Source organism: Pseudomonas syringae CC1557 (genome assembly GCF_000452705.1).
In the GTDB taxonomy this organism is placed as follows: domain Bacteria; phylum Pseudomonadota; class Gammaproteobacteria; order Pseudomonadales; family Pseudomonadaceae; genus Aquipseudomonas; species Aquipseudomonas syringae_F.
The window spans coordinates 4,404,902-4,462,572 of record NZ_CP007014.1; the positions used below are offsets into that span (position 1 = coordinate 4,404,902).

A 57,671-nucleotide genomic window follows, 5' to 3' on the forward strand; every position below is an offset into this window, starting at 1 on the left:
TGTGACAACACCTGCGCCATCGGCCATGGGAATGCGCTTTTCAGTCGGCGCCCACATGCCGGTGACAACGGCGAAGTCATGATAGTTGAGCGAGTTGGCATGCAGACGCACGGTGATTTCACCGGCTTTTGGTGCCAGTACGTCGCTTTCGCCAACGCTGACCTGATCGTAGCCGCCGCCGGCCTGCACGTAGATGGTGGTATTGCTCATGATCTATCTCCTATCAATTCAACATTACGCAAAATGACGAAATGTATAACTAAAACGTTAGAGCTCTTTCTTGAGCCGATCAGCAAACCGGTCGATGGCCAGTTCGTCACGACGGAAGTAAGTCCACTTGCCTATTCTGGTCGCCTGAACCAGCCCGGCGCGTTGCAGGATAGCCAGATGCGCAGACGCGGTGGACGCCGACAGGTTGGCCTTGGCCTGAATGTGCGACACGCACACGCCTATCGCCGGATCACCGTGGTCCTGGGGAGGGAAATGGGCTTGCGGGTCTTTCAGCCACTCCATGATCAACATGCGAGTGTCATTACCGACCGCTTTGATTTGCTCAAGAATCATGGGGATCAACATTACGCTTTTTTACGAAATGTTCAACCCTTTATTTGAAAACTACAGCTGGCACAGCGCTTGATTGCCGCTTCACATCGGCATGCCAAATAACGCACTCTGTCGACACTTATAAAATCAAATGCACAGTCGCGAGCACCCCGCCTCATGATCAATCTGAAATACAGCGTAATGACCGCCCTGCTGCTGGGCATGACAGGCATGGCTCAGGCTCAGGAATCAACCTCGCATCTGGACAAGGTTTTGCAGACAGGCCAATTGGCGGTCTGTACCACGGGCGATTACAAACCCTATACGCTGCTGCGTGAAGACGGTGAATACGAGGGGATCGACATCACCCTCGCCCGCTCGCTGGCGAAGAGCCTGGGGGTAACCGTGCAGTGGGTGCCTACAACCTGGAAGAACCTGATGCCGGACATGGTGGCCGGGAAATGCGACATCGGCATGGGCGGTATCTCGGTCAGCCTGGAGCGGCAGAAGAAAGCCTTTTTCAGCAGCACGCTGGACATCGACGGCAAAATCCCGCTGGTGCGTTGCGAGGATCAAGCCCTGTATGAAACCGTCGAGCAGCTTAACCAGCCTTCCGTGCGCCTGATCGAGCCTGCCGGTGGCACTAATGAGGCGTTCGCCCGCGCCCATCTGCCGAAAGCATCCCTGGCCTTTCACGACAACAAGACCATCTTTCAGGAGTTGCTGGACAAGAAAGCTGACGTAATGATCACGGATGCTTCCGAAGCGCTCTATCAACAGAAGCGCATGCCGGGCCTGTGTGCCGTTAACCCGACCCGCTACATGCAATACGGTGAAAAAGCCTATTTATTGCCACGCGACGATGTCGCCTGGAAAGGTTATGTCGATCAGTGGCTGCACCTGAGCAAGGCCACCGGCGAGTATCAGCAGGCGCTGAGCGAGTGGCTGGCAGTACCCGCCGAATAAGCTGTTCAAATGAACGACGGGATCGGTAGGCCGATCCCGTTGAGCAATGGTTGCAAGGCGTGTCCGGGTGAAATAGCGTGTTGCAGGATTATTCCTGGAAGGCAGACAAAGAGCATGAAGCCCAACAAGCCCATCACCCGCGCATTCTGCGTTGAATTGCAGCAAGAGCTGTCGATTGCCGCTGCCCGACGCGAATACTTTTCCCAGGAGCCACCACGCACACGCTTCGAGTTTCTCTGCTCGAACGAGGCCTGTCGGACGCTGGGGGCCAAAGTGACGGGCGTGCGCTACGACGTGAAGCCTCAGGACAACCCGACCTTCGTCGCCGCGCACTTCCGTGCCAATCCGCATTACGAGCACCATCCGGGCTGTGAATGGGTGGACGAGGACGCAGACGAAAAAAGCCCGGACCCCATCGAAGAAACCGATATCCAGACGCGCCTGCGCAAGGCCAAGCGCAAACTGGATGATTACATCGACGTTTTCGACCCGACGCTCAAGGAGCCGACCAAGGAAAAGTCCGGCCCGGAAAAGGCAGGCACCCCGGAGCAACGTCCACCCGCTGCCAATCCGCCAATAGAACCTGCCACGCCGAAGGTGCCCCGTTTCAGCGAGACCCGCACCAATAACCTGGAACGGTTGGTGGACAGCTATCGCCAGGCCAAAGCAGAACTGTCGCTAGAAGACTTCAAGCTGCTGAAACTGAAGATTCCCGGCCAGGGTGAAGTCTCCTTACGCTCGTATTTTCGCCATATCAAATACACGCAGCCGGGTGACAACGGCCGCGTCCTGTTCGGCGGCGGCCTGGTGGAGCAGCGTTACGGGCTGGGGTTCAAGTTCAAGTTCTTCGACCGACTGGAAGGCAAACTGGTGACGCTGTACGTATCACCCGCGCAAATGCAGGCTTATCGTTCAAGCCGTTACATCAGTGAACTGTTGAGCCATGCGCAAGCGGTGAGATTCTTTACGGTGTACGCGCTGGGTACGCTTACTCAAAGCCCGTCGGGCAAGAGCTACAGCCTGGAAGTCGATGACTTGCGGCATCTGGCGATTGTGCTGGGGCCTGCGAAAGAGCCGGCGGAGGAAGAAACAGTGCCTGCGCCCTGAAGGGGTGACGCAGAGCATCGGCACGAAGTTACATCTCGTGCCTCACGCTCTGCGCTGAGCCCGTCAGGTCAGACCTTGACGATCCAGCCTGCTGGTGGCTCGATGTCACCGGCCTGAACGCCGGTCAGTTCCTTGTACAGACGCTGAGTCACCGGGCCGACTTCGGTCTGGCTGTAGAACACATGCAGGTTGTCCTGGTAGGAAATTCCGCCGATCGGTGTGATTACCGCCGCAGTGCCGCAAGCGCCCGCTTCCTTGAAGGTATCGAGCTGGTCAATGAACACATCGCCCTCTTCGACCGTCAGGCCCAGACGGGATTTAGCCAGTTCGATCAGAGACAGACGCGTGATGCCCGGCAGCACGGATGGCGACTTGGGCGTCAGGAACACATCGTCCCGAGTGATGGCAAAGAAGTTGGCCGAACCCACTTCCTCGATCTTCGAATGGGTTTGCGGATCAAGGTAGATGCAATCCGCGAAGCTGTGTTTCTTGGCCTCGGAGCCAGGCATCAGGCTGGCAGCGTAGTTGCCGCCGACCTTGGCAGCGCCGGTACCGTTTGGCGCAGCGCGGTCATAACCGGAAATCACGAAGTTGTTCGGCTTCAGGCCGCCCTTGAAATAGGCACCAACCGGAATGCAGAAGATCGAGAAGATAAACTCGGGGGCCGTTCGCACGCCGATGTTGTCGCCGACACCGATCACAAACGGACGCAAGTACAACGCACCGCCGGAGCCATAAGGCGGGATGAAGCGTTCGTTGGCTTTGACGACCTGCTTGCAGGCCTCGATGAACACATCAGTTGGCACGTGCGGCATCAACAGCCGAGAACAGCTGCGCTGCATGCGCTCAGCGTTCTGATCAGGACGGAACAGGTTGATCGAACCATCTTTGCAGCGATAGGCTTTCAGGCCCTCGAAACACTGCTGACCGTAGTGCAACGCGGTAGACCCCTCGCTGATGTGCAGCGTGTTGTCTTCGGTCAACGAACCTTGATCCCAGGCACCGTCGCGCCAGTGAGAGAGGTAACGCTTGTCGGTCTTGATATAGTCGAAACCCAGAGTGTCCCAGTTGATGCTTTCTTGACTCATAACGCCCTCTATCATTTTAGCGACTGCCTGGACGAGTCAGGCCAATGCCATATTCTGCCAGATCATTCGGAGCCTGAGGTTTGAAATAATTGCAAACTGACATGGCGTTTCTGAAGCAGGCCCAAAGGCAGGCGCGGCATGAGCCCAGTGGTCACTGAGTCTGGAGCGGTGGCGATACATGACGCTGGCGGATGTAGTCAATAAACGCATCCATATCCGAACTGCACAATGTTCGTGCAACGGACTTGACCTCTTCGACGGGCCAGTCCCACCACGCCGCCTGAAGCAGCAACTGACGAATATCCTCGTCGAACCGCCAGCGGATGAATTTGCAGGGATTGCCGCCCACCACTGAATAGGGGGCCACGTCCCGAACCACCATTGCACCGGCCGCGACAATGGCTCCATGGCCGATGGTGACACCCGACACAATGGTTGCATTGGCACAAATCCAACAGTCGCTACCGATCACCACATCGCCCTTGCTGGGCGCGTAATCCAGAATATCCGCGACTTGCTCAACCATCGCCGGGAACGGATAAGTCGTAATCCAGTCAGTACGATGCTCACCACCCAGTAGAATTTTTACCCCCTCCGCGATGGAGGTGTAAGCACCGACCCTGAGCACCGAGTCGTCACCAAAGTCGACAATATCCGGAATACCATAAGTCCCCACGCCTACCTGTGCACGCGGGTATTTCAACCTGATTTTTTCAGCATGTCTGTCAAGCTTGTCCATTTTGCGCAATTGCTTGCGCACTTTCCTTGTTTTCAGAAGCTCTAAAAATTTCATGGTTACCTTGGATCAGATCAATTTCCGAACAGACTGGACGCGCTTACCGATAGCTCAGGAGCAGGCGTTTGCAGCGACGCAAGGTTGTCCGATCGACGTACTTGAACGGGATAGAGAGCAGCAGGTTCCAGGCGTATCGCTTGTCTGCAACTGCTGCGTATTTCAAAGCCTTGTTGATGAGCACAGTCCGCCCCCGCTGATACTCGCGGTGATTGCGGTAAGGCTCGATGCTCTTCAGATCGGCCTCGAGCAGAATCTTGTACTTGCGTGAAAGGTTGTCCGGGTGCCGACGGTAGCGCGTCACTACCTCGGGCAGAACATGAATCTCGTAGCCCAGGGAAGTAATTCTCAGCGTCGCCTGAAAATCCTGAACCTTTATTTCCGGATCATAACCATTGGCCTCTCGCATGGCTTGCATCCGGTAAAGAGCGACTGGCGCCCCGACAACGACTGCACCACGCAGCACATCGTCGAATGTCAGCCGTTCGATGTAGTCGCGCGACTGGCATTTGGTCTGGTTACCGTCACAGTCCATGTAACTGACAAGCGCACCGACGCAACCCAATTCGGGATGCTGATCCAGGTACTCGGCACGAATACGCACCGAAGAAGGCAGCATGATGTCATCAAGATCCGGAGTGGCGAGGTAGGTACCCTTCGCATAACGGAGCCCATGATTGAGGGCGGCGCTGACGCCTTGATTGGCTTGGCGGTAGAGCTGAAAAGGATAGCGCTCCTGCAGCGACTCCAGCATCGCAATGCTGTTGTCAGTGGAGCCATCGTCGATAATGATGACCTCAAAATTCTCGTAATCCTGAGCAAAGATGCTATGAATTGCCGCTTCGAGAAAGCGCTCAGCGTTGTAGCAAGGAGCCAGGATGGAAACCAGAGGCTTGGGCTTGAGAGCCTGACTTGCTGGAAAAGTCATAGGTGACTGCCGTAATAAAGATCGGCCCTGAAGGGCGGGAACCAGATACTCACAAGAGATTGTGTAGACAACGGTACATGATGCTGCAACTGCACACATTTTTCCATGCACCGACTCTTTCATCCTCCAAAGAGGCGTGTATGCAGTATCCCGATAGCCTTCTGCCTCCTCGCTCGACAGGGTGAATACACATAAAAAAACCCCATTCTTCGCAGAACGGGGTTTGGGTATTGCGCATCAGGTTGAATCAGAAGGCGTAAGTCACCAACAATTCTTTTGTCACCTGAAAGTCCACAGACATCATTACGCTCAGTGCGGTGATGGTGAAAATGGAGAACACGAACAGCTTGCGAGCCCAGACTGTATCGTCTACGGCCTTGTAACCTTTCCAGGCCATGTACAACCAGTACATGCCCATACCCGCCGCGACAGCGAGGTAGTTCAGACCCGCGTAACCGCCTACGGTCAACATCAGGGTCGCTACAAGGAACGCCAGAATGTAGAGCAGGATGTGACGCTTGGTGACCAGAATGCCGCGCTTGACCGGCAAAACCGGAATCTTCGCTGCACTGTAGTCGTTGAAACGGAAAATCGCGATCGCATACGAATGCGGCATTTGCCAAAGGCTGAACATCACCAGTAGCGTCAGGGCCGCGAAATCGAAGCTGTTGCTCACTGCGCAGTAGCCAATGACCGGAGGCATGGCCCCCGACAGACTACCGACCAGCGTGCCGTGAACGGATCTGCGTTTCAGGTACAGGCTATAGAAACCGACGTAGATCACAAACCCGATCACTGCGAATAATGCAGCCAGTGGATTGGCCTCGGTGTACAGCAGGGCAACCCCTGCAACACCCAGTATGGTCGCGTAGAGCAGGGCCAGCCTCAATGAAACCAGACCCTGCACCAGAACCCGGTTACGGGTCCTTTCCATTCGCTGATCGATATCACGATCGATGCAGTTATTGAACACACAACCTGACGCAACGACCAGGGAAGTACCGATGATTGCGGCCAAAAACACGCCGAAGTCGATATTCCCCTTGGAAGCCAGAAAAAAGCCACCTGCCACCGAAAGCACGTTACCGAAAATGATCCCCGGCTTGGTGATTTGGATAAAGTGCTTCAGTGACATCTGGTATTCCTCAATGCGCCATCATTTCGCGGTGGACGCTGAAAATAATCCACAACGACAAGCCGACCAGCAGAACGATAACCATCGTGGTAAAGGCGAAGGCCATCACGTTGTTGCGCTGCACACTCGTGAAATCCAGGTGCAGGAAGTAATGCAGATGCACCAGGATCTGGATGATCGCGAAGACCAGAACGATCGCAATCGTCATGTCCTTCGGCAACGAAGGCGACATCACCAGAGCAAACGGAATGGCAGTCAGAATGACCGACAGTACGAAGCCGATGATGTACGACTTGACAGAGCCGTGACTATTGTCTTCAGCGGAGTGATGTGAATTCGACATTACAAAGCTCCCATCAGATAGACAACGGTGAACACGCCGATCCAGACAACGTCCAGGAAGTGCCAGAACAGACTCAAGCAGCTCAGACGGGTCTTGTTGGTGTTGGTCAGGCCCTTTTTCTGGACCTGGAACATCATGATCGTCATCCAGATCAGGCCGCTTGTCACGTGGACGCCGTGCAGGCCGACCAGTGCAAAGAACGCCGACAGGAAGCCGCTACGGTTAGGGCCGAAGCCCTCTTCGATCAGGTGATGGAACTCATAAACTTCCATGCCGATAAAGGCTGCACCGCACAGGAAGGTCAGAGCCAGCCAGCCCAGAACCTGGCTTTTCTTGCCCTTGTACAGCGCCAGCATGGCAAAGCCATAAGTAATACTACTGACCAGCAGGAACGCGGTTTCCACAGCCACGAATGGCAGCAGGAAAATGTCCTGGCCCGACGGGCCGCCCGCGACACTGTTGACCATCACGGCGTACACCGCGAAGAACGAGGCGAACAACACGCAGTCGGTCATCAGGTACAGCCAGAAGCCGTAAACCGTCATGCCACCGCTGTCGTGGTGATCGTCATGCCCATGATCATGGTCGTGACCGTGATCGTGGGCTCCGGAGTTGATAGCAATATTTGACATATTTAAACCTGTTCCAGCGAAGACTTGACAGGAGTGTATGCACCGTTGGCCGCCAGGACCTTGTGGTGCTCACCTTCAATGCGCGCTACTTCTTCGGCAGGCACCATGTAGCCCTGGTCGTCACGCACCGCGTGAGCAACGAAGACAGCGATGGTTGCAACCAGGCTCGCGCCCACCAGCCACCAGATGTGCCAGATGAATGCAAAGCCGAACACCGTCAACAGCATCCCCATGTACAGGCCAGTGGCCGTGTTGTTGGGCATGTGGATCGACGTGTAGCGAGCAGGGACCTGATAAGCGGTACCAGCACGTTTCGCGTCGGTGAACGGGTCTACGTCGTCCGCCTTTGGCAGTTCGGCAAAGTTGTAGAACGGTGGCGGCGAAGAAGTGGACCATTCCAGAGTATGGCCATTCCATGGGTCACCGGTCAGATCGCGGTTGCTGTCGCGGTCACGGATACTTACGAACAGCTGGATCAGCTGCGACGCGATACCCATGGCAATCAGCACGGCACCGAACAGCGCGACGTCCAGATAGATGTTCCACTCTGGCATGTCGGTTGCGTTCAGGCGGCGGGTCATACCCAGGAAGCCCAGCGCGTAGAGCGGCATGAATGCGACGAAGAAACCGACGATCCAGAACCAGAACGCTGCCTTGCCCCACTTCTCGTTCAGGGTGAAACCGAACGCTTTAGGGAACCAGAACGCGAAGCCGGCGATGTAACCGAATACCGCACCGCCGATGATGACGTTGTGGAAGTGAGCGATTACGAACAGGCTGTTGTGCAGTACGAAGTCAGCACCTGGAATCGCCAACAGAACGCCGGTCATGCCGCCGATCGAGAAGGTGACCATGAAGCCCAGGGTCCAGAGTACCGGCGCGGTGAAGCGCAGACGGCCCTGGTACATGGTGAACAGCCAGTTGAACAGCTTCACACCCGTCGGGATCGCAATGAGCATCGTCGCCAGGCCGAAGAAGGCGTTGACGTTGGCACCCGCACCCATGGTGAAGAAGTGGTGCAGCCAGACCATGAAGCCCAGGATACAAATCGCGCCAGAGGCGAAGATCATCGACTTGTGGCCGAACAGACGCTTGCCCGAGAACGTCGAGATGACTTCCGAGAACACACCGAAAGCCGGCAGGATCAGGATGTACACCTCAGGGTGGCCCCACGCCCAGAACAGGTTCACGTACATCATGGGGTTACCGCCCATTTCGTTCGTGAAAATGTGGAAGTCCATGTAGCGGTCAAGGGTCAGCAGCGCGAGGGTGGCAGTCAGGATCGGGAACGAAGCCACGATCAGGATGTTTGCCCAGGTGCAGGTCCAGGTGAAGATCGGCATGTCCATCAGTTTCATGCCAGGGGTACGCATTTTCAGCACGGTCACGAGGAAGTTGACCCCCGTCAGCGTCGTACCTAATCCGGACAGCTGTAGCGCCCAGATGTAGTAGTCGACCCCCACGCCAGGACTGTATTGCAACCCGGAGAGAGGTGGGTACGCGACCCAGCCGGTCTTGGCGAACTCACCGACACCCAGAGACAGGTTGATCAGCAGCATGCCTGCAACCAACAGCCAGAAGCTCAGGGAGTTCAGGAACGGGAACGCCACGTCGCGAGCGCCGATCTGCAGAGGCAGAACGATGTTCATCAGACCCGTGAAGAACGGCATCGCCATGAAGATGATCATGATCACACCGTGAGCGGTGAAGATCTGGTCATAGTGTTCCGGCGGGAGGAACCCTTCGGAACCGTTCTGGGCCATCGCCAGTTGGGTACGCATCATGATTGCGTCGGCAAAACCGCGCAGCAGCATGACCATGGCAACGACGATGTACATCACGCCGATTTTTTTGTGGTCGACAGAGGTCAGCCACTCAGACCACAAGTACGTCCACTTGCGGAAATAGGTGATCAACCCGACAACCGCAATGCCGCCGAGCGCGATCATGGCAAGTGTCACCATGACTATCGGCTCGTGGAACGGCACCGCTTCCAGACTTAATTTGCCAAACATCGTTTACTCCTCTGCCCCAGCAGCTGAATTTTTGCCTTTTTCCGCACCAGCGTTACCGGCCACTTCTTTCTCACCAGCGACGTGCTTCTTGCCTGGATTCATACCTTCATACTTGTCGATGACGATCTGGAACAGGTTCGGAGTGACCGAGGAAAAGAGTTCGACAGGGTTACGTTCGCTCGGCTTGATCAGCTCGGCGTACTCGGCGGTGCCAAGCTTTTTAGGCGAGCTCTTCACTTCGCTGACCCAGGCGTCGAAATCAGCCTGGCTGGTAGCGATAGCCTTGAACTTCATGCCGGTAAAACCTGCACCACTGTAGTTTGCCGAAATACCGTTGAATTCGTGATTCTCGTTGGCAATCAGGTGCAGTTTGGTGTGCATGCCCGCCATCGCGTAGATCTGACCACCCAGACCAGGGATGAAGAAGGAGTTCATCACACTGTCCGACGTGACCTGAAAATTGATCGGGGTCTTGGCCGGGAAGACGATCTTGTTAACCGTGGCGATGCCGTAATCCGGATAGACGAAGACCCACTTCCAGTCGACCGAGATCGCCTGAATGGTGACCGGCTTGACGTCGGAATCCAGAGGACGATAAGGGTCCAGGGAGTGCGTCGAGACATAGGTGATGTAGCCAAGGAAGACCAGCAGCAACATGGGGACGCCCCACACCGCGATCTCGATCTTGGTGGAGTGCGACCAGTCCGGAGTGTACTTGGCAGCCTTGTTCGAAGCGCGATATTTCCAGGCGAAGATCAGGGTCATCAAAATGACCGGGATCACCACGATCAGCATCAGCAATGTCGCAATGATGATCAGGTTACGCTGCTCTAAACCCACTTGCCCTTTAGGATCGAGCAGAGGCACGCCTTCGCATCCAGTGAGCAAAAGCATACAGAAAAGGGCCAAGAAGCCAAAAAACCTGGGGTACCTTTTTTTACTCATTTCACGACCTCTAAAAGCAGCTTGCGCGGTGCAGTTGGGTTTCGACCGCCAACACTTCGCCCTGCCAGTGCCGGCTAATTTTTTGGAATTGAACAAGGGCCTGCCAGTACGCACAGCGGCATATCGACAAATCCGGGTTTAGCTATGGATTCTTGTTTTTTGAGTTGCTGGAACTGCCCGGAGTTCAGGACAGACACTTTCAGCGCGGCCATTATACGCCCTCGGAGGCAAGCGTTGCGCTGCCTGTTCAGAGTGCACAGGGGACGCTCCTAGCCTCAAAATGCTGATCGTTCAGACAAGCCGGACGACAAGTGATGGGGATTGTAGATATGTAAATTTTTAATGACTATGCCTAATTTTGTAACAGTTAATCTCCCGGACTGCAACAATCACTCTCAAAACAGCTGATTCGGTCGAAAAAAAGCCCCGTAATCACGGGGCCTGTTTTGCGAAAGCCCCTGTATTTAGTAAGGTTTGCGACGATTGAGAATCACGCACAGCGGAACCAGTATTGCCGTCAGGACAAACGCCACCAACGCCCATTGAGCAAGCGACAATCCAAGAAGTGGCGGATATGGCGTGGTGCAGAATCCGCTGACCTGGAAGCCCATAGGGAACAGTGTAGCCAATGGCAGGCCATCGACAATAGGTTGCAGGATATCGATACCGCAACTGTCGGAAGGGTGAGCGAGAATCCAGACATGGCGCCCGGCTGCTGCGATACCGGCCACGGCGCTAACGGTAACCAGCGCCTCGAACGCCGTGATACTGCGGCTCCCCGGCATTGCTGCGCCGAGGAAGGCGAAAATTGCGATGAACAGCAAGGCGTAGCGTTGCAGGATGCACAGCGGGCAAGGCGCCTCACCCAGCGCTATCTGCATGTACAGAGCACCGCCGATCAGGGACAGACAGATGATCCCCAGCAGAACCAGAAAGCGCTTTTCGCGTCTTAGGTACAACATGTTGTCACTCATTTACGGGCCTTATCGAAATGGTCGAGGGAATCGCCGACGTTACAGAACGGGCATACGGGGCTTGCGCCGCAGCACAGGCCCGGCGTAGCTCAAGCGTGCGGCATGATCATCTGCCCGCCCCGGCAACTCAAGCGCCTGGCAGCCATACGGGCACATTTGGCGGCCCGGTGGTCCTGCGATCGGCATCAAGCCTGCGCTACGGGGCCAGTCTCGCAGAAATGCCAAAGCACAATCCTTCCTTATATATAGAAGGGTGCGTCAGTTTGCCGCAGCATCTCTTCTATATATAGCTGCGGTATTTTGTCGCAGCCGACGCTTTGGTCAATATTCGACGACAAAGCGTTGCGTACGCGCAGCAGACAAAGCGCCAGACTGCGACAATTAGCCGCACCGCTTTATCGCATTTCGAAGCGTTTGACGTCGACAAACCCAAAGTGCCACCATTCATCCCTATCGAGGCCCTTCGCCTGAGCGACAGGTGACGTATCAAACGATGCCCGCTGCGAACATCAGGGCGAGTATTTTGTGCAGCACGCACAGCTGTTGGTTAAAAATCCTCAAGCCTGTCCGCCGCAGGTCGATACCCTGTCATCGAAAGTTGTTTGCCGCCCACAGGCGACGAAACACCTAAAGCCAGAAGGTTAATATGTCCAAGAACGCCCGAGCAGATTCACTTTCGCTGCTCCTCTTCACGTTGCGCAGCGGCAAGCTGATGGCGATCAACCTGTTGAAGGTCAGCGAGATCATTCCCTGCCCTCCCCTCACCCATTTGCCGGAATCGCACCCGCACGTCAAAGGGATCGCCACACTTCGCGGCTCTTCGCTGTCGGTCATTGACCTCAGCCGCGCCATTGGTGAGCGCCCACTGGCAGATCCGGATGGCGGTTGCCTGATCGTCACCGATGTCAGCCGTTCCAAACAGGGCCTGCACGTGCAAGCGGTCAGCAAGATCGTGCACTGCCTGACCACAGACATTCGTCCGCCGCCCTACGGCTCCAGCAGCAAGTCGTTCATCACCGGGGTAACCCAGGTCGACGGCGTGCTGGTGCAGGTGCTGGACATTGAAAAAGTGATTCACGGTATTGCCCCGGCGAAGATCTCCGTGCAATCGACAGAACTGGCCAAAGAGGATGCAGAGGTGCTGAGCAAGGCTCGCATTCTGGTCGTCGACGACAGTCAGGTCGCCCTGCAGCAGTCGATCATAACACTGCGCAATCTTGGCCTCGAATGCCACACCGCCCGCAGCGCCAAGGAAGCCATCGACGTACTGCTGGATCTGCAGGGCACGGCGAGGCAGATCAACGTGGTGGTTTCCGACATCGAGATGTCCGAAATGGACGGCTACGCACTGACCCGGACCCTTCGCGACACGCCTGACTTCCAGGACCTTTACATCCTGCTGCATACTTCGCTCGACAGCGCGATGAACAGTGAGAAATCCCAGATTGCCGGGGCCGACGCTGTGCTGACCAAGTTCTCCTCACCCGAGTTGACCAAATGCCTGATCGAGGCTGCACGCACCGTCATCGCCAAAGGGCTTTGAGAACACGGACTCTGCCCCGAGAGTCCGTTCCCGCGTGCAAGCTGCAACCCACGGACGCATCAGCCGGACATTACTGGCTGATGCGCCGGAACCTCGCCGACTCATTGCCGCAGATTCAATTGCAGAGTGATGTCATCGTTGCGCCATTCAGCCTTGAGCAGGCACCTGACGTTCACCGCTTGCTGACATCAGGCTATCTGGACGGCGCAGGCAGCGTGCCGGATTATCGCGACTGGCTAACGGCGTTTGAGTGCGATGCCGAATATGACCTGTCGCGGTGCTTCGTTGCACTGCTCGACGGGGCTGTCATCGGGGTCATCATCTGCTGGACCAGTGCATTCATCAAAGACCTGGTGGTGCATACCGATGCCCGTAACCGCGGGACAGGCTTCACCCTGCTCCATCACTTGTTCGCTCACCTGGCCCAGCGCAACGAATCAACAGTTGATCTGTACGTGATGGAAAACAACCTCGCGGCGCGACATCTCTATGAAAAATCAGGCATGTCTTACATAAAGCGCATCGCTATTCCCAAGTCCTGAAGCGGTCGTTGTGTTCAGCATGAACATGACTTCCGACCGCCCACTGGCGCACTACTTGCTTCAGGTCTCAGAGAAGCCGGGTGAATGACCAAATATTGTCACCCGTCGTGCACTTCTGATCGGGCTATCGACACAATGAATATTCAGTTTTCCTGCGTAGGTTGCGGCGGTTGCTGTACCGATCACCATGTTCCTCTCACCCTGCTTGAAGCCCGGCAGTGGGCGGCGGACGGCGGCAATGTGATTGTCCTGACCGAGGCTTTTCTAGGTAATGGCTACGGGGTTCCCGTTGAACAATTGACCCACGCCACACGGCGCTCGACGGAAGTGAGCAGTGGCAGTACGACGGCTTACGTGGCGATAACCTTCGCGGCTTACAACGTCGGACGCTGCCGGAATCTTGGCGAGCAGAACCTTTGCCGTATCTACGAGCGCCGACCGTTGGTGTGCCGCATCTATCCGATGGAGATCAACCCGCACATCCCGCTGCGTCCGGAAAACAAAGGCTGCCCGCCGGAATCCTGGGAGCAGGGCCCCGAGATGATTGTCAGCGACCGGCTGGTCGATACCCAGTTGCTAAGTCTGATAGAGCAGTCCCGGCAGGCCGACCGGGATGAGATCGTGACCAAACAATTGATCTGCCAGAAACTGGGCATGCGCACCACTGCCCTCAAGGGCAATGGCTTTGTAGCTTATTTGCCGGACATGAACGCGTTTGCGGCGGCCATCGAGCAGGTGACGATGGAAGATGACGTGTTCTTCGAAAGCGCAGGCTGGGAATTCCATGTCGCCGGGCAGTCAGCGTTGAGCACCTTGCGAGACGAAGGTGCCGAGGTGACCGACCGCCAGCCGGAATCCTATCTTTTCATTCCGCTACAGGCTGCCTGAACAACAGGACATCCGCTGTCAGCGCTTGCCCATTGATCTGCGAGTGCCGGCCGGTGCTACACCGGGTGTCTTGTGATGGCCGTGCTTGTTGGCTTTCTGGTACCAGGCCTGATCCTTCTTCGCCTGGGCGAACTCTGCAGGCTTGAACGGGAAGCTGAACGGCGCGACGGCACCCTTCTTGTCGGAATCGGCTGCAGCCTCGGTTGCGGCGTCTTGAACAGGAGGTTGTTCAGGAGTGGTCATGGTGTCACCAGAAAGTCGAAATGGCCGGGCAGACGCCCGCGGTCGCGCAGCATACCTCAATCACCGGGCAACTGCCCAAGCCTCCTGTCGCCGTCATTTATAGAACAGATCGACCATGATCTCGGCTTCGAAGGGCCCCGGCTTCGGCCGGGCGTTGTTCCAGACCAGTTCGGCGTTGAAGTCAGCGCGCGCCGCATGAGTCTCTCCCAGCAGGTCGGCCAGATGGAACGGTTCGTTGTACTGCAGCGGATTGCCAGTGATCCCGCTGATAATTCGGATGCCCACCGAGTCATTGTTCGAAGGCACTAGCAGTTCGCCAGATACGCTGCCTGTCACAGGCCGGAATCGGGCATCGATGCTGTATGGCGAATCACAGCTGCGGCTGGTCGAAAGCGAAAATGGCTGCGTGGCGAGCGCCTTGCCGACCATAACCTGCTGAATATCCACGTCGCCAAAATCCACGGTTTCAGGGATAACTTGCAGCTCCGCATCGCAAGCGACGAAACGCAGTCCGCCAAGGTTGTTGATGACATAACTCAGGCTACGACCCGGCAACCGGTCTGGCCCTGTCGAGCCGCCCAGTTGAAAGAAACGGTAATCGGTCAGATGACTTGCCACGCCAGATGGCGGCGTAGCGCCGGACTTCTGGATGAACACGGAGAGCCCCAGGTTAAAGCGTATTTTTGGGCACATTTCGAGACGGGCTTCACTTTCTCGACATACCGGTAAAAAGTGTCCGGTGCTTATTCTCCCGCTGCTTTGCAGATGATCGCCTGCGTCTAGCGTCAACCCGGAACGGATGCCCTGGCCGATCACTTGGTTGTCAGGATTCAGGTAAAGGAACACCTCCTCCTCGCCCGACTGCTGGCTATCTCTGGCGCACTCCACCTGAATGTTAAGAGGTTCGGAACGCCACACCACCTCGCCGTCGAGGAGCGAGGCAGGAATCGCCACCGTGCTGTTCAGGCTATCGTGAATCTCGGTCGCACCGGAATTCTGGGTGACACAGACCAGCGCAAAACCAGACGTCGGAGCGAGCATCAGCGGCAATAAAAAGAATGACAGCCAGCGGCTGGCAACTAGAGGGTTCATATCAGCATTTGTCCTGAAGAGAGTTGTTCTCCAACAGATGGCCCTTGACGACCTCCTGTCCGTTTAATCGCGCGCAATATCCCCGCCGTCCGCCATAGTCAGTCAGTGCGCTGTACGAAAGCTGATGCTGCGTGAACGGCGAAATCTGTCTGGTTAGCACCAGTTCGAATTCATCACCCGGCGCCAGCAACCGGTCATTTCCAAGTTGAATACCATCCAGAAGCACGGCGCTCAGCGCGCTGTAATAAGGCGTGGGGTTGCTGATTTTCAGTTTGACGCCCTTCGGATCGCCGTGGACCAGCTGCCACAGCAACTGTCCGGCAGCTTCAGCCGGATCACCGTCGAGCCCTGCGGGCCGATAGAACACATTGATACGCTGACGCACGGCGATATTCAGTTGACGGTGACCCTTCTGGTGGCGAGGCACTTCCAGCACGTAAAGATGCAGCAATGACTCTTGTGCCTGCGGCATGCCGGAGCCGTGATAAAGAATGCGTAACGTTTGCCTGCCATTGACCGCCAGGCGTGCCAAAGGCGGCGTCACTACAAACGGTAGTGATCTGCGTTGATCAGGGGTCGTACTATCGCCATCGTGTGGATCGCTGAGCCAGGCCTGGAACAGCGTCTCAGTCTTGCCCGGGTTACGCACCTCGATGCTGACTTCGCGGTACTGGCCGTCAAAGATTAACCGCGTCCCGGTCAGGGCAATGGCCCCATTCACGCTCGCACTGCCGGTGAAAAGCAGCGACAGCACCATCACGCGCCAGCCAGTGACGACACTCATTGGCACACCACCCGAATGCGTTCGTAAGCCCGGGCCGGGTCCCTGGGTGGCAGCGAGTAGGCGGCCTGGCAGTGCTGGCCGGCCCAGCGCACGTGCAAGTGGCCGGCGTCCCGCTCGCTGAGCACCAGTGCCTGACTGGTCGGATCAACCACCGCCAACGCCCTGCCCTGCTCGTCTTCGACACTGGCACCCAGCGGTAATCTGCTGCCATCGCCGAGTACCAGTTCGAACTGCACACGTCGGCCCACCGAGGCCTTGAAACGTACCACCGGCACAGCGCCACGGCGTGGCACGACCTGATTGATGGCGTTGCCGAGATCGACATCGGCACCCAGTTGTCGGGTGTCCAGGCTCACCCAGTTGGTGCGGTAGGCTTGTACGTAGGGCAGAACCGCGTAGCCATTGCCTACGGTCTCGACATTGCTGAAGGATCTCAATCGGGCACCGCTGACCTCCGGGACCTGAACCAGCGCGAACGTTTCACCCAGCGTCTGCCCCAGATTCACACCTCCGGCATGGGCCACCAGCGATCCGGATGCTGCCAGGGTGAACGCATCGTAATCCTGGCCCTGGCTGAAGCCGGCTTCAAAACGGCCAAACCCGGTAGTAGTGTTGATCTTCCCTGCTCCAAAGCTCCCCGAACTGCTGTCGTGACCCGCTTGCAGAGAGTAAAACGTGCTGGCCTCGCCCAACACCTGGCCGTTGAGCCCGACCTGCGCGTTGTACTGGCCCGAGCTGTCACGCACCGCGTTGAACGACAGACGCGAAGAGGCGGAGCTGGCGCCCAGTGGCAAGGTCACACTCAAGGCAATCCGGTTGTCGGTACTCGCTTCGCCGCGCGCTCCGAAATCCTCGTTGCGCTCGATGGACAAGCTGTAATTCAGCGTGCGCCAGGCCGCGTTCCACGACAGATAAAGCTGGCGGGTTTTGCCTGGCAGGTTCCAGTAACGCTGCTCGGAAGCCGTCAGGCTCACCGAGGCCGCATAGACCGGCACTATCTGAGTGACACTGAGTTCGAGTCGGTCCCGGGCCCGGCCGGCGCGGCGCATGCCGGTCTGCGGATTTGTCTCGCTGACGTGCTGGTCGAGGGTCCGATAGTCCTCGGTCGAATATCGATAGCCCGCCACTGCCAGCGTGGTATTGGTCACGTCCAGGGTATTGGCATAACGCAGGCGCAGGCTTTGCCCACCGCGTGATGACTGATTATCCGCTTGGCTCACGGATCGGGTGATGTCCAGAGACACCGCCCCCACTCCGGTGTTGAGTCCGGCACCCGCGTTCGCAGCCTGATAACCCTCGGAGAGTTGCAGACCACCGAAACCGGTGACCCGTTCGGAGAGTCCGTAGATCAGCGCCACACTGCCGAAACCCGGCGACGCCTGAGGTCCATCGTTGTTGTCGACCTGCCCTGCCGCCAGGCTGTAACGAAATGACCCGGCAGGCACCATGATCGGCAGCGACGCATAGGCCTGGGTGAATGACCGCACACGTCCGTCCGCTTCGATGACGGTGACGGACAGATCGCCATTGGAGCCGCTGGGGTAGATATCAGTGATTTCAAAAGGTCCGGGCGAAACGCTGCCGCTGTATAGGAGGAAACCGTTCTGACGGACCTCCACGGTGGCATTGGTCTCGGCAATCCCGCGAATCACTGGTGCATAGGTGCGCTCACTGTCAGACAACATGCCCTCGTCAGACACCAGCGCAGCGCCCTTAAACCGGACACTGTCGAACACCTGCGCGTCGGTGAACGTCTCACCGACCGTAAGCTGGCTTTTGAGCAGCGTGATGTCGCGCTGCGCGAACGTGCGATTGCTGCGATAGCGCCAGGGCTGATCATTGCCCTGAACCAATGACGATTCATTGCGCAAACGCCAGGCCCCGATATTCAGCCCATTACGCAGCCCGACATAATACTGGTCGATTTCGACGCCTTTGTTGCGCCGCTTGCTGCCGTTGAAGGTGTAATTGATAAAACCCGCAGTTTCGCCCTGATCCCACAATTCGGGGGCCACATAGCCGCGGTTACCGTGCACCATGACCGCCTGTGGAATGCTGATACTGAGTCGCAGCGCTGCAGGCTGATAGTCGACCCGGGCAAACTCGACACGCGCAGGCAGATCGAAGCATGCCTCACCGGGTCTGGTATCCGCAGGCAAGCGATTGGGGTCCAGGCCGAAACCTTTCAACATGTCCAGTGACAGACAGGGTTCGATCAGACCTGACAGCGGGTTTTTCGAGAACGTGATATCGCGCCTGCCGCTCAGCGTGCGATTGACGTAGATATCCACCCGGTAAGTGCCGGGCAACACACTGTTGCTGCGCAAAAACTCCTGAAGATCAGGCGGCTGGTCACTGCCCTGGATAAAAGCCGTATTGAATCTGACCGGTACGCTGTCATCGGCAACTTCTGACTGAGCAGCCCAGGCACTGAGCGAAACGGACAGCGTCAGCGCAACACCGATGCATGGCGAATAGCGTCGGGGACAAGAGAGCACGAGGTATGCAACGACGCCACTGCTGTATTTTTTATGCCATTCCATTAGCTGACTTCACTCTACTTCGGCTATCTCTCGCGCAGCGCAGTCCTTTACACCGACGCAGGTCCAGCGGGACGACAGATTGTCGAGCCCGAACGTTTAATATTGAAAGCGGGTGTCCATGCTTCAATTCATCGAGGCACGGCCTTGCTGGCATGACCCGGCTGTTTGTCGATAAGCGTTGTTTGATAAAGCACTTGCCCACCGTAATCGTTGATACTGACAAAGCTCAGCGTCAGTGGCGCGGCACTGGACTTGTTAACTAACGGAATACGCAGACTCTGCGTCGGCGCCAGCATCTGACTCTCGACAGTGGCCAGTTCAAGGTCGTGCTGACGTATCGAAATCTTGAGCATGGACACGTGATAAGGCCCTGGATTATCGACCTTTAAAATATCGTGATCCTGTAATTGCCATTGCAACTTTTCGGGCGATTCAAGTGGGTCGCCTGATAATCCGTTCGGCCGGAAAAACACTTTGATGCGCTGACGTATCGCGATCTGCAATGTATTTTCTGCGGCGGTTTGAGGTATTTCCTGAACATTGAGCCACAGTACCGATTCACGGTCTTTGGGCATGCCTGTGCCGGAATAAATGATGCGCAACAATTGCTTGCCGCCCCCGGCCATACGGGCCAAGGCAGGCGTCACGATAAAGGGCAGGTTCTTGGCTGCCTCCTCGTGACCGGCGGCGGACACCGGAGGCTCAAGCCAGGACTGCAAGAGAATTTCCCGAGCGCCACTGTTGTGGACGCCCAGGCTGGCTTCTTTTTCATCGCCCTGATAAATGACCCGTGTTGTATTCAACACGATGCCCGCTTGAGCACTGGCCGTGCAGCACAGCACAGCCATTAACGCTGCGCAGCGAAAAAACTCAGAAAACATACTGACGGACGCCTTGAATTCAATAGATGACAGGGCAAGCCATATACCCACCCTGTCCGGCACTGTTACTCGTAATCCATCACAAAGGGCAGGAAGCCGTCGGCGTTGCCTGGATTGACGGGCGTTCCATTAAGGACGTACACCGCGCCAAAGTTGATTTCCGCAGTAGCACCATCAGTGCCGTCCTTGACGAGGGCGGTGTCGATCGTCTTTGTCCCACTGAGATCCATCAGCGCGCTAGACGCATCCAGCAAGCCGATACCTACGCCATCGGCAGCACCGGTGGTGCGCAGAAGTTTGGGGTCGTTATTGTCCAGGCCGCTGCCGTTACGGGCGATAAGGCGCATCTTGACCGTATTGTATTGATCAGCGCCTGCGCTGCAGTTGACCAGTAACTGAATAGGCGTTGCCGTTTCAAAACGGCTTTCGGTGGAAATGCCTATATCGGAAAAGGATACGTTCCCCAGGTCCACATTGATTTCGCCCGGATTGGTGCCTGCACTGACGCCCGAGCCCGGACCTACATCGCAGGAGATATTGGTCAGCGTCCCGTTAAAGACCAGCTTGCCGTTGTTCGCCGCAGTCGCTGTACTTGCCATGCCCATCGCGCCCAGCACTGCCAATGTAAGAGAAATCTTTTTCATGCCTACTACCTTCCCTGTGTTATTTCGTGTGTGCCCACTATCGGACGGCGAGCACTATAGAGCCGCCGTCATTCAAGCGCTGTCAGGCCAATAACTTTGAATCCGCAGATAACACGACATAACACGCAGGATTGATCTGTAGGAATAACCACTGATACGGGACAGGCGACAGCAATAAGGAGTGTCACGCAATGACCAAGCAGAACGATCAGACAAATGTCTGAATTCAAGGTCTTTCAATAATGGATCGGCCAACAATAGATTGGCGGGTGTTTTGAGGGGCGTTGTGTCGGACAATCAACTGCCACGTTAGAACACGTGACAGTTTCCGGAAAAAAACCTTACAGAAGGGTTATTACTGATAGCTCAGGGTCACCAGTGCAGCACTGGCCTGATTTGAATCACCGTCAATCCGCGTCGTGACGGGCATTGCCTGATACGTCGTGGCGAAGGGCATGACTTGGTTACCACATACATTATGTTCGGTACTTACCTGCAGGAGGATACCCGGGGCAACCTGGAGACTACGGAATTGGGCACTTGATGCACTGCCGGTAAACCCGGTAACCCCGCAGCTGCTATTGACAATGCTACCGTGCAGGCTGAATCCACCGTCTTTTGCCAAGGCTACGTGCGGGGCAATCAGTAACGAAACCATCAGTGTCGCGACCTTCGCTCCTCGATGAATGGACAGGGCGTTCAGAACTCCTTTCCAGCGTGACATTCCGTTTCTCATTGCACTCTCCACTCATGGATTCAGTTAGTGACTCGACTTGCCGATAGAACAATTTGTCAGAAGCCGACGAAGGGAGCTGTAGGAATTACCCTGAGACTCGATAAACATCTGGACAAATTGCCCTTCAACCTAAATATCGCCCGACCCTGACTTTTCTTGACTGGGCGTCTTGTCCAGTGGAGGCTTTCTGTCAAAACTGACAGCTGATAGTCATTCTGCTGACCGGGTTTGCAGGCTATAAAGAAGCGGCAAAACATTAATTCCAGACGAATTCGGCGTTTCCCTCCCTATGCGCAAACAAACCCTGACCGTCATTGCCGTTATTCTGCTGGCAGCCTGCGCTGTACTGGCCGGCTGGACACTGCTGCGTCCCGCCTCAATCCCGAAATCCGCCGCTACTGCAGTGCCGGTCAAAGTGATCACAGTCAGCGTCGAGGATGTGCCACGTTTCGTGACCGGGATCGGTTCTGTGCTGTCGCTGCAAAGCGTCGTCATTCGCCCGCAGGTGGATGGCGTGCTGATGCGTGTGCTGGTCAAGGAGGGTCAACAGGTCAAGGCCGGCGAGCTGCTGGCGACACTTGATGATCGCTCGATCCGCGCATCGCTCGAACAAGCCAAGGCCCAGCTTGCGCAGAGCAAGGCGCAACTCGACGTCGCGCAACTGGATCTCAAGCGCTACCGCCAGCTCACCGAAGACAACGGCATTTCGCGGCAGACATTCGATCAGCAACAGGCACTGGTCAAACAGCTGAGCGCCACGGCGCAAGGTAACGAGGCCAGTATCAACTCGGCTCAGGTACAGCTTTCCTACACGCAGATTCGCTCACCGGTTACCGGACGAGTCGGTATCCGCAACGTCGACGAAGGCAACTTCCTGCGTGTCAGCGATGCTCAAGGGCTGTTTTCGGTGACTCAGATCGACCCGATCGCCGTGGAGTTTTCCCTGCCGCAGCAAATGCTGCCGACCCTGCAAGGGCTGGTCGCTGAGCACACCTCGGCGGCGGTCAAGGCTTATCAGGGCGACGGTTCCGCCAACGGCTTGCTGCTGGGCGAGGGTACCTTGTCGCTGATAGACAATCAGGTGTCGGCCACCACCGGTACGATCCGCGCCAAGGCACAATTCAACAACCCCGGCGAACAGCTCTGGCCGGGGCAACTGGTCACGGTGAAGATCCAGATCGGCATCGAGCGCAACTCGTTGAAAGTGCCGCCTCAGGTGGTACAGCGGGGCGTTGATCAGCACTTCGTCTACCGGGTGCAGGCCGACAACAAAGTAGAGATGGTGCCGGTCAAAGTGCTTTATCAGGACAGCGAACAGGCGTTGATCAGCGGACCTCAGGCAGGCGATGTGTTAGTCAGTGATGGACAGTCGCGGCTCAGGCCTGGCGCCACGGTCGAGGTGGTCAGTGCGCCGACTCCGGATGTCGCGACGGCCGATGTGGAGCGCGCACGATGAGCAACAGCCGGGGCTCGGTATCGGCGTGGTGCATCGAGCACCCGGTCGCCACTCTGTTGCTGACCTTCGCGATGGTGCTGCTGGGTGTCATTGCCTTTCCGCGCCTGCCGATTGCGCCCCTGCCGGAAGCAGAATTCCCGACTATTCAGGTCACCGCACAGCTCCCCGGCGCCAGCCCGGAAACCATGGCGTCATCGGTGGCAACGCCACTGGAAGTGCAGTTCAGCGCAATACCCGGCATGACCCAAATGACCTCCAGCAGTGCACTGGGTTCGACCAACCTGACGCTGCAATTCACCCTCAATAAAAGCATCGACACTGCTGCTCAGGAGGTCCAGGCCGCTATCAATACCGCGTCCGCACGGCTGCCTGCCGACATGCCCAGCCTGCCGACCTGGCGCAAGGTCAACCCGGCGGACAGCCCGGTGCTGATTCTGAGTGTCAGCTCCAGCCTGATGCCCGGCACCGAACTGAGCGATGTCACTGAAACCATTCTGGCGCGTCAGCTCAGTCAGATCGAAGGTGTTGGTCAGGTGTACATCACCGGCCAGCAACGTCCAGCGATTCGCGTGCAGGCCGCTCCGGAAAAACTGGCCGCGCTGGGCCTGACCCTCGCGGACATCCGGCTGGCGGTGCAACAGACCAGCCTGAACCTGGCCAAAGGCGCCTTGTATGGCAAGGACAGCATTTCCACCCTGTCGGCCAACGACCAGCTGTTCAAGCCGCAGGACTACGCGCAACTTATTGTTTCCTACAAGAATGGCGCTCCCGTTCAACTCAAAGACGTGGCACGAGTCGTCGCTGGTTCGGAAAACGCCTACGTCAAGGCGTGGTCCGGCGACCAGCAAGGCGTCAATATCGCGATCTTCCGCCAGCCTGGCGCCAACATTGTCGAGACGGTGGACCGTATTCAGAGTGAGCTGCCGCGCTTGCAGGAAATGCTCCCGGCCGCCGTCGACGTCTCCGTGCTCAACGACCGCACGCGGACCATTCGGGCGTCACTGCATGAAGTGGAGATGACCCTGCTGATTGCAGTGTTGCTGGTGGTTGCGGTAATGGCGCTGTTTCTGCGGCAGCTGTCGGCCACGCTGATTGTCAGCGCCGTACTCGGCGTGTCGCTGATCGCCAGCTTCGCGATGATGTACCTGTTTGGCTTCAGCCTGAACAACCTGACGCTGGTGGCCATCGTGGTGGCGGTCGGTTTCGTGGTGGACGACGCCATCGTTGTGGTGGAAAACATCCACCGCCATCTCGAAGCCGGTGAAGGTATGCGCGAGGCAGCGATCAAGGGTTCCGGGGAAATAGGCTTCACTGTGGTGTCGATCAGTTTCTCGCTGGTGGCCGCGTTTATTCCTCTGTTGTTCATGGGTGGCGTGGTAGGACGCCTGTTCAAAGAGTTCGCGCTCACCGCGACGGCGACTATTCTGATTTCGGTGGTGGTCTCGCTGACCCTCGCACCGACGCTGGCAGCCCTGTTCATGCGTGCGCCCACGCACGATCAGCATCGGAAACCGGGGTTCGGCGAGCGTTTGCTGGCCTCTTACGAGCGTGGTTTGCGCAGGGCTCTGGCACACCAGCGCCTGATGCTCGGCATATTCGGCCTGACCCTCGCGCTTGCGGTAGTGGGCTACATCCTCATTCCGAAGGGCTTCTTTCCGGTTCAGGACACTTCGTTCGCGCAAGGCACGACCGAGGCAGCTGCCGACATTTCCTACTCGGACATGGTCGAAAAGCACCTGCAACTGGCGAAGATCGTCGGTGCCGACCCTGCGGTGTTGGCGTTCTCGCATTCAGTGGGCGTATCCGGCAGCAACCAGACCATCGCCAACGGCCGCTTCTGGATCTCGCTCAAGCCACGCGCGGAGCGCGATGTGTCGGTCAGTGAATTCATCGACCGCCTGCGCCCCAAACTGGCAAAAGTCCCCGGTATCGTTCTGTACTTGCGTGCCGGCCAGGACATCAACCTCAGCTCCGGCCCCAGCCGCGCCCAGTATCAGTACGTGCTGAAAAGTAATGATGGGCCGCTGCTCAACACCTGGACGCAACGACTGACCGAAAAACTGCGCGGCAACCCGGCGTTCCGCGATCTGTCCAACGATCTGCAACTGGGCGGCAGCGTCACGCACATCGATATTGATCGCAGCGCGGCCGCCCGCTTCGGCCTGACCACCGCCGACGTCGATCAGGCGCTGTACGACGCGTTCGGCCAGCGGCAGATCAGCGAGTACCAGACCGAGGTCAACCAGTACAAGGTGATCCTCGAACTGGATGCCCAACAACGCGGCAAGGCGGAAAGCCTGGCCTACTTCTACCTGCGCTCACCGCTGACCAACGAAATGGTGCCGTTGTCGGCGCTGGCCAAGGTCGGCGCGCCACGCATGGGCCCGCTATCGATCAGCCACGACGGTATGTTTCCGGCCGCCAATCTTTCGTTCAACCTGGCTTCGGGGGTGGCGCTGGGCGATGCAGTACGCATGCTCGATCAGGCCAAGAACGAAATCGGCATGCCGGCCGCGATCATCGGCAGTTTTCAGGGCGCTGCGCAGGCGTTCCAGAGTTCGCTGGCCAACCAGCCATGGCTGATCCTGGCCGCGCTGGTGGCGGTGTACATCATTCTGGGTGTGCTTTACGAAAGCTTCGTGCACCCGCTGACCATCATTTCCACCCTGCCCTCGGCGGGCATCGGGGCGTTGTTGCTGCTGTGGATGATGGGCCAGGACTTCTCGATCATGGCTTTGATTGGCGTGGTGCTGCTGATCGGAATCGTCAAGAAAAACGGTATTCTGCTGGTGGACTTTGCCTTGCAGGCGCAGCGAGAACGGGGCCTGACGCCGCAGGAGGCGATTTACGAGGCCTGCGTGACGCGCTTCCGGCCGATCATGATGACCACTATTGCCGCCCTGCTCGGTGCGCTGCCACTGATGCTTGGCTTCGGGGTCGGGTCCGAGCTGCGCCAACCACTGGGTATCGCCGTGGTTGGCGGGCTTCTGGTGAGCCAGATGCTGACCCTGTTCACCACGCCGATCATTTACCTGCAACTGGAACGGCTGTTTCAGCGCCGCCAGCCAATGTCCGACAAGCCAGCGCTGGCTGTTCATGAGTGAGATAGCCTGATGCGTGTGCTGATTATCGAAGACGAAGAGAAAACCGCCGACTATTTGCGCCGTGGCCTGACCGAGCAGGGCTACGCGGTGGACGTGGCCCGCGACGGCATCGAAGGGCTGCACCTGGCGCTGGAAAACGACTACGCGGTGATCATCCTCGACGTGATGTTACCCGGCCTGGATGGTTTCGGCGTGCTGCGTGCGTTGCGCGCGCGCAAGCAAACGCCGGTGATCATGCTGACGGCTCGTGAACAGGTCGACGACCGTATTCGCGGGTTGCGTGAAGGCGCAGACGACTACCTCGGCAAACCGTTTTCCTTTCTCGAACTGGTGGCCCGCCTACAAGCGCTGACCCGCCGCAGCGGCGGTCACGAGCCGGTGCAGATCACTATCGCAGACCTGTGGATCGATCTGATAAGCCGCAAGGCCACCCGGGGCGGGACCCGCCTGGACCTAACAGCCAAGGAGTTTTCATTGCTCAGCGTACTGGCCCGGCGTCAGGGTGACATCCTGTCCAAGACATCGATTGCCGAGATGGTCTGGGACATCAATTTCGACAGCGATGCCAATGTCGTCGAAGTCGCCATCAAGCGCCTGCGTGCCAAGCTCGACGGCCCGCATGAACATAAACTGCTGCATACCATTCGCGGCATGGGTTATGTGCTGGAAAACCGCAATGCGGGTTGATTCGATTGCTGTGCGCCTGAGCGGGATGTTTGCACTGGTTGCACTCGCGGTTTTCCTGCTGATCGGCTGGGCTCTGTATCTGCAGGTCGACAAGAGCATGGACCTGCTGCCGCGTGCCGAAGTCGATGCGCGCTACAGCGTGCTGGAATCTGCGGTCGGGCGTTTCGGCAATCCGGAGCATTGGGAAAAGACCAAGGCAAAACTGAGGCTGCTCAGCGAAGAAGACAAACGCCTGCGGTTCTGGGTGACCAGTGACAATCCGCTGTACGAATTTGGTAACCCGGACGCAGACATTCGCAGGTTTGCGCAGGGCCCGCTGGGCATGCACGACCTGAAACTGGCAGATCACCCTTTCCCCTTCAAGGTGCTGGTCAGCGAATTTCCGGCCAAGGAGCAGCGTCCGGCGCTGCGCTTTCTGACCGCCATCGACACTGAGACGTTCTGGCATGCACAGCATTCGTTACTGGTAGCGCTGATCAGCCTCGCCGCAGTGGGTATTCTGCTGGCTTCGGCACTCGGTTACTGGGTGGCGCGCATCGGTCTGCGTCCACTGGCAAGCCTGTCGCAAGAAGTCCAGAAACTGGCCCCGCCAAGGCTGTCCGGACGCTTGCAACTGACGCCGTTACCGCCCGAACTCGAACAGTTTGTCGCGTCGTTCAACTCGACTCTGGAGCGCGTCGAACTGGCCTACTCGCGACTGGAATCATTCAACGCCGACGTAGCTCACGAACTGCGCTCGCCATTGACCAACCTGATTGGCCAGACACAAGTGGCGCTGACACGAGGACGTTCTGCCGAGCATTATTTCGAAGTGCTGCAATCGAATCTCGAAGAGCTGGAGCGGCTACGTTCGATTATCAACGACATGCTGTTCCTGGCCAGCGCCGATCAGGGCACGAAGGTTCAGACACTGACCTGCGCCTCTCTGGCGGAAGAAGTCGCGACGACACTCGATTACCTGGATTTCATTCTTGAAGATGCGCAGGTTCAGGTAAGCGTCGATGGCGATGCCCGCGTACCGATAGAAAAGGCCCATCTGCGCCGTGCCCTGATCAATCTGCTGCATAACGCCGTGCAGCACACCAAAGCCGGACAAGAGATTTGTGTGCGCATCGAGTCACAGGCCGAGCATGTCAGCGTCGCGGTGATCAACCCGGGTGTACCGATAGCGGAAGAGCATCTGCCCAGACTGTTCGAACGCTTCTATCGGGTCGACGCCTCGCGCAGCAACAGCGGTGCCAATCATGGTCTGGGGCTGGCGATTGTCAAAGCCATTGCGCTGATGCATGGCGGTACTGTGTTTGTGAAAAGTGGTCAGGGAACCAACACGTTTGGTATCCAACTTCCTCGCTGATACCTGCCCCTCACCGTGATCAAGCTGTCTTTTTGCTGTTGAAGGCAGGGGTAGTCCGCCATCCACTTGATAAAGCCGGTTTATTCACATTCCCGTCATATCAGGATATAAGAGGCGTGATATACCCTGCCATAAATTCATAAAATAAAGTTAACCGCCCTCATCACTTTCAACATCATTTTTGCAGGTAGAACACCCCATGACGTTGTTTGCGTCCGCTCGGCCAGCGCAGCTCAAATGGCCCCGTCCCGAGTTCATGCTGATCCTTGGCAGCTTGCTGTCGGTGTCCGCCATTCTGGCCATCGTGGCGTCACTGCTGCTTCGGGAGCGCGACGATGCTGCTCAGACAGCGGCGCGTGCAGCGGCCAACATTGTTCGTCTGATCGACGCTGACGTCATGCACAATGCAGAACTGTATGACTCTTCGCTGCAAGGCATGATCAGTAGCTGGCAACGGGATGACCTGAAAGATCTTTCCCCTGAACTGCGACAACTTGTCCTGTTTGATCGCTCGACGGCGGCCTCTTACAAAGGTGACCTGGTATTACTCGATAACAAGGGTGAACTGCTGGCTGATTCGCTGTCAGTGACGCCACGGGACGATAACTTTTCTGATCGTTCCTATTTTCAGATACATAGGGTCGATCCGTCCCTTGGCCTGCATGTCAGCACGCCTTATAAAAGTCGTTGGGGGTTCAAGGACTGGTGCATCAGTTTCAGCAGACGAATGTCAGGCCCTGATGGTAAGTTTCTGGGAGTCGCAAGCGCAGCCATGCGTCTGGTGTATTTCAAGAATCTGTTCATGAGTCAGAACCTGGGCACTGGGGCCAGCATTAACCTGATTAATGCCAACGGTATCCTGATCGTCCGCTACCCCGATCTGGAAGGTCAGGATCTGACCGGTAAGGACTACAGCTACGGCGCCAACTTTCAACGCATTCTCAAGGAAGGCGATGGCAGCTTCAGTGCCCTTTCGACTCAGTTGAATACGCAACGCCTGTATACGTTTTCGCGTGTCGGCAATCTTCCACTGATTGTGGTGATAGGCCAGTCCGAGGAAGAGGTGTATGCAGTCTGGAAGCGCAATGCGTGGCTGGTCACCACTGCCACCGGCGTTCTCTGCCTCGGTATTCTTTGGCTGGCCTGGTTGCTAAGCCGCGAGCTGCGCCGTCGCCGCCGGGCAGAAGACGCACTGGCCAGCCTTGCTGCGACTGACGGTTTGACCGGCCTGGATAACCGCCGCCAGCTTGACGAAGCCATGGATACCGAATGGGCACGCGCACAGCGTTCTGGCAAATGCCTTTCTTTGCTGATGATCGACGTCGACCATTTCAAGGCGTTCAACGAGCGCCATGGACATCAGGGCGGCGACGAAGCACTAAGGCTGATTGCACAAACCATTGCCTACAATATCCGTCGACCAGGCGATCGGCTGGCGCGCTATGGCGGTGAGGAATTTGTGGTAGTGCTGCCGGAAACCGATCTGAAAGGGGCCATGATGATCGCCGAGAATATACGTCGCTCGGTCGAATCACTGCCGCTGTTCACAGATGCGCAACATCCTTTGACTGTCAGTATTGGCGTGGCTTCAGAGGTTGTTCGTCAAGGGGACAAGCTGGAAACGTTCTTCGGCATTGCCGACAAGGCGCTTTATCAGGCCAAGAACAATGGCCGTAATCGTGTCGAACAGCGGGCTGCTGTTTCGGCTTCAGAGTTGATAAATCAGGCGTGATAGCCTGTTGATCGACATAAAAAAACGCCAGACAGGCTGGCGTTTTTTGTTACAGCTGGGGCAGCGTATTACGATGCAGCATGTGCCGCACGGGCCGCGTCACGCAGTGCTTTCACTTTGTCGTGGTTGGCCAGGACACCCGCTTGCTGCTTTTCGATCAACGCAATTACGTTGGCTGGAACGTTGTGATTGCGAGCTTTTTCCAACGCTTCGCGATAAGCCTTCTTGGCGACGTCTTCGCCTTTTTCCACTTCTTCAAGCACGGCCTTGTCGTCGTCCGAAGTCACCATGGATTTCAGGTTGACCCAAGCGCGGTGCAGGGCACCCGATACGCTCGAAGAATCTTCAGGCTTGCCGCCAAGCGCAACCACTTCAGCCTGAAGCTCGCGCACAGAGGCAGCTACTTCAGTCGAACGGTTAGCCAGGAAAGATTTTACCTGGGCGCTTTTTGCGTGTTCTGCACTGGTGCGGAAGCCTTCTTCACCGTCTTTGCTGGTTTCGATCAGGTCATTCAGGATGGAGATGGCTTCTTTATTGATATCAGTCATTTGATAATTTCCTAATGGCAGGTTGATACGAAAGTGTTCGATAGATAGATAATTGCAGACAGCGTGCCAGTTTTAAAAGTGAAATATTTTATTAATAATCAATGAGTTACGAAATTTTCACATTTGCCTGATCGTGACTTCTGCATGAACTGTCGTTTGGCCTGCATGCAGAATGCACGTATTGTGCTCGCCGAAAGGCAATGACAGGACCCCTCATCGATGAATCCGGAAAAACTCAAGCTGCTCGTGACTCAGGAAATGCCGTTCGGCAAATACAAGGGTCGACTGATAGCCGATCTACCGGGGCATTATCTGAACTGGTTCGCGCGGGAAGGATTTCCCAAGGGAGAACTGGGTGGCTTGCTGGCGCTTATGCAGGAAATCGATCACAACGGCCTGAGCGCGCTATTGGACCCGCTGCGCACGCGTCCGCGTCAATCGTTCAAAGACAGGGGGTAAGCGAAAGGAGATACGGTCCAGAATAAAAAATGGTGCTCCGGACCAGGGAGCACCGAAAAGCCATACAACCAACAACAACTTCCTGGTCAGCATCAACCAGCCGCGACCGGCTGACGCCGAGATGCTTTCAATCAGAAAAATCAGTCAAACAGGGCCAACGCCTGAGCAGTCGCTTCCTGAATACGACCCCAATCGCCATTTTTGACCCACGCATTGTCGATCATCCACGTCCCGCCGACGCACATGACGTTAGGCAAGGCCATGTAGCTCTTGAGATTCTGCTCGTTGACGCCACCGGTCGGGCAGAAGCGCACTTCGTTAAACGGCGCGCCCAAGGCCTTGATCGCCGCCACGCCGCCACTGATTTCGGCGGGGAACAGCTTGAAACGGCGGTAGCCCAGGGCGTAACCGATCATGATCTCAGACGCACTGCTGATGCCAGGCAACAAGGGCAGCGGGCTGTCGAGTGCCGCCTGTAACAGTTCCTGCGTGCTGCCGGGAGTGACGATGAACTGCGAGCCCGCGGCTTCAGCGTCGGCCAGCATCTTGCGGTCCAGAATGGTCCCGGCACCGGTACACAGCTCTGGACGCTGCTCGCGCAAGATGCGGATAGCGCCCAGACCAAACTCCGAACGCAGGGTGATTTCCAGTGCCGTCATGCCACCTGCGGCCAATGCGTCTGCCAGCGGCAGTACGTCCTGTTCGCGGGCGATGGTGATGACCGGCAGAATCTTTGCCTTGGCGCAGAGCTCGTCGATCTGGGCAATTTTGTTCGCCATGCTGTTGAGCGGCTGATTATTTTCGTTCTGTGTCATGGCGACGGTTCCTTTGCTTATGGGCACCAGTAAATCTCGAGAGACGGGTTGAGGAAGGCACGCACCGGCATTTCGGCGAGGTCGTCGCCCGCCAGCGCAGCGCGCAGGGTGTCGAGCTTGGCCTGGCCGGATACCGACAGAATCGGCAAGCGGGCCGAGGCCAACAGGCGACGGGTCAGGGTCAGACGCTGATGCGGCACGCTCGGTGCGAGCATAGGCAGGCAGCGACGCTCGCCATTAAGGTCCAGCGCCTCGTTTAAATTAGGGCTGTTCGGGAACAGCGACGCGGTATGCCCGTCGTCGCCCATGCCCAGAATCAGTACGTCGATGGGCGGCAGCTCAGCCAGTGCCTGATCAGCAACCAGTGCTGCCTCCTCGACGCTGGCAGCCACGTTGTAGAGACCGAGAAACTTCGCCTTCGCCGCAGGCCCCTGAAGCAGGTGACGTTGCAGCAGGCCGGCATTGCTGTCGGCATGTTCGGTGGGCACAAAGCGCTCATCGGCGAGGCTGACCACCACTTTCGACCAGTCCAGCGGCTGTCCGGCCAGGCTCTGGAAAAACGCAACCGGGCTGCGTCCACCGGACACCACCAGCGTTGCCAGGCCGTTTTCACCGATTGCCTGTTTCAGACGCTCGGCCACATTGGCAGCCAGCGCATCGGCCAGTTGCTGCGGTGTGTCGAAGTCACGTGCCACCAGCCCTGCTGGCAGCTCAAGATCACATATCGCCATACCAGGATCTCCCGTCGCGAGTAATCAAAGCAATGGAGCTCATAGGCCCCCAGGTACCCGCCGGATAAGGCTTAGGCGCATCGCCCGCCTTCTTCCAGCCAGCGATCAACTGATCGCACCATTGCCAGGCGTACTCGATTTCATCTTTGCGGACAAACAGGTTCTGATTGCCACGCATGACTTCCAGCAACAACCGCTCATAAGCGTCGGGGACCCGAGCGCTGCGGTAGGTGTCGGAAAAATTCAGTTGCAAGGGGCCGCTGCGCAGCTGCATGCCTTTGTCCAGGCCCTGGTCCTTGGTCATCACCTGCAAGGAAATGCCTTCGTCAGGCTGCAAGCGAATGATCAGGCGGTTGCTGATCTGCAAACGCTGCTCAGGAGCAAAGATGTAGTGCGGCGGCTCTTTGAAGTGGATCACGATCTGCGACAGCTTCTGCGGCATGCGCTTGCCGGTACGCAGATAGAACGGTGTGCCCGACCAGCGCCAGTTGCGGATGTCGGCACGCAGCGCGACGAAGGTTTCAGTATCGCTCTGGGTGTTGGAGTTCTCCTCCTCCAGATAACCCGGCACGGCCTTGCCTTCGCTGTAACCGGAGGTGTACTGACCACGCACCACTTGTGTAGCCAGACGCTCCGGCGTGAACGGCGCCAGCGCTTTGAGCACCTTGACCTTCTCGTCACGAATACTGTCGGCAGACAGGTCGCTGGGCGGGTCCATGGCGATCAGGCAAAGCAGCTGCAGCAAGTGATTCTGAATCATGTCGCGCAGCTGGCCGGCCTGATCGAAGTAGCCCCAGCGCCCCTCGATGCCGACTTTTTCAGCCACCGTGATTTCCACGTGGGAAATATGGTTCTGATTCCACTGGGTCTCGAACAGGCTGTTGGCAAAACGCAGCGCGATGAGGTTCTGTACCGTGTCCTTGCCCAGATAATGGTCGATGCGATAGACGCGGTTTTCCGGGAAGAACTGCGCCACGGCGTCGTTGACCCGCCGCGAAGAAGCCAGGTCGTGGCCGATGGGCTTTTCCAGCACCGCGCGTGTGCGCTCGGCCAGGTTCACCGACGCGAGGTTCTCGCAGATCGCACCGTAGACCGAGGCCGGGGTCGCGAAGTAGGCAATCAGGGTTTCGGCATCGCCAACGCGCTCGGCCAGCGCCACATAATCCTCGGCCTTGAGGAAGTCGACGTGCAGATAGCTGAGCCGCGCCAGAAAGCGTTGGGCATTCTCTGCTTCGAGTTCCGCTTCGGGAATGAAGCGACGCATGGATTTTTCGATGTACGCCAGATGCGACTGCTCGTCGCCTGGTTCACGCGCCAGGGCAAGAATTCGAGTGTCTTCATGCAGCAGTCCAGCGCGATCAAGCTGATAAAGAGCCGGGAACAGCTTGCGTACCGCCAGGTCCCCCAGGGCACCAAACAGGGCAAATGTGCACGGTTCAACCGTAATCAAGGGCATAATGTTGGTTCTTTTATCAAGTTGGGCTACAAATACCTTTTTTAAAGGCGTTACTCAAGGCCATATGTAGTAATAACCACAACATTCTGCCTGAAAGCATATTCCAGTGGTGATCAACACAGGCCCTCAGTACGATAGGCCACCTTTGCTACAGGCTAAAGGGCTAATAAAAGCCCGCGTCAAAAACCGTTGCTAAATCAGCCGCGACAAGGACTTTGAATGGACCGCGTAAGAAACCTCCTGGAGCAAATCCAGGGCCGACTCGATGAGTTGAACAAGGCCGAGCGCAAGGTGGCCGAAGTGATTCTGCTCAATCCGCAGATGGCGACTCGCCTGAGCATTGCCGCGCTTGCTCAGGCTGCCAAGGTCAGCGAACCGACGGTCAACCGTTTCTGCCGCTCGTTCAACGTCAGCGGTTATCCGGAGCTCAAGCTGCAACTGGCGCAGAGCCTGGCCAGCGGCGCAGCCTATGTCAGCCGCGCAGTGGAAGCAGACGACAACCCTGAAGCCTACACCCAGAAGATTTTCGGCAGCGCCATTGCGTCGCTGGACAGCGCCTGTCAGCAACTGGACCCGGCACTGGTCAGCAAGTCGGTGGACATGCTGATCCAGGCGCGGCAGATCCACTTTTTCGGGCTGGGCGCTTCGGCGCCGGTGGCACTCGATGCGCAGCACAAATTCTTCCGCTTCAACCTGGCGGTCACGGCACATGCTGACGTCTTGATGCAGCGGATGATTGCCTCGGTAGCGCACACGGGTGAATTGTTCGTGATCATTTCCTACACCGGCCGCACCCGCGAGCTGGTGGAAGTGGCACGGATAGCACGGGCCAACGGCGCTTCGGTGCTGGGCCTGACGGCCGCAGGTTCACCGCTGGCTCAGGCGAGCACCGTGAGCCTGAATATTCCGCTGCCGGAAGACACCGATATCTATATGCCGATGACCTCGCGGATCATTCAACTGACGGTTCTGGACGTACTGGCCACCGGTATGACCCTGCGCCGCGGCGTCGACTTCCAGCCGCACCTGCGCAAAATCAAGGAAAGCCTGAACGACAGCCGGTATCCGATCGAGGATCAGGGCTGAAACAGGTTCAAGATCGGACGCAGAGCGTCCGGAAAGGCATGCCGACGCGGAGCGTCGCACGATAGTCAGGAACGAGAGGCATCTGAGTCACGCCAGGCTCGCCTGCAATTTCAGTTGCACCTGCTCGCCCGGTCGCAGGCTGAAGGCGTCGCCGGAGCCTGAGGCGGCTTCCACTCTGACAAAACCTGCGGCTTCGCTGCCGCCCACTCCGAGCAGGGGCCGGCTGCCGGGGTGCCAGACGACGGTGTTGGCGCTGTCGCCGGTGTCGATGTTCAGTCTGCGCTGCCAGGTGGGGTCTTGCAGTTGCAAGGCGCCAGCGTGTTCGAAGACTCTCTGACAGCCGCCTGCCACGCGCAGTTCGCCTTGTTGCTGGCAGGCCTGACGACTGAGCTCGTCGTAGCCCTGAGCGCCGTCCAGACCGTCCAGCGCGACCTGCTCCACATCACTGATCAACCAGTAGGCAAGCAGCGCATGACTGAAATGACAAGGCTCGCTGTCTTCATGAGAGGTGCTCAGGCGCAGCTCCATGCCCTGCCCCAGCTCGGCGTGCAGGTTGACCTGCCAGTCCCATAGCTGCAAGCGCCAGTGCAGGCTGACGCCCTGTTCGCTTTCACTGCTGTCGATCAACTTCCAGTCCAGCAATCGCCCCCAGCCATGCGCTGGCCAGCCACTCTCACCGGGATGTCGGCCATACCACGGCCAGCAGACCGGCACACCACCGCGAATCGCCCCCACTTGCGGCCACTGCGCTGCGCACCACAGCCAGGGCTTTTGACCTTGGGGCTGAAAGTGCAGCAACTGCGCACCCTGGCGGCTGAACACCGCCTGGCACTGCGGATGATTGATCACCAGTACGTCGCGCAGCTGATGGCGCTCCCACTCGAAAGTCGGTCTCGCACGCAGGGATCGGAAGAAACGTTGCAGAGGATGTTCAGGCAGTTGCGCGTCGTGAATGGTCATCGCCAATCGCGTCCCTGAAAATAAAAGAATTCAAACCATAAAAAAACGGGCAGCCAGGCTGCCCGCAAAGCACACACGACCCTTGATCGCGTTACGCGTCAATCAATACTCAGAACTTCGATTGAATCTTGATGCCCGCCACAATCGCATCATCAACCTGATCCACGCCGCCAGGGTGCTTGATGTACTGCAGGTTAGGGCGCACGGTCAGCCAGTTGGTAACGTGGAAGCCGTAGTAGATTTCAGAGTTGTATTCAGTGCTCTGGACCGGCAGATAGCCAGGGTTGTCGTAGTCGTTGATACCGCTGATCTGGTTGGCCAGACGCACGCGATCCTGCACATCGTCGTTGACGTGGATACGGGCAATACCGATACCGATGTCATCTTTCGGACGCGAGTTGAACGGACCTTTGTAGGTCAGACCGATCTGCTGGTAGTTGTCGACGAAGTTGGTTGCCTTGTCATGCACGGTGGCGTTGGCAAAGATGTTAAGACCGCGTGAGGCGTCGCCATCATGAGTGGTCAGTTGCTGCTGAGCAACGACCCACCAGCCATGTTTGCTGTCATGCGACTTGAACGCAGCACCAGTGGCCGCTTGCGGCTGACCGTTGACGTCTTTATAGACATCATCGGCATTTGGCGTGCTTTTGTAGTAACCAATACGGTACTCGCCGGGCAACGAGTTGATGGTGGGTGTCCAGACCAGTTCGACCGGCAGGATCATGCCTTTGGTGCCGCTACCGCTGAGTTTGAAGCCGTTACCGGTTTCCAGGTTGGACGGGTTCTGCTCATACACACCGACCTGCGCGTACACTTCTGGAGTGATGTTGTACTTGACGCGAAGAGCGGTCTGGCTGATTGGCCAGTTGTACCAGGTGTTTACATAGTTACCGACCTGCGAGCCACAGAACGACAGGTTCTGGAAGTCACAAGGGAAACTGTTGAAATCCTCACCCGGCCCGAAGCGACCAAACTTGACGTCCAGCGCACCGTCGAAATACTTTTGCTTGACCCACAATTGGGTCAGACGCCAGGTCTGGCCACGCCCCCAGACTTCCTGCGAGGAACTGAGCGTACCGGCACGAGGATCGCCGATCCGGTCATTGGAGATGTTGCGTCCGCTACGCTCGGTAATCGCCAACTTGAATTCCGCGTCCTGCCAGCCAAACGCCTTCTGCAGATCGATTTTCATGCCCAGCGCGAACTGGTCGCTGTAACGGCCGGTGGTGTCGTCGTTGTAGCCGCCTTTGAGGTTGCTGGCCATCTCGGAAACGTATTCCAGCGAGAAGTCATAACCCTTGTCGAGCAGCTCGGTGCGCTTGCCGCCCCAGTCGCCGGTCATCCACGGTGAATCGGCAGCAAATGGCTCGGCAGCATGAACGCTGGAGGCCAAGCCCATGGCACCCAGTGCAGACAGTTTGCAGACCAGTTGAAGCCGGGAAAGCGTTTTACCTTTGGTGATCTTCTTCATCCCATCAATCCTCGTTTTATTGTTATTAGCTTCGGTACACGTCTTGCGCGATTTACTGCTTGTGTTCACGACAGGCCGCCTTGTTGTAGCAAACCGAAGGCCAGCCCGCAGAACCCGGTGTTAAATCTATCACTTGCGGCTCAACTGAGACACGTTGTTTACCCGCTCGGCAGACGCTTGCTGTGCCAGCACCCCCAGACGTTCACCGCTCTGCGCATCAAAAATCAGGACCTTGGAGGGGTCGAACTGCAGTGTCAGGCTCTCGCCCACCTGCGGTGCGACATCCGGGGCCAGACGGCAGCAGACCTTGCTCTGGTTGAGAGTCACGAACACCAGCGTATCCGGACCGGTAGGCTCGGTCACCTGAACCTCGGCGCGAATGGTTGGCAGACCACTCGGTTCGTCGGACGCCAGCATAATCTGTTCCGGGCGAATGCCAAGAATGATTTCTCGATCTTCAAGCCCTGCGTCAGAAACGCCAACCGGCAACTCACAACGCGCCTGACCACTGTCGAGCAGCGCGAACAACTGGCCATCCTGGCGTTGCAGGCGCAACGGGATGAAGTTCATAGGCGGCGAACCGATGAAACTGGCCACAAACAGGTTGGCCGGGTCGTTGTAGATCTGCTTGGGCGTACCGAACTGCTGAACGATACCGTCCTTCATGACCGCCACTTTATCGCCCAGCGTCATGGCCTCGATCTGATCGTGAGTCACGTAGACCGTGGTGGTCTTCAGACGCTGATGCATCAGCTTCATTTCAGTACGCATCTCGACCCGCAGCTTGGCGTCGAGGTTGGACAGCGGCTCATCGAACAGATAAATCTTCGGTCGACGTGCCAGCGCACGGCCCATCGCCACACGTTGCTGCTGACCACCGGACATCTGGCCCGGCTTGCGATTGAGCAAGTGCTCGATCTGCAACAGCTTGGCAACGCGAGCCACTTCAGCATCGATGTCGGCTTGCGGCATCTTGCGGATCTTCAACCCGAAGGCGATGTTTTCACGCACGCTCATGGTCGGATACAGGGCGTAGGACTGAAAAACCATCGCGATGTCGCGGTCCTTGGGGCTGGTGCCGCTGACGTCCTGGCCGTCGATCAGAATCCCCCCGCCACTGATGCTTTCCAGACCGGCAATGCAGTTCATCAGGGTGGATTTACCGCAGCCTGATGGACCGACCAGAATCAGAAACTCGCCATCCTGGATCGACAGGTCGATGTTCTTGAGTGTGTCAGGCAGGTTGCTGCCGTAGGTCTTGTTGACGTTGCGTAATTCGAGAGTCGCCATGATTACCCCTTGACCGCGCCGGCCGTGAGCCCACGCAGGAAATACTTGCCAGCCAGTACGTAGACCAGCAGTGTCGGCAGGCCGGCAATCATCGCCGCCGCCATGTCAACGTTGTATTCCTTGGCGCCTGTGCTGGTGTTGACCAGGTTGTTCAGGGCCACTGTGATCGGCTGAGAATCGCCGCTGGAGAACACAACGCCGAACAGGAAATCGTTCCAGATCTGGGTGAACTGCCAGATCAGGCAGACCATCACGATGGGCGTGGACATCGGCAGAATGATGCGCCCGAAGATGGTGAAGAAACCGGCACCGTCCAGCCGCGCAGCCTTGACCAGCGCGTCGGGAATGCTGACGTAGTAGTTACGGAAAAATAGCGTGGTAAATGCCAGCCCGTAGACCACGTGAACAAACACAAGCCCGGTGGTCGTGTTGGCGAGGCCCATCTTGCCCAATGTGAAGGATGCCGGCAGCAGGACGGTCTGAAACGGCAGAAAGCAACCGAACAGCAACAGGCCGAAGAACAGCTGCGAACCCTTGAAGCGCCACATCGACAACACATAGCCATTGAGCGCGCCGATTGCGGTGGAAATGATCACCGCCGGAACAGTGATTTTTATCGAGTTCCAGAAATAACCATCGACCAGATCCCAGGCCTTTATCCAGCCGATTGCAGTCACTACGCTCGGCCAGCTCAACAGGTTGCCGGTGCCGATGTCATCGGGGGTCTTGAAGCTGGTGAACAGCATCACCACCAGCGGCACCAGATAAATCAGACAGGCCAGCATCAGTACGGCGTAAATCAGAACACGACTGAAGCTGATGCCCGGTTTGCCAACATGACTAGTCATGGCGTTTGGTCCTCAGCTCGGAATACAGATATGGCACCAGAATCGCCAGGATCGCGCCGAGCATCAGAATGGCACTAGCAGAACCCATGCCCATCTGGCCGCGGCTAAAGGTGAACGAATACATGAACATCGCCGGCAGGTCGGACGAGTAACCGGGGCCACCGGCGGTCATCGCGGCTACCAGGTCGAAACTCTTGATCGCAATGTGCGCGAGAATCATCACGGCACTGAAGAACACCGGACGCAGGCTTGGCAGCACGACGCGCCAGTAGATCATCGGCAAACTCGCGCCATCCATCTGGGCTGCGCGAATGATCGACTGATCGACGCCACGTAGCCCAGCCAGAAACAATGCCATGACGAAGCCGGAAGACTGCCACACCGCCGCGATAACCAGGCAATACACAACGCGATCCTGGTCAACCAGCCAATCGAAACGGAAACCTTCCCAACCCCAGTCGCGCAACATCTTGTCCAGGCCCAGGCCCGGGTTGAGCAGCCATTTCCAGGCAGTACCGGTGACAATCATCGACAGCGCCATCGGATACAGGTAGATGGTGCGAATCATGCCTTCGCGACGAATCCGCTGATCCAGCAAGACGGCCAGCAGGACCCCGATCACCAGGCTGATTGCAATGAACATCCCGCCAAAGACCGCAAGGTTCTTGCTTGCCACCCACCAGCGATCGTTGTCCATGAGACGCGCGTATTGCGCCAGACCGACCCATTTATAGGAAGGCAAAAACGTCGAGTTGGTGAACGACAGTGCGAATGTCCAGAGGATGTAGCCATAGAATCCCACCAGCACGATGAACATGCTGGGGGCCAGCACCAGTTTTGGTAGCCAGCGTTGCAGCGCATCCATTGGCGAGGCTTTGCTGTTCGCAGCGACAGAGCTCATCGGGAATATCCCATCCGGTGTATCGAATTCAGGCCGCAGCCGCAGGTGAAATCAGCCAGGGATTTCAACACTGCGGACGACGGTTAGAGGCGGTTCAGAACGAATTACTTGGCAGATTTGATCGCAGCGGCCAGCTTTTTGGCTGTTTCGGCCGGATCAGCTTTCGGGTCATTGATGTAGTTGGTCACCACATCGAAGAACGCGCCCTGCACTGCCAGCGTGGTTGCCATGTTGTGCGCCATGCTTGGCTGCAGACCACCGGTCTTCGAATCAGCCAGGAAGTCCTTCGCAGCGGTTTGCGCACACGAGTCGAAGCCGTACTTGCTCATGTCGGACAGCATGTCCTCACGAACCGGGATCGATCCCTTGTTGATGCTGAAGACCTTCTGGAAGTCCTCACCCATGGCGACCTTGGCCAGATCCTGCTGAGCGGCAGTGGTGCCCTTGTCTTTCTGCTTGAACACGGCCAGCGAGTCGATGTTGTAAGTAAACGCCTTGTCGGTGCCCGGGAAGGCTACACACTGGTAATCCTTGCCGGCGACCTTCTTGGCGGCGGTCCATTCACTCTTGGCCCAGTCACCCATGATCTGCATGCCGGCCTTGCCATTGATGACCTTGGCCGCTTCCAGGTTCCAGTCCTGGCCCTTGCCGTCGGGATCCATGTAAGTGGCGACTTTCTTCAGCTCGGTGAGCGACTTGACCATGCCTTCGCCGGTCAGCGCACCTGTGTCCAGATCAACGAGGGCTTTCTTGTAACCGTCAGCGCCCATGACCGAGAGCACAACGGCTTCGAATACAGTGCTGTCCTGCCAAGGCTGACCGCCATGCGCCAGCGGAATGAAACCGGCTTTTTTCAGCTTGTCGCCCGCTGCGTAGAATTCTTCGAGAGTGGTGGGTGCCTTGTCGATACCGGCTTTCTTGAAGACTTCAGGGTTGATCCACAGCCAGTTGACGCGGTGAATGTTCACCGGCACGGCTACGTAATCGCCTTCGTACTTCACGGTATCGGAGACTTTCTTGTCCAGCAGGGAGTCCCACTTCTCGGCCTTGGCAACGTCTTTCAAAGCGTCGGTATCAAGCAGGCCGGTAGACGCCCATTCCTGGATATCCGGGCCTTTGATCTGGGCAACGCCTGGTGGGTTGCCTGAAACGGCACGGCTCTTGAGCACGGTCATGGCCGTTGAACCGCCACCACCTGCGACTGCGCCGTCTTTCCAGACGAAGCCGTCTTTTTCAACCTGGGCTTTCAGAACATCGACCGCAGCTTTTTCGCCACCCGACGTCCACCAATGCACCACTTCAACAGTGCCTTTGGATTCAGCGGCGTTAGCGCTCAGAGGGAACAACGAAGCGAGAGAGATGACAACAGCGAGACGTGACATGGAATTCATCGAATTTGACCTTTCTTGTTGTTATGCCTGAGCAAGTCTGGTGCTTGCGCTTCGTGGGAGTCTAACCAAGACCCGCGCCGCGACAGTAACGAAGGGATGCGAAAATGTCACAGATTGGTGACATTTGGAAATCTCTGCACAACCTGGACATGAAGGCCACTATTCGGGAGATCACTCCGCCGTTCGCGGCAGATACAATGTCACCCGCAGCCCGCCACCGCGCAGGTTCTGCAAGCTGACTTCGCCGCCGTGGCTGTGCGCGATGTTGCGCGCGATTCCCAGACCAAGGCCATAACCCTGCTGCTGATTGCCCGCCAGGCGGAAATGTGGCTCGAACACATGCTCCAGACGCTGTTCAGGAACGCCGGGGCCCTCATCATCGACATGTAAGACGAACGCCTGCGCATCGTCCTCAACCTTCAGGTGAGCCCGGTTCCCATATTTGAGGGCGTTGTCGATCAGATTGCCGATGCAGCGCTTGAGCGCCAGCGGTTTACCGGAATACGCAGCCTGTGCCGCGCCCTGCTGCGTGACCCGCCCGCTACCATCAGAGAGCAGCCAGGGTTCGACCAGGCAGTCCAGTAGCGCATTCAGGTCCACCGGCTCGATGTTTTCGTGAATATCGGTGTCCTTGACGCATTGCAGCGCGCCCTTGACCAACAGTTCGAGCTCATCCAGGTCGCGGCTGAACTTACGTTGCAGTTGCTCGTCCTCCAGCAACTCGACCCGCAGCCGCAGGCGGGTAATAGGCGTGCGCAAATCGTGCGAGATGGCACTGAACAACTGACCCCTTTCGGTCAGGTAGCGGCTGATCCGGGTGCGCATGGCGTAGAACGCCCGGCTGACCTCCACCACCTCGCTGCCGCCACCTTCGACCACTGGCACGACATCAGCGCCCAGCGACATGTCTCGCGCAGCCCGCGCCAGACGCTTGAGTGGGCGACTCTGCCAATGCACCAGCAAGCCAATGAACAGCAACAGGAACACACTGGTCAGGACAATGAACGAGACCTGCTGGAGCGGCAGTTCCTGCTCTTCGAGTGACGTGTAGGGCTCAGGCAGCAGCGAGGCAATGTAGAACCATTCTCCGGGGGCCATTTCGATCTGCGTCACCAGCACCGGCGGGTTCACCGGTTCGAGCGTCAGCGCGTAATGCGCCCAGGAACGCGGCAACTCGTCGAGCTTCAGGCCGCTATTGAAGATCCGCAGTTCTTCCGGGCGAGCAAACCATACCGAGATGGCCGGGTCGTTGCCCAGACGCTGACGCAATACGTTGCCGACCACGTCCAGCACCGCCTGCTTGCGCGGCGTGGGTTGCATGATCGGCATGTCCAGCGGGTGATCATTGAGCGAGACCACGAAACGTGTGCCGCCCATGCTGCGCAACTGATCCAGGACCATCGGCCGGTAGACCAGCGGCAATGAGCGAAAGTAACTGACACTGGCCGACATCGAATACGCCAGGCTGCGCGCGCTGGTGACCAGCCCCTCCATCTGTGTGGCACGCAGCTGCGACAGCCAGATAACACTGGACAGCGCCTGAGCCATTAGCACCGCCAGCAACGTCAGCAACAGCATACGCCCCAGCAGCGAGCGCGGCAGTGCCAGGCCGGGTCCTTTCCGGCCGGCAGCAGACGGCTTAATAATTGCCGCCGGCTTGCGTATTAACGTTCGCCGCCAGCAGGTAACCGCTGCCGCGAATGGTCCGGATCAGACGCGGCGATTTGCCGGTATCCCGTAGACGCTGGCGCAGGCGGCTGACCGCCATGTCGACGATTCGCTCCAGCGGCATCAGCTCGCGCCCGCGGGTGGCGTTGCCGATGGTGTCGCGGTCGAGAATCTGCTGCGGGTTGTCGAGAAACAGTTTGAGCAACGCAAAGTCGGCACCGGACAGAATCACTTCTTCACCATCGTTGTGAAACAGTCGATGGCTGACCATGTCCAGCCGCCATTCGTCGAACACAATCACATCGCCGCCCGTACGTTCCTGACCGAACTGGGCACGGCGCAGCAGCGCCTTGATCCTGGCCTGAAGTTCGCGCGGGCTGAAGGGCTTGCCGAGGTAATCGTCGGCGCCCAGCTCCAGACCGATGACACGGTCGGCTTCGTCGGAACTGGCAGTGAGCATGATGATCGGCACATGCGGCTGGCGCGGATGCTGGCGCACCCACTTGCACAGGCTGAAACCGTCTTCGTCGGGCAACATGACATCAAGGATCAACAAATCACTTGGCGCCTCATTGAACGCCTGACGAAAGCCGGAGCCATCGCCCACGGTACGTACCTGAAAACCGGCGCGGCTCAGGTAGGTGTCCAGCAATTCGCGAATCTCCTGATCGTCATCCACCAGCAGGATCGATTTACTGACTGCACTCAAATTTAAGCGTCCTTAGGTTGGCTGCGAAGCTTTGTTGTTATGGGATGTTGCTCAGATCTCCGAACCGAAAGCCTGTTGCAAAGCCACGCCTGAACCCATCAGGCCAGGGTATTCAGCAGTGACCAGCCAAACTGGCAAGCCTTTGAAATAGTCACTCATCACGCCCTTTTCAGCCATGGCACGCTTGAAGCCGCTGTTGATGAAGAAGTCGATGAACCTCGGGACCACGCCACCGACGATGTAGACACCGCCCAGGCCGCCCTGAATGAGCACGTTATTGCCCACCACGCGGCCCAGAAATACACAGAATTGTTCCAGCACCGCTGCCGCCACCGGATCGCCCGCCAGTGCCGCCGAGGTGATCGCGGAAGGCGACTTTAACACCGGCTCGACGTTGTCCAGCGCGCAACTGACTTGATACAGCAGCAACAGACCAGCACCGCTGAGCACCACTTCGGCACTCACATGCTCGCGTTCCGCCATCAGCCGCGCCCACAGCAACGCTTCGCGTGCGCTGCCAATCGGCAGGTCGGCATGCCCACCTTCCCCCGGCAAGGCCATCCAGCGACTGCCTTCCAGCTTGATCAGCGTACCGACCCCCAACCCGGTGCCCGGCCCCACCACCACACGCGGACGATCCGGTTTGCCCTGGCCGTGGCAAACGGTCAGGTATTCGTCGTCCTTGAGCCGGGTCATGCCCAGCGCCATGGCGGTAAAGTCGTTGATCAGCAACAGGTGATCGACTTTCAGGTCGGCGCAGAACGCCTCGCGACTGAGCTGCCAGTGGCTGTTGGTGAACTGAAACAGATCACCGTCGACCGGCCCGGCGACCGCCAGGCACACATAACCGATATCACCACGCTGCAACTCAAGGTCCTGTAAATAGACTTCGATGGCCTTTTCCGGGCCCGCGTAGTCAATGGTCGGGAATACCCGGACAGAATGCAGCGTGTCGTCTTCCCAAATGGCAAAACGTGCATTGGTACCGCCTATATCACCGACCAGGGCCAACTTCACTTGAGCTTCTCCAGACTAGAGGTAAAGGCGCTGGCGCCCTGCTCTGCGGAGCTGAAGGCCATGCGCATGAATCCAAACAGCTCGCGACCGCAGCCGACACTGTTGTCGAGCTGATTGACGGCCGGTTCGCGGGCGGCCAATTCTGACGCTTCGACCAGCACTTGTAACGTGCCTTTTACGCCATCCACGCGGATGACATCACCTTCACGCACACGCGCCAACGGGCCACCATCAAACGCTTCAGGGCAGACATGAATGGCCGCCGGGATCTTGCCTGAGGCACCTGACATCCGTCCATCAGTCACCAGCGCCACTTTGAAACCACGGTCCTGCAGAACGCCCAGAAACGGTGTCATCTTGTGCAGTTCGGGCATGCCGTTGGAGCGCGGCCCCTGGAAACGCATCACGGCGACGAAATCACATTCCAGCTCACCGGCCTTGAACGCATCAGCCAGGTCCTGCTGATCTTCGAAGACCTTGGCGGGCGCTTCGACAATCTGATGCTCTGGAGCGACAGCAGAAACTTTCATCACGCCACGGCCCAGATTGCCTTCCATGACCCGCAAGCCACCTTCCGGCGAAAACGGACGAGACACCGGGCGCAGGATATTTTCGTCCAGGCTTTCCAGAGGGCCTTCACGCCAGACCAGTTTGCCGTCTTCCAGGAACGGTTCTTTGGTGTAGCGGCTTAGGCCATAACCGGCCACGGTGTTGACGTTCTCGTGCAGCAGACCGGCGGCCAGCAGCTCGCGAATCAGGAACGACATGCCACCGGCGGCCTGGAAGTGGTTGATGTCAGCCTTGCCGTTCGGATAAACGTGGCTGAGGGTCGGCACCACTTCCGACAGATCGGCCATGTCCTGCCAGGTCAACTGGATACCGGCAGCCTGAGCAATGGCCGGCATGTGCAGCGTGTGATTGGTCGAACCGCCGGTGGCGTGCAGCGCGACGATGGAATTGACCAGCGAGCGTTCGTCAACAATTTCGCCGATCGGCATGAAATTGCCGCTCTGCATCGTCAGGCGGGTGACCTGCTGCGCCGCCTCGACGGTCAGTGCATCGCGCAACGGCGTGTAGGGATTGACGAACGAGGCGCCGGGAAGGTGCATGCCCATGACTTCCATCAGCAACTGATTAGTGTTGGCTGTGCCGTAGAAGGTGCAGGTGCCGGGGCCATGATAGGACTTCATTTCAGAGTCCAGCAGCTCTTCGCGGGTGGCCTTGCCTTCCGCGTAACGCTGCCGCACGTCGGCTTTTTCCTTGTTGGAGATGCCCGACACCATTGGCCCGCCCGGCACGAAAAGGGTCGGAAGATGGCCAAAACGCAGCGCGCCCATCATCAAGCCGGGGACGATCTTGTCGCAGATGCCCAGCATCAGCGCGGCATCGAACATGTTGTGCGACAGAGCGATGGCAGTGGACATGGCGATCACTTCGCGGCTGGCGATCGCCAGCTCCATGCCCGGCTCGCCCTGAGTCACGCCATCGCACATGGCGGGTACGCCACCGGCAAACTGACCGACCGATCCAATGTCACGTAAAGCCTGTTTGATCTGGGTGGGGAAGTGTTCGTAAGGCTGATGCGCAGAGAGCATCTCGTTGTAGGAAGACACGATCGCCACGTTGGCGGCGTTCATCAGACGCAGGTTTTGCTTGTCTTCCGGGCCGCAGGCAGCGACCCCGTGAGCAAAGTTGGCACATTGCAGTTTGCCGCGCATCGGGCCTTCGCTCGCTGCACCGCGAATCAATTCAAGATAACGCTGACGGGTTTCACGGCTGCGAGCGATGAGCCGCTCGGTTACCTCAAGAATGCGGGGATGCATGTGGTGAACTCCAGGCTAACGTCTAAGGTCACCCGTAAAGACAGTTCCGGTTATCGAGCTGCGACGGCCAGGAAGCTGAACCCTGATCTCGATCAACCCGGAGGGCCTTTCAGGCTTGTAGTTGTAGATAAAACAAAATATTGCCACTAAAAAGGCTTGTTTTCTATTTCTATGAGAATAATCTTGTAATTCCAACAACAAATTCAGAAGGACGGCTGTATGACTCTTCGTATCGCAATCAACGGTTTTGGCCGAATCGGCCGCAACGTCCTACGCGCACTGTATACCCAAGGCTACCGTCAGGACCTGCAGGTCGTCGCCATCAACGATCTGGGCGACAGCGAAATGAACGCACACCTGCTGCGTTTCGACACCGTACACGGCCCTTTCAGCGGCACGGTCGAGTGCGACAAGGAAAGCCTGACGGTCAACGGTGACCGTATTTCGGTCAGCGCGATTCGCAACCCTGCCGAACTGCCGTGGAAAGCGCAGAATATCGACGTGGTGTTCGAATGCACCGGTCTGTTCACCAGCCGCGACAAGGCCGCCGCACACCTGACTGCCGGTGCCCGCAAGGTGATTATCTCAGCCCCGGCCAGCGGCGCCGATGCCACCATCGTCTATGGTGTCAACCATGACACGCTGCGTCAGTCGCACCAGATCATCTCCAGCGCTTCCTGCACCACCAACTGCCTGGCACCGGTCGCTCAGGTGCTGCATCGTGAGCTGGGCATCGAAACCGGTCTGATGACCACCATTCATGCCTACACCAACGACCAGAACCTGATCGACGTCTACCACACCGACCCCTACCGCGCCCGTTCGGCTACGCAGTCGATGATTCCGAGCAAGACCGGCGCTGCCGAAGCCGTTGGCCTGGTACTCCCGGAACTGGCAGGCAAGCTGACCGGCATGGCCGTGCGCGTGCCGGTGATCAATGTGTCGCTCGTCGACCTGACCGTAACCCTGAAGCGTGAAACCACCGCTGAAGAAGTTAACGCATTGATGAAAGAAGCCAGTCAGCATTCAAAAGTGCTGGGTTACAACACCCTGCCGCTGGTCTCCCACGACTTCAACCACAACCCGCTATCGTCGATTTTCGACGCCAATCACACCAAAGTCAGCGGAAAGTTGCTCAAGGTCCTGTCCTGGTACGACAATGAGTGGGCGTTCTCCAATCGCATGCTCGACAACTGCCTGGCGCTGCATAACGCGCAGTAACAGTTTCATGAGCGCCGTAACAAGCGTTCCGATGCTGCGGAACGAGAGGTATCTCCTGGATTCACTCTCGTTCCTGCGCCCCAGCGTGGTAACGCCGTTCTGGACGCCCTGCGTCCGACCTTGAGCGAGCCGTGCGAAGCAGATTAATGTGCACGATGTCACAACAGGTAATCCATACCGGAACGTAAGAAACAAGACACTTCCGGGATAAACATTTACAGATCTGCGCTTGACCCGACAGGAAAATGAGAAGCATTATCATTTGCCTGAATCTTCGGTCGGGCTCACATGTGTCGCAGTCTCATTTCAATAATGTCTTTATGGCCCAACGTGCCGTGCTGTTGCGCACCTTGCAGCGCATGGTCGGCAGCCACAGCGCCGCCGAGGACCTGCTTCAGGAAACCTGGTTGCGTGTCAGTCGTGCGCTGACCGAACACTCCGTCGACCATCTCGAACCCTTCGTCTTTCAGACCGCCCGCAATCTGGCTCTGGATCATCTGCGTGCGCGGCGCATTCATGGCCGCACCATGATCGAAGATGTCTCGCCAGCCCGACTGGAAGCTGTCGTTGCACAGCTCGGCGCACCCGAGGATGCCGCTCATGCCAAGCGCCTGCTCGAAGGCCTGAGCGCCAGCCTGAGCACACTGAGCCAGCGTCAGCAAAAGATCTTCACCCTCAGCCGCCTCAATGGTTGCAGTTACCTGGAGATCGCCGAGCAGTTACAGGTCTCGGCCAGCACTGTGCAAAAGGAACTGAAGCTGATCATGGCGATCTGCGTGGGCGTGATTTCAAGGCTTGACCCGCCCTGAATGCTATCGCAGGCTCCAGACTCTTATCGATAAAGTTTCAGGACTCAGAGGAACACCGTGCCCCCGAAAACAGAGCATCCTCAAGCAATTGCGCAGGACGTATTGAGCGATTGTGCAATGGATCAGGCGCTGACCTGGCTGATCGAGCTGGAAGATGCCGATGCGGACCGGCTGGCCCGTTTTCAGGAATGGCTGAATGCCGATCCAGAACATGCGCGCGCGTTCGACAAGGCGCGGGCGATCTGGCAGTCACCAACGGTTCAACTCGCTGCTGAACATATTGCGCAACCGCGCAAGCGTTCGACGTGGCAACGTGTCCGCCCGCACTGGAAATCTCTGGCGACCGCTGCGGTTCTGCTGCTGGGGCTGTTCAGCTTCAGTCACCTGCCCTTACGCTTGCAAGCCGACCACCTGACAGTGGTCGGCGAGCGTCAGCGTCTCGAACTGGCCGATGGCTCCAGGGTTTTGCTCAACACCAACTCTGCGCTCTCCAGCCGCATCGATGACCAGCAGCGCTCTGCCCGACTGCTTCAAGGCGAAGCATTTTTCGAGGTGGCGTCCAGACCGGGTCTGCCATTGCAAATCGACGCAGGTCCAGTACGCATGAGCGCCAGCAGCACCGAGTTTTCGGTGCGTTATCTGGATGGCGTCGCGCAAGTGGACGTGCAGCGCGGCGCTGTCGAGGTGCGTGCGTTACAGGGCAACTCCAGCCTCAGCCTTGCGGCGGGGGAACGCATTCGCGTCGGGCCTGGCGGTTTCGGGCACAGGGAAAAGCTTGATCCGGCCCGTGACCTGGCCTGGGTGCAGGGCCGACTGATCTTCGACAACAGCCCGCTGAGCGAGGTGCTGGCTGAACTGCGCCGCTACTATCCCGGCTGGATCATCAACACCAATGCGCAACTGGACCGTGTCGCAGTTACCGGAAACTACCGTCTGGACAACCCGCTGGACGTGGTGCGTTCGCTGGCGCAGATCACCTCGGCAAGCTTGCATGAAATGCCCGCGCTGGTGATCCTCAACTGAGGCAGGATTTTTTTACTCGATAGCCACTGGCCGTTCGTCTAGTTATAGCAGATGCAACTGATTCTCATCCCGAAACAGTTTGTAAACACTATAACGAGCCACACCCCAGGGAGCGCTACCGATGTCATCCACGTTCACGCCTGTCGCCCGAGACCGCGCACGGCTTACACTTTCGCTACTGACCATCGCGATCCTCGGCTCAGGCCTGCAAGCACTGCCTGCCCACGCGTCCAGCGAAAATGCACCGTCGGCACGCCCGGCAGGCACCTACCGTTTCTCCATCAGCCAGCAACCGCTAGTATCAGCCCTGAATGAATTCAGCCGCATTACCGGCTGGCAAGTCGGTGTGTCATCAGAGCTGGCGCAAAACGTAACGTCACAGGGCGCAAACGGTAATCTGAGCGCGGCAGCCGCTCTGGACAACTTGCTGGCGGGCAGCGCGCTGAGCTATCGCAACCTGGGCAACAACAATGTGGTGCTGGAAAAACGCATCGCTGGCGTCATGGCGCTTGATCAGATCACGGTGAGCGCTACGCGTCAGGCACAGGAAGTGGCCACCGTACCGAGCACTGTCAGTGTTCATTCGCGCAAACAGCTGGACCGTCAGAACGTCAATTCCATTCGCGACCTGGTGCGCTATGAGCCAGGTGTTTCAGTGGGCGGCGCAGGCCAGCGTGCCGGCACAACCGGTTACAACATTCGCGGGATCGACGGCAACCGCATCCTGACCCAGGTCGATGGTGTTGAAGTGCCCGACAGTTTCTTCACCGGCCCTTATGCGCAGACCCACCGCAACTATGTCGATCCCGAAATCGTCAAGCGCGTGGAAATCCTTCGCGGCCCAGCCTCAGCCCTGTATGGCAGCAGCGCCATCGGCGGCGTGGTCAGTTATTACACGCTGGACCCGGATGACATCATCAAACCCGGCCAGGACGTCGGCGCGCGTTTGAAAACCGGCTACAGCTCGGCAGACGAGAGCTGGCTGAACTCTGCCACGCTGGCCGGGCGGCAGGGCGAGTTCGACGCGCTGCTGCACTTGAGCCAGCGCAACGGTCACGAAACCGAATCCTATGGCGAGACGGGCGGCACTGGCCTGAGCCGCACCGAAGCCAACCCTCAGGACGCCCGCAGCACCAACGTGCTGGGCAAACTGGGCTGGAATTATAGCGATGGCGCGCGTCTGGCGCTGGCCTATGAAAAGTACAAGGATGATCGCGACAGCAACCTGAAAAACGCGGTGGGAGGACCGTTCGCCAATGGCAGCGGGCTGGGTATGTATCGGTCGCGCGAAGGCAGCGACACCATTACCCGCGAACGCTTCGGTGTCGAGAACACGTTCAGTCTCGACAGCCTGCTGGTGGATAACCTCAAGTGGAGCCTGAACTACCAGACCGCCAGGACCGACCAGAGCACTAACGAACGTTATTTCCCGTTCTCCCGCGATGTGTATCGCCAACGCGAGACGGAGTATCAGGAAAAACAGTGGATCTTCGACGCCCAGCTGGACAAGGCATTTTCCATCGCCAGCACTGACCATGTGCTGACCTACGGCACCACCATCAAGCAACAGAAAGTCACCGGGCTGCGCAGCGGCAGCGGGACCTGTGCCCGGGTGTTCGGCTCCTGCCGTGTGGTCGGCGCCGACAGCCCGAGCGACCGACTGATCGCCACCAGCGACTTCCCGGACCCGACCATCACCAGTTATGCCCTGTTCGCGCAGGATCAGATCAGTTGGAACGACTGGACCTTCATGCCCGGCGTGCGCTACGACCACACGCGACTCGAACCGAAGTTCACTCAGGCGTTTCTCAACTCGGTCGACCTCGCAGACCCGAGCGAGGCCAACGATGAAACGAAGACCTGGCATCGCCTGTCACCCAAGTTTGGCGTGACTTACGCGCTGACTGACCAATACACAGGGTATGGCCAGTATGCCGAAGGGTTCCGCACGCCCTCGGCAAAATCACTTTATGGTCGCTTCGAAAACCCGAGGGCCGGCTACACAGTCGAGCCGAATCCGAACCTGAAGCCGGAAACCAGCAACAGTTATGAAACGGGGCTGCGCGGCCGCTTCGAATCCGGCTCGTTCGACATCGCCGTGTTCTATAACACGTACCGCGACTTCATCAACGAGGACGCGATCAAACCCGGCTATGACGAACTGACCTTCCAGTCGAACAATATCAAGCACGCCACCATGAAAGGCGCCGAGTTCAAGGGGCGTCTGAATCTCGACAGCCTGGGCGCGCCGAGCGGCCTGTACAGCCAGGCATCCATTGCTTACGTCCACGGCCGCAACGATGACACGGGCGAGCCGATCAACAGCGTCAACCCGCTGACCGGAGTCATCGGCCTGGGGTATGAACAGAACACTTACGGCAGCCTGCTGAGCTGGACGCTGGTCAAGCGCAAGACCCGCGTGGACGACAGCAACTTTCATACGCCGGATGGCACCTCCAGCCAGTTCAAGACACCGGGCTTCGGCATTCTGGACCTGACCGGCTATTACAAGGTCAGCAACGACGTGACCGTGAATGCCGGCCTGTACAACCTGACCGACAAGAAATACTGGCGCTGGGACGACGTACGCGGCTACGACGGCGTGGGTGAGGCCGGCGTGACTGCGCCTGCCAATCTTGATCGCCTGACCCAGCCGGGACGCAACTTCGGCGTCAACGTGGTGTGGGACATCTGAACCCGACGTGACTGAAAGCCCGCCGTCCAACAGTGACGGCAGGCTTTTTCACGCTCTCGGAGCTGGCTGTTCGTCTATTCAACCCTCCCCTTTTTCAGCAAGGAAGACTTCGATGCCCCTCGACCCGATCCCGACGACCCTGCGTTCGCAACGCCTCAATCAGATTACTCACGCGCCGCATGAACAGCTCGACAAGGCGGTCAAGGCCTATGCACCGTTTGCAACACTGGTCAGCTATGCACGCTTTGTGGTCGCCCAGTACCTGTTCCAGAGCGAACTGCAAAGCCTGTACAACGACCCGGCGCTCCAGGCGATCATCCACGACCTGCCCGCGCGCTGCCGGGCGGCACAGGCCAAGGCAGACCTTGCCGACCTGAATATGGACATTCCGCTGCCCGTGCCCGGCGCAGTACACGGTACACACAATGCCGAGGCGCTCGGCTGGCTGTTCGTTTCCGAAGGTTCCAAGCTGGGCGCGGCGTTCCTGATCAAACGCGCCGAAGCGTTGAACCTGAGTGACCGTTTCGGTGCCAGACACCTGGGCGAGCCCGAAGGTGGCCGCGCCGCTGGCTGGAAGACCTTTGTCAGAACGCTTGACGACCTGCCGCTGACTGCCGGGCAGGAAGCGCAACTAGATCAAGGTGCCATTGCCGCTTTCGAGCGTTTCAATGTGCTGCTGCAACACGCCTATATCGATGCACCTGTCGCCGAAGCAGCGCAGGCATGAAAAAGCGCCCGGTGCTGTTAAGCTGGCCGGGCTTTCTGAACCAGCCTGTAGAGACCATGACGTACAAACCACCCGGCTCACGAATTTCACGCCTTTTATATGGCATCCTCGCCTATACCGCGCTCGGCATAGGCATCGTTGCGATCTTTGTTCCTGGCCTGCCGACCACTGAATTCATTCTGCTGGCTGCCTGGGCAGCAACACGCAGTTCGCCGCGACTGAATGCCTGGCTGGAAAACCATCGCGTATTCGGGCCAATCCTGTACAACTGGCGTAATGGCAGACTGGTTGCCCGCAAGGCCAAGATCAGCGCAACCATCAGCATGCTGGTGTGTGCAGTGGTCATGCTGAGCCTGATCGGTCACGCCTGGTGGCTGTATCTGGCCCTGAGCGGGATGGCGCTGGGCAATATATGGATATGGTCGAGACCGGAACCGGCCAAAGCGGACCGCTGAGCGAGAAAGTCCAGCAAGAGCGGCACACCGCGCATAAGGCTGAACCGCTCCGGCGCGATCAGTGTCTGACTGAGCATACTTATCATTTGATGGAGTAACTTCATGTACGAGCCAGGCCATCTACATCTCACCCACGTAGCGCTGCAACCGTCGGATATCAGCTATGACATCCACCTGCGCTACGACGTGAACGAAGACCCCAGAGAAGGCACCTCCATGCATTTCACCATGCAAGGTGAAATCGGTGGCAAACCGTTTGAAGAGCAATTCCAGCTGACCCGCGACCTGGCATTCAACTTCGCCCACGACGCCAGCCGCATCGCCATCAGACATGGCCTGCCCAATTCCGCCGCACTGCCAATTGCCAGTCACAAAGACTACGACCAGATGTTCGAAGACATTCGCAACAAACTGAACATCAAATCCGGCGAGCCTGTGAAGCCGGAGCATCTGGAGTAGGGCTACAAGCTACAAGTCGGGATCATCATGCCAGCGCTCTGCGTCCAGCCTTTAAGGTGTGACGCTGAGCGTCACGAAGCGCATTCCCATGCTGGAGCGTGCGGAGCGAGAGGCGTCCGAAAGAACACCTCTCGCTCCAATGCGTTGGCATGCAGTTATGGGCGCTCCACGTACAGCCTTGAACGTGCACCAGGCATTGGCAGAGTGTAATCGCCCGCACGCTCACCACCGGATTTCACTAAACCCGACGCCACAAGGCATACTTGCCGCCCCTCCGCAGCGAACCGTTAACGCCTCATGCGCATTCACGTCAGCTTCATCGATCGCGTCGGCATCACCCAGGAAGTGCTGGCCATTCTGGGTGGGCGCAATCTGAATCTGGACGCAGTGGAAATGGTGCCGCCCAACGTCTACATCGATGCGCCAACCCTCAGCCATCAGATGCTCGAAGAACTCAAGGATGCGCTGTTCAGGGTCAGGGGCGTCGAAGCGATCACAGTCGTGGATATCCTCCCCGGACAGCGACGCCACCTGCAACTGGACGCGCTGCTCGCCGCGATGACCGACCCGGTGCTCGCGCTGGACAGTGCGGGGCATGTGTTGCTGGCCAATCCCGCGCTCATCGCCCTCATTGGTCGTGAGCCGGCAGGTGAATCCATCGACGAACTGCTGGCAGCACCCGGTCTGCAGACAACATTGTTGGAAAACGGCTTTCGGCTGCCGTTGCGCGAGATCACCCTGGACGGTGAAGCGTTGTTGCTCGATGCGACACCGATCACCGAAGCAGGCGCGCTGATCACGCTCTACCTGCCCAGCCGGATCGGCGAACGTCTGTCGGCCTTGCACCATGATCACGCCGAAGGTTTCGATGCCTTGCTGGGCGACTCAGCGGCTATCCGCACGCTCAAGGCCCGTGCACAACGCGTTGCGACGCTGGACGCCCCCTTGCTGATTCAGGGTGAGACCGGCACCGGCAAGGAACTTGTGGCCCGAGCCTGCCATGCCAGCAGTGCACGCCATGGCGAGCCGTTCCTAGCGTTGAATTGTGCGGCGCTCCCGGAAAATCTGGCTGAAAGCGAGCTGTTTGGCTACGCCCCCGGTGCGTTTACCGGTGCCGCGCGCGGCGGCAAGCCGGGACTCATGGAACTGGCCAACCAAGGCACCGTCTTCCTTGACGAGATCGGCGAAATGTCGCCTTACCTGCAAGCCAAACTGCTGCGTTTTCTTAACGACGGCAGCTTTCGGCGCGTTGGCGGGGATAGAGAAATCAGGGTCAATGTACGGATATTGAGCGCAACCCATCGCGACCTGGAAAAAATGGTCAGCGAAGGCACATTCCGCGAAGACCTGTTTTATCGACTTAACGTCCTCAACCTGCACGTACCGCCGTTGCGTGAGCGTGGTCAGGACATTCTGTTGCTGGCCCGCTACTTCATGGAACAGGCCTGCGCACAGATCCAGCGCCCGGTCTGCAGACTGACGCACGCCACCTACCCTGCCCTGCTGGGCAACCGCTGGCCGGGCAATGTGCGGCAATTACAAAACGTGATATTTCGTGCGGCTGCCATCTGCGAAGCCACTCATGTGGATATAGGCGACCTGGACATTGCAGGCACCGCAGTGGCCCGTCAGAACGACGCCCCTATTGACAGCCTAGAGAACGCTGTAGCGGCATTTGAAAAGGAATTGCTGGAAAAGCTTTACACAGATTATCCCTCCACACGCCAACTTGCGGCCCGCCTGCAAACCTCCCATACCGCCATCGCACAGCGCCTGCGAAAGTACGGAATATCTGCCAGGCCATAGCATGGCGCCAGAGTTCGTGTAAAAAATATTCAGAAAAACTTCATTAAATAAACAAACTGCCGATAACGTTCTGGTATGTTCGATAAACCTCTTAACATCCATTTGAATGGGTGTCCGTAAGTTTGCATTACGGCCGTCATGGCAGACAGGGTCACGTAGCAACGGGAAAGAATCATGCAAACCCCGCCAGTAGACCTCCAGGCCGCCGAGCCGCAGTCTCGTGCCGAAACGATCGTCGAGTCCAGACGGCAGAAAATCCTGCTGAAAACCGGTGCACTTCAGGATGCCATTTTCAACAGTGCCTATTTCTCCAGCATCGCCACCGATGAACATGGCGTTATCCAGATTTTCAACGTCGGCGCCGAACGCATGCTCGGTTATCACTCCGAAGACGTGGTCGACAAAATCACCCCGGCGGATATTTCCGACCCTGCCGAGCTGATCATCCGTGCCGCAGCGCTGAGCCATGAGCTGAACACACCTATCACGCCGGGCTTTGAGGCGCTGGTGTTCAAGGCCTCGCGTGGCATCGAAGACATCTACGAGCTGACCTACATCCGCAAGGATGGCAGTCGCCTGTCGGCGATGGTGTCGGTGACATCATTGCGCGACAACACCGAAACCATCATTGGCTACCTGCTCATTGGCACCGATAACACGGCGCGCAAACAGGAGGAAGAAGCCCAGGCATTGCTCGATCAGCGTCTTCGGGACCAGCAGTTCTACACCCGCTCGCTGATCGAATCGAACATTGATGCGCTGATGATGACCGACCCGCAGGGCATCATTTCCGACGTCAACAAACAGATGATGGCCCTGACCGGGCGCACCCGTGACGAGTTGATCGGCGCTCCCTGCAAGAACTTTTTTACAGACCCGGCAAGCGCCGATGCGGCGATCAAACGCGTGATCAGCGAGCACAAGGTCAGCGATTACGAGCTGACCGTGCGCGCCTACGACGGCACCGAAACAGTCGTGTCGTACAACGCCGCGACCTTTCATGATCGTGATCGCAAGCTCAAGGGTGTGTTTGCCGCTGCTCGCGACGTGACCGAGCGCAAGCGTTTCGAACGCACGCTGGAAGAGAAAAACATCGAGCTGGAGCATGCCAGCCACATGAAGTCCGAGTTTCTGGCAACGATGTCCCATGAATTGCGCACCCCATTGAACGCAATCATCGGCTTTTCGGAAGCCCTGAAGGACGGAATGGTCGGCGACATGAGTGACGCCCAGCGTGGCTATATCGGCGACATTTTCAACAGTGGCCAGCATTTGCTCTCGCTGATCAACGACATTCTTGACCTGTCCAAGGTTGAGGCCGGCATGATGAGCCTGGAGCTGGAGCAGGTCGATCTGGACGAACTGTTGAGCAACAGCCTGCTGATCGTCCGCGAACAGGCAGCGCTGCAGCGCATTCAATTGAAGTTGGAAACCGAAGCCGACTTCGGCCTGCTGGAGCTCGACCGACGCAAGACCAAGCAGATCGTCTACAACCTGCTGGCCAACGCGGTCAAGTTCAGCGCTCCGGGTGACTGGGTAACACTGTCGGTGCGACAGGTGCCGAGCGCACAGGCTGGCGTGCTTGATGGCGACTGGCCGACGCAC

The 57,671-nt window shown here is 57.8% G+C and carries 53 protein-coding genes (2 of these 53 running past the window's edge); 21 read left to right on the plus strand and 32 right to left on the minus strand.

Annotation, left to right across the window (positions count from 1 at the left end; all coding sequences use genetic code 11):
- Together N018_RS19450 and N018_RS19455 are read right to left on the minus strand one after the other, a co-directional pair.
- On the minus strand, window positions 1-210 hold the 5' portion of the coding sequence (locus N018_RS19450; RefSeq protein ID WP_025390522.1) for a zinc-dependent alcohol dehydrogenase family protein. Its footprint begins 801 nt before the window's first position; the window shows 210 of its 1,011 coding nt (coding positions 1-210); its start codon is at window positions 208-210; the stop codon falls past the left edge of the window.
- A 57-nt stretch (window positions 211-267) separates the two neighbouring features.
- Complete coding sequence (locus tag N018_RS19455) at window positions 268-576, minus strand: ArsR/SmtB family transcription factor (RefSeq protein ID WP_080274876.1); 309 nt, start codon at window positions 574-576, stop codon at window positions 268-270.
- 144 nt (window positions 577-720) lie between these two features.
- Between N018_RS19455 and N018_RS19460 the strand changes: the two genes are divergently transcribed.
- Both N018_RS19460 and N018_RS19465 read left to right on the plus strand, forming a co-directional pair.
- Complete coding sequence (locus N018_RS19460) at window positions 721-1,509, plus strand: transporter substrate-binding domain-containing protein (RefSeq protein WP_024643955.1); 789 nt, start codon at window positions 721-723, stop codon at window positions 1,507-1,509.
- Between the two features lie 114 nt (window positions 1,510-1,623).
- Window positions 1,624-2,616: a hypothetical protein gene (locus N018_RS19465; RefSeq protein ID WP_025390523.1), complete on the plus strand. Its 993-nt coding sequence runs from the start codon at window positions 1,624-1,626 to the stop codon at window positions 2,614-2,616.
- A gap of 68 nt (window positions 2,617-2,684) precedes the next feature.
- On the opposite strand, the gene N018_RS19470 is transcribed toward N018_RS19465, so the two are convergent.
- The 9 genes from N018_RS19470 to N018_RS19510 form a co-directional block, all read right to left on the minus strand.
- Window positions 2,685-3,704 (minus strand): branched-chain amino acid aminotransferase, encoded by a 1,020-nt coding sequence (locus N018_RS19470; RefSeq protein WP_025390524.1) that lies wholly within the window; start codon window positions 3,702-3,704, stop codon window positions 2,685-2,687.
- Between the two features lie 151 nt (window positions 3,705-3,855).
- Window positions 3,856-4,497: a CatB-related O-acetyltransferase gene (locus N018_RS19475; protein WP_024643952.1), complete on the minus strand. Its 642-nt coding sequence runs from the start codon at window positions 4,495-4,497 to the stop codon at window positions 3,856-3,858.
- Between the two features lie 43 nt (window positions 4,498-4,540).
- Window positions 4,541-5,425, minus strand: coding sequence for a glycosyltransferase family 2 protein (locus tag N018_RS19480; RefSeq protein ID WP_025390525.1), 885 nt, complete (start codon window positions 5,423-5,425; stop codon window positions 4,541-4,543).
- A 247-nt stretch (window positions 5,426-5,672) separates the two neighbouring features.
- Window positions 5,673-6,560: a heme o synthase gene (gene cyoE / locus N018_RS19485; RefSeq protein ID WP_024643950.1), complete on the minus strand. Its 888-nt coding sequence runs from the start codon at window positions 6,558-6,560 to the stop codon at window positions 5,673-5,675.
- Window positions 6,561-6,570: 10 nt separating this feature from the next.
- Window positions 6,571-6,903, minus strand: a complete 333-nt coding sequence (cyoD, locus tag N018_RS19490) for a cytochrome o ubiquinol oxidase subunit IV (RefSeq protein ID WP_024643949.1) — start codon at window positions 6,901-6,903, stop codon at window positions 6,571-6,573.
- Window positions 6,903-7,535 carry a cytochrome o ubiquinol oxidase subunit III gene (locus N018_RS19495; RefSeq protein WP_024643948.1) on the minus strand — a complete coding sequence of 211 codons (633 nt, stop codon included), beginning with the start codon at window positions 7,533-7,535 and terminating at the stop codon, window positions 6,903-6,905. The genes cyoD and N018_RS19495 overlap by 1 nt, the downstream gene beginning before the upstream one ends.
- A 2-nt stretch (window positions 7,536-7,537) precedes the next feature.
- Window positions 7,538-9,550 (minus strand): cytochrome o ubiquinol oxidase subunit I, encoded by a 2,013-nt coding sequence (gene cyoB / locus N018_RS19500; RefSeq protein ID WP_024643947.1) that lies wholly within the window; start codon window positions 9,548-9,550, stop codon window positions 7,538-7,540.
- 3 nt (window positions 9,551-9,553) lie between these two features.
- Window positions 9,554-10,495 (minus strand): ubiquinol oxidase subunit II, encoded by a 942-nt coding sequence (cyoA, locus tag N018_RS19505; RefSeq protein ID WP_024643946.1) that lies wholly within the window; start codon window positions 10,493-10,495, stop codon window positions 9,554-9,556.
- Between the two features lie 464 nt (window positions 10,496-10,959).
- A complete protein-coding gene (locus N018_RS19510; RefSeq protein ID WP_024643945.1) occupies window positions 10,960-11,469 on the minus strand; it encodes a disulfide bond formation protein B in 510 nt (169 codons plus the stop codon).
- Window positions 11,470-12,115: 646 nt separating this feature from the next.
- Between N018_RS19510 and N018_RS19515 the strand changes: the two genes are divergently transcribed.
- The 3 genes from N018_RS19515 (at window position 12,116) to N018_RS19525 (ending at window position 14,442) form a co-directional block, all read left to right on the plus strand.
- Complete coding sequence (locus tag N018_RS19515) at window positions 12,116-13,012, plus strand: chemotaxis protein (RefSeq protein WP_024643944.1); 897 nt, start codon at window positions 12,116-12,118, stop codon at window positions 13,010-13,012.
- Window positions 13,013-13,092: 80 nt separating this feature from the next.
- Complete coding sequence (locus N018_RS19520) at window positions 13,093-13,554, plus strand: GNAT family N-acetyltransferase (protein ID WP_025390526.1); 462 nt, start codon at window positions 13,093-13,095, stop codon at window positions 13,552-13,554.
- 135 nt (window positions 13,555-13,689) lie between these two features.
- A complete protein-coding gene (locus N018_RS19525; RefSeq protein WP_025390527.1) occupies window positions 13,690-14,442 on the plus strand; it encodes a YkgJ family cysteine cluster protein in 753 nt (250 codons plus the stop codon).
- Window positions 14,443-14,460: 18 nt separating this feature from the next.
- On the opposite strand, the gene N018_RS19530 is transcribed toward N018_RS19525, so the two are convergent.
- From N018_RS19530 to N018_RS19560, 7 genes are all read right to left on the minus strand, one after another.
- Window positions 14,461-14,685 (minus strand): hypothetical protein, encoded by a 225-nt coding sequence (locus tag N018_RS19530; RefSeq protein ID WP_024675366.1) that lies wholly within the window; start codon window positions 14,683-14,685, stop codon window positions 14,461-14,463.
- A 93-nt stretch (window positions 14,686-14,778) separates the two neighbouring features.
- On the minus strand, window positions 14,779-15,777 hold the full coding sequence (locus N018_RS19535; RefSeq protein WP_025390528.1) for a fimbrial protein: 999 nt from the start codon (window positions 15,775-15,777) through the stop codon (window positions 14,779-14,781).
- A gap of 1 nt (window position 15,778) precedes the next feature.
- The gene (locus N018_RS19540; RefSeq protein WP_025390529.1) at window positions 15,779-16,561 is read right to left on the minus strand and encodes a fimbrial biogenesis chaperone; all 783 of its coding nucleotides are present in this window, start codon (window positions 16,559-16,561) and stop codon (window positions 15,779-15,781) included.
- Window positions 16,558-19,104 (minus strand): fimbria/pilus outer membrane usher protein, encoded by a 2,547-nt coding sequence (locus tag N018_RS19545; RefSeq protein ID WP_025390530.1) that lies wholly within the window; start codon window positions 19,102-19,104, stop codon window positions 16,558-16,560. The genes N018_RS19540 and N018_RS19545 overlap by 4 nt, the downstream gene beginning before the upstream one ends.
- A 128-nt stretch (window positions 19,105-19,232) precedes the next feature.
- Window positions 19,233-19,985: a fimbrial biogenesis chaperone gene (locus tag N018_RS19550; protein ID WP_024643937.1), complete on the minus strand. Its 753-nt coding sequence runs from the start codon at window positions 19,983-19,985 to the stop codon at window positions 19,233-19,235.
- Between the two features lie 65 nt (window positions 19,986-20,050).
- Complete coding sequence (locus tag N018_RS19555; protein ID WP_024643936.1) at window positions 20,051-20,629, minus strand: fimbrial protein; 579 nt, start codon at window positions 20,627-20,629, stop codon at window positions 20,051-20,053.
- 355 nt (window positions 20,630-20,984) lie between these two features.
- Complete coding sequence (locus N018_RS19560) at window positions 20,985-21,353, minus strand: hypothetical protein (protein WP_229631147.1); 369 nt, start codon at window positions 21,351-21,353, stop codon at window positions 20,985-20,987.
- A gap of 301 nt (window positions 21,354-21,654) precedes the next feature.
- Here N018_RS19560 and N018_RS19565 point away from each other — a divergent pair, with 301 nt between their 5' ends.
- The 5 genes from N018_RS19565 to N018_RS19585 all read left to right on the plus strand — a co-directional run bounded on the left by N018_RS19565 (window position 21,655) and on the right by N018_RS19585 (window position 29,698).
- Window positions 21,655-22,821, plus strand: a complete 1,167-nt coding sequence (locus tag N018_RS19565) for an efflux RND transporter periplasmic adaptor subunit (protein WP_024643934.1) — start codon at window positions 21,655-21,657, stop codon at window positions 22,819-22,821.
- On the plus strand, window positions 22,818-25,925 hold the full coding sequence (locus N018_RS19570) for a multidrug efflux RND transporter permease subunit (protein ID WP_025390532.1): 3,108 nt from the start codon (window positions 22,818-22,820) through the stop codon (window positions 25,923-25,925). The genes N018_RS19565 and N018_RS19570 overlap by 4 nt, the downstream gene beginning before the upstream one ends.
- A 9-nt stretch (window positions 25,926-25,934) precedes the next feature.
- Window positions 25,935-26,612, plus strand: coding sequence for a heavy metal response regulator transcription factor (locus N018_RS19575; RefSeq protein ID WP_024643932.1), 678 nt, complete (start codon window positions 25,935-25,937; stop codon window positions 26,610-26,612).
- A complete protein-coding gene (locus N018_RS19580) occupies window positions 26,602-27,966 on the plus strand; it encodes a heavy metal sensor histidine kinase (RefSeq protein WP_025390533.1) in 1,365 nt (454 codons plus the stop codon). Before N018_RS19575 ends, N018_RS19580 begins: the two co-directional genes overlap by 11 nt.
- Before the next feature lie 199 nt (window positions 27,967-28,165).
- Window positions 28,166-29,698: a sensor domain-containing diguanylate cyclase gene (locus N018_RS19585; protein WP_025390534.1), complete on the plus strand. Its 1,533-nt coding sequence runs from the start codon at window positions 28,166-28,168 to the stop codon at window positions 29,696-29,698.
- A gap of 68 nt (window positions 29,699-29,766) precedes the next feature.
- On the opposite strand, the gene N018_RS19590 is transcribed toward N018_RS19585, so the two are convergent.
- Window positions 29,767-30,246 (minus strand): PA2169 family four-helix-bundle protein, encoded by a 480-nt coding sequence (locus N018_RS19590; RefSeq protein ID WP_024643929.1) that lies wholly within the window; start codon window positions 30,244-30,246, stop codon window positions 29,767-29,769.
- A gap of 219 nt (window positions 30,247-30,465) precedes the next feature.
- Between N018_RS19590 and N018_RS19595 the strand changes: the two genes are divergently transcribed.
- A complete protein-coding gene (locus tag N018_RS19595) occupies window positions 30,466-30,705 on the plus strand; it encodes a DUF3820 family protein (RefSeq protein ID WP_007248394.1) in 240 nt (79 codons plus the stop codon).
- Between the two features lie 140 nt (window positions 30,706-30,845).
- Here the strand turns inward: N018_RS19595 and N018_RS19600 are convergent, their stop codons facing one another.
- From N018_RS19600 to zwf, 3 genes are read right to left on the minus strand one after another with little or no spacing between them, the layout of a single operon-like run.
- On the minus strand, window positions 30,846-31,520 hold the full coding sequence (locus N018_RS19600; protein WP_024643928.1) for a bifunctional 4-hydroxy-2-oxoglutarate aldolase/2-dehydro-3-deoxy-phosphogluconate aldolase: 675 nt from the start codon (window positions 31,518-31,520) through the stop codon (window positions 30,846-30,848).
- Window positions 31,521-31,537: 17 nt separating this feature from the next.
- Complete coding sequence (gene pgl / locus N018_RS19605; RefSeq protein ID WP_024643927.1) at window positions 31,538-32,251, minus strand: 6-phosphogluconolactonase; 714 nt, start codon at window positions 32,249-32,251, stop codon at window positions 31,538-31,540.
- Entirely contained in the window at window positions 32,238-33,707 is a 1,470-nt protein-coding gene (zwf, locus tag N018_RS19610; protein ID WP_024643926.1) for a glucose-6-phosphate dehydrogenase, read from the minus strand. The genes pgl and zwf overlap by 14 nt, the downstream gene beginning before the upstream one ends.
- Before the next feature lie 219 nt (window positions 33,708-33,926).
- Here zwf and N018_RS19615 point away from each other — a divergent pair, with 219 nt between their 5' ends.
- The gene (locus N018_RS19615; protein WP_024643925.1) at window positions 33,927-34,793 is read left to right on the plus strand and encodes a MurR/RpiR family transcriptional regulator; all 867 of its coding nucleotides are present in this window, start codon (window positions 33,927-33,929) and stop codon (window positions 34,791-34,793) included.
- Window positions 34,794-34,880: 87 nt separating this feature from the next.
- Here the strand turns inward: N018_RS19615 and N018_RS19620 are convergent, their stop codons facing one another.
- The 10 genes from N018_RS19620 to edd all read right to left on the minus strand — a co-directional run bounded on the left by N018_RS19620 (window position 34,881) and on the right by edd (window position 46,871).
- A complete protein-coding gene (locus N018_RS19620) occupies window positions 34,881-35,753 on the minus strand; it encodes a D-hexose-6-phosphate mutarotase (protein WP_024645597.1) in 873 nt (290 codons plus the stop codon).
- 109 nt (window positions 35,754-35,862) lie between these two features.
- Complete coding sequence (locus N018_RS19625) at window positions 35,863-37,224, minus strand: carbohydrate porin (RefSeq protein ID WP_025390535.1); 1,362 nt, start codon at window positions 37,222-37,224, stop codon at window positions 35,863-35,865.
- A gap of 129 nt (window positions 37,225-37,353) precedes the next feature.
- Window positions 37,354-38,514 (minus strand): ABC transporter ATP-binding protein, encoded by a 1,161-nt coding sequence (locus tag N018_RS19630; RefSeq protein WP_025390536.1) that lies wholly within the window; start codon window positions 38,512-38,514, stop codon window positions 37,354-37,356.
- A gap of 2 nt (window positions 38,515-38,516) precedes the next feature.
- Window positions 38,517-39,362 carry a carbohydrate ABC transporter permease gene (locus tag N018_RS19635; RefSeq protein ID WP_024645600.1) on the minus strand — a complete coding sequence of 282 codons (846 nt, stop codon included), beginning with the start codon at window positions 39,360-39,362 and terminating at the stop codon, window positions 38,517-38,519.
- A complete protein-coding gene (locus N018_RS19640) occupies window positions 39,355-40,263 on the minus strand; it encodes a carbohydrate ABC transporter permease (RefSeq protein WP_024645601.1) in 909 nt (302 codons plus the stop codon). Before N018_RS19640 ends, N018_RS19635 begins: the two co-directional genes overlap by 8 nt.
- A gap of 104 nt (window positions 40,264-40,367) precedes the next feature.
- The gene (locus N018_RS19645) at window positions 40,368-41,654 is read right to left on the minus strand and encodes an ABC transporter substrate-binding protein (protein WP_024645602.1); all 1,287 of its coding nucleotides are present in this window, start codon (window positions 41,652-41,654) and stop codon (window positions 40,368-40,370) included.
- Window positions 41,655-41,825: 171 nt separating this feature from the next.
- Complete coding sequence (locus tag N018_RS19650) at window positions 41,826-43,232, minus strand: ATP-binding protein (protein WP_025390537.1); 1,407 nt, start codon at window positions 43,230-43,232, stop codon at window positions 41,826-41,828.
- A gap of 61 nt (window positions 43,233-43,293) precedes the next feature.
- Window positions 43,294-44,031 (minus strand): response regulator, encoded by a 738-nt coding sequence (locus N018_RS19655; protein WP_024645604.1) that lies wholly within the window; start codon window positions 44,029-44,031, stop codon window positions 43,294-43,296.
- Between the two features lie 51 nt (window positions 44,032-44,082).
- Window positions 44,083-45,048, minus strand: a complete 966-nt coding sequence (locus N018_RS19660; RefSeq protein WP_024645605.1) for a glucokinase — start codon at window positions 45,046-45,048, stop codon at window positions 44,083-44,085.
- The gene (edd, locus tag N018_RS19665) at window positions 45,045-46,871 is read right to left on the minus strand and encodes a phosphogluconate dehydratase (protein ID WP_024645606.1); all 1,827 of its coding nucleotides are present in this window, start codon (window positions 46,869-46,871) and stop codon (window positions 45,045-45,047) included. Before edd ends, N018_RS19660 begins: the two co-directional genes overlap by 4 nt.
- Before the next feature lie 219 nt (window positions 46,872-47,090).
- On the opposite strand from edd, the gene gap reads away from it, so the two are divergent.
- The 9 genes from gap to N018_RS19710 all read left to right on the plus strand — a co-directional run.
- Window positions 47,091-48,092 carry a type I glyceraldehyde-3-phosphate dehydrogenase gene (gene gap / locus N018_RS19670; RefSeq protein WP_007253014.1) on the plus strand — a complete coding sequence of 334 codons (1,002 nt, stop codon included), beginning with the start codon at window positions 47,091-47,093 and terminating at the stop codon, window positions 48,090-48,092.
- 290 nt (window positions 48,093-48,382) lie between these two features.
- Window positions 48,383-48,901, plus strand: a complete 519-nt coding sequence (locus tag N018_RS19675; protein WP_024645607.1) for an RNA polymerase sigma factor — start codon at window positions 48,383-48,385, stop codon at window positions 48,899-48,901.
- A 57-nt stretch (window positions 48,902-48,958) separates the two neighbouring features.
- Window positions 48,959-49,924: a FecR family protein gene (locus N018_RS19680; protein ID WP_025390538.1), complete on the plus strand. Its 966-nt coding sequence runs from the start codon at window positions 48,959-48,961 to the stop codon at window positions 49,922-49,924.
- Window positions 49,925-50,045: 121 nt separating this feature from the next.
- Window positions 50,046-52,619 carry a TonB-dependent hemoglobin/transferrin/lactoferrin family receptor gene (locus tag N018_RS19685; RefSeq protein ID WP_025390539.1) on the plus strand — a complete coding sequence of 858 codons (2,574 nt, stop codon included), beginning with the start codon at window positions 50,046-50,048 and terminating at the stop codon, window positions 52,617-52,619.
- Between the two features lie 112 nt (window positions 52,620-52,731).
- Window positions 52,732-53,346: a biliverdin-producing heme oxygenase gene (locus N018_RS19690; RefSeq protein ID WP_025390540.1), complete on the plus strand. Its 615-nt coding sequence runs from the start codon at window positions 52,732-52,734 to the stop codon at window positions 53,344-53,346.
- Window positions 53,343-53,801: a YbaN family protein gene (locus N018_RS19695; RefSeq protein WP_024645611.1), complete on the plus strand. Its 459-nt coding sequence runs from the start codon at window positions 53,343-53,345 to the stop codon at window positions 53,799-53,801. The genes N018_RS19690 and N018_RS19695 overlap by 4 nt, the downstream gene beginning before the upstream one ends.
- 102 nt (window positions 53,802-53,903) lie before the next feature.
- Window positions 53,904-54,260, plus strand: coding sequence for a DUF5064 family protein (locus N018_RS19700; protein WP_024645612.1), 357 nt, complete (start codon window positions 53,904-53,906; stop codon window positions 54,258-54,260).
- Between the two features lie 297 nt (window positions 54,261-54,557).
- Entirely contained in the window at window positions 54,558-56,066 is a 1,509-nt protein-coding gene (locus N018_RS19705; protein WP_024645613.1) for a sigma-54-dependent transcriptional regulator, read from the plus strand.
- Between the two features lie 174 nt (window positions 56,067-56,240).
- A protein-coding gene (locus N018_RS19710) for a PAS domain-containing sensor histidine kinase (protein WP_025390541.1) crosses the window boundary here: on the plus strand, window positions 56,241-57,671 show its 5' portion. It continues 300 nt past the right edge of the window; the window shows 1,431 of its 1,731 coding nt (coding positions 1-1,431); its start codon is at window positions 56,241-56,243; its stop codon lies beyond the right edge, outside the window.

Coding starts and splice junctions, on each gene's coding strand:
- N018_RS19455 (WP_080274876.1), bottom strand. CDS start 576: ATGTTGATCCCCATGATTCTTGAGCAAATCAAAGCGGTCGGTAATGAC.
- N018_RS19460 (WP_024643955.1), top strand. CDS start 721: ATGATCAATCTGAAATACAGCGTAATGACCGCCCTGCTGCTGGGCATG.
- N018_RS19465 (WP_025390523.1), top strand. CDS start 1,624: ATGAAGCCCAACAAGCCCATCACCCGCGCATTCTGCGTTGAATTGCAG.
- N018_RS19470 (WP_025390524.1), bottom strand. CDS start 3,704: ATGAGTCAAGAAAGCATCAACTGGGACACTCTGGGTTTCGACTATATC.
- N018_RS19475 (WP_024643952.1), bottom strand. CDS start 4,497: ATGAAATTTTTAGAGCTTCTGAAAACAAGGAAAGTGCGCAAGCAATTG.
- N018_RS19480 (WP_025390525.1), bottom strand. CDS start 5,425: ATGACTTTTCCAGCAAGTCAGGCTCTCAAGCCCAAGCCTCTGGTTTCC.
- cyoE (WP_024643950.1), bottom strand. CDS start 6,560: ATGTCACTGAAGCACTTTATCCAAATCACCAAGCCGGGGATCATTTTC.
- cyoD (WP_024643949.1), bottom strand. CDS start 6,903: ATGTCGAATTCACATCACTCCGCTGAAGACAATAGTCACGGCTCTGTC.
- N018_RS19495 (WP_024643948.1), bottom strand. CDS start 7,535: ATGTCAAATATTGCTATCAACTCCGGAGCCCACGATCACGGTCACGAC.
- cyoB (WP_024643947.1), bottom strand. CDS start 9,550: ATGTTTGGCAAATTAAGTCTGGAAGCGGTGCCGTTCCACGAGCCGATA.
- cyoA (WP_024643946.1), bottom strand. CDS start 10,495: ATGAGTAAAAAAAGGTACCCCAGGTTTTTTGGCTTCTTGGCCCTTTTC.
- N018_RS19510 (WP_024643945.1), bottom strand. CDS start 11,469: ATGAGTGACAACATGTTGTACCTAAGACGCGAAAAGCGCTTTCTGGTT.
- N018_RS19515 (WP_024643944.1), top strand. CDS start 12,116: ATGTCCAAGAACGCCCGAGCAGATTCACTTTCGCTGCTCCTCTTCACG.
- N018_RS19520 (WP_025390526.1), top strand. CDS start 13,093: ATGCGCCGGAACCTCGCCGACTCATTGCCGCAGATTCAATTGCAGAGT.
- N018_RS19525 (WP_025390527.1), top strand. CDS start 13,690: ATGAATATTCAGTTTTCCTGCGTAGGTTGCGGCGGTTGCTGTACCGAT.
- N018_RS19530 (WP_024675366.1), bottom strand. CDS start 14,685: ATGACCACTCCTGAACAACCTCCTGTTCAAGACGCCGCAACCGAGGCT.
- N018_RS19535 (WP_025390528.1), bottom strand. CDS start 15,777: ATGAACCCTCTAGTTGCCAGCCGCTGGCTGTCATTCTTTTTATTGCCG.
- N018_RS19540 (WP_025390529.1), bottom strand. CDS start 16,561: ATGAGTGTCGTCACTGGCTGGCGCGTGATGGTGCTGTCGCTGCTTTTC.
- N018_RS19545 (WP_025390530.1), bottom strand. CDS start 19,104: ATGGAATGGCATAAAAAATACAGCAGTGGCGTCGTTGCATACCTCGTG.
- N018_RS19550 (WP_024643937.1), bottom strand. CDS start 19,985: ATGTTTTCTGAGTTTTTTCGCTGCGCAGCGTTAATGGCTGTGCTGTGC.
- N018_RS19555 (WP_024643936.1), bottom strand. CDS start 20,629: ATGAAAAAGATTTCTCTTACATTGGCAGTGCTGGGCGCGATGGGCATG.
- N018_RS19560 (WP_229631147.1), bottom strand. CDS start 21,353: ATGTCACGCTGGAAAGGAGTTCTGAACGCCCTGTCCATTCATCGAGGA.
- N018_RS19565 (WP_024643934.1), top strand. CDS start 21,655: ATGCGCAAACAAACCCTGACCGTCATTGCCGTTATTCTGCTGGCAGCC.
- N018_RS19570 (WP_025390532.1), top strand. CDS start 22,818: ATGAGCAACAGCCGGGGCTCGGTATCGGCGTGGTGCATCGAGCACCCG.
- N018_RS19575 (WP_024643932.1), top strand. CDS start 25,935: ATGCGTGTGCTGATTATCGAAGACGAAGAGAAAACCGCCGACTATTTG.
- N018_RS19580 (WP_025390533.1), top strand. CDS start 26,602: ATGCGGGTTGATTCGATTGCTGTGCGCCTGAGCGGGATGTTTGCACTG.
- N018_RS19585 (WP_025390534.1), top strand. CDS start 28,166: ATGACGTTGTTTGCGTCCGCTCGGCCAGCGCAGCTCAAATGGCCCCGT.
- N018_RS19590 (WP_024643929.1), bottom strand. CDS start 30,246: ATGACTGATATCAATAAAGAAGCCATCTCCATCCTGAATGACCTGATC.
- N018_RS19595 (WP_007248394.1), top strand. CDS start 30,466: ATGAATCCGGAAAAACTCAAGCTGCTCGTGACTCAGGAAATGCCGTTC.
- N018_RS19600 (WP_024643928.1), bottom strand. CDS start 31,520: ATGACACAGAACGAAAATAATCAGCCGCTCAACAGCATGGCGAACAAA.
- pgl (WP_024643927.1), bottom strand. CDS start 32,251: ATGGCGATATGTGATCTTGAGCTGCCAGCAGGGCTGGTGGCACGTGAC.
- zwf (WP_024643926.1), bottom strand. CDS start 33,707: ATGCCCTTGATTACGGTTGAACCGTGCACATTTGCCCTGTTTGGTGCC.
- N018_RS19615 (WP_024643925.1), top strand. CDS start 33,927: ATGGACCGCGTAAGAAACCTCCTGGAGCAAATCCAGGGCCGACTCGAT.
- N018_RS19620 (WP_024645597.1), bottom strand. CDS start 35,753: ATGACCATTCACGACGCGCAACTGCCTGAACATCCTCTGCAACGTTTC.
- N018_RS19625 (WP_025390535.1), bottom strand. CDS start 37,224: ATGAAGAAGATCACCAAAGGTAAAACGCTTTCCCGGCTTCAACTGGTC.
- N018_RS19630 (WP_025390536.1), bottom strand. CDS start 38,514: ATGGCGACTCTCGAATTACGCAACGTCAACAAGACCTACGGCAGCAAC.
- N018_RS19635 (WP_024645600.1), bottom strand. CDS start 39,362: ATGACTAGTCATGTTGGCAAACCGGGCATCAGCTTCAGTCGTGTTCTG.
- N018_RS19640 (WP_024645601.1), bottom strand. CDS start 40,263: ATGAGCTCTGTCGCTGCGAACAGCAAAGCCTCGCCAATGGATGCGCTG.
- N018_RS19645 (WP_024645602.1), bottom strand. CDS start 41,654: ATGAATTCCATGTCACGTCTCGCTGTTGTCATCTCTCTCGCTTCGTTG.
- N018_RS19650 (WP_025390537.1), bottom strand. CDS start 43,232: ATGCTGTTGCTGACGTTGCTGGCGGTGCTAATGGCTCAGGCGCTGTCC.
- edd (WP_024645606.1), bottom strand. CDS start 46,871: ATGCATCCCCGCATTCTTGAGGTAACCGAGCGGCTCATCGCTCGCAGC.
- gap (WP_007253014.1), top strand. CDS start 47,091: ATGACTCTTCGTATCGCAATCAACGGTTTTGGCCGAATCGGCCGCAAC.
- N018_RS19685 (WP_025390539.1), top strand. CDS start 50,046: ATGTCATCCACGTTCACGCCTGTCGCCCGAGACCGCGCACGGCTTACA.
- N018_RS19690 (WP_025390540.1), top strand. CDS start 52,732: ATGCCCCTCGACCCGATCCCGACGACCCTGCGTTCGCAACGCCTCAAT.
- N018_RS19695 (WP_024645611.1), top strand. CDS start 53,343: ATGAAAAAGCGCCCGGTGCTGTTAAGCTGGCCGGGCTTTCTGAACCAG.
- N018_RS19700 (WP_024645612.1), top strand. CDS start 53,904: ATGTACGAGCCAGGCCATCTACATCTCACCCACGTAGCGCTGCAACCG.
- N018_RS19705 (WP_024645613.1), top strand. CDS start 54,558: ATGCGCATTCACGTCAGCTTCATCGATCGCGTCGGCATCACCCAGGAA.